General features: G+C 47.7%; 52 protein-coding genes, 1 pseudogene and 1 riboswitch (1 of these 54 running past the window's edge). Of the genes and pseudogenes, 9 read left to right on the forward strand and 44 right to left on the reverse strand.

The window, feature by feature from the left end:
- Positions 1 to 289, forward strand: a 289-nt coding sequence (locus tag EJL91_RS24770) for a hypothetical protein (protein WP_206429469.1), incomplete at its 5' end; no start/stop codon positions are given.
- A 477-nt stretch (positions 290 to 766) separates the two neighbouring features.
- Here the strand turns inward: EJL91_RS24770 and clpB are convergent.
- The 5 genes and pseudogenes from clpB to EJL91_RS05735 form a co-directional block, all read right to left on the reverse strand.
- Positions 767 to 3,358: an ATP-dependent chaperone ClpB gene (gene clpB / locus EJL91_RS05715; protein ID WP_125141031.1), complete on the reverse strand. Its 2,592-nt coding sequence runs from the start codon at positions 3,356 to 3,358 to the stop codon at positions 767 to 769.
- A gap of 459 nt (positions 3,359 to 3,817) precedes the next feature.
- Positions 3,818 to 5,107, reverse strand: coding sequence for a hypothetical protein (locus EJL91_RS05720; RefSeq protein ID WP_125141032.1), 1,290 nt, complete (start codon positions 5,105 to 5,107; stop codon positions 3,818 to 3,820).
- A 157-nt stretch (positions 5,108 to 5,264) separates the two neighbouring features.
- Complete coding sequence (locus tag EJL91_RS05725) at positions 5,265 to 6,239, reverse strand: aldo/keto reductase (RefSeq protein WP_125141033.1); 975 nt, start codon at positions 6,237 to 6,239, stop codon at positions 5,265 to 5,267.
- Between the two features lie 84 nt (positions 6,240 to 6,323).
- A pseudogene (locus EJL91_RS05730) lies at positions 6,324 to 6,530 on the reverse strand (cupin domain-containing protein); the annotation flags it as partial.
- A 271-nt stretch (positions 6,531 to 6,801) separates the two neighbouring features.
- On the reverse strand, positions 6,802 to 7,011 hold the full coding sequence (locus tag EJL91_RS05735; RefSeq protein WP_243125250.1) for a DAK2 domain-containing protein: 210 nt from the start codon (positions 7,009 to 7,011) through the stop codon (positions 6,802 to 6,804).
- A gap of 81 nt (positions 7,012 to 7,092) precedes the next feature.
- Between EJL91_RS05735 and EJL91_RS05740 the strand changes: the two genes are divergently transcribed.
- Entirely contained in the window at positions 7,093 to 7,689 is a 597-nt protein-coding gene (locus EJL91_RS05740) for a pentapeptide repeat-containing protein (RefSeq protein WP_125141034.1), read from the forward strand.
- A 30-nt stretch (positions 7,690 to 7,719) separates the two neighbouring features.
- On the opposite strand, the gene EJL91_RS05745 is transcribed toward EJL91_RS05740, so the two are convergent.
- The 14 genes from EJL91_RS05745 to EJL91_RS05810 all read right to left on the reverse strand — a co-directional run bounded on the left by EJL91_RS05745 (position 7,720) and on the right by EJL91_RS05810 (position 23,433).
- Positions 7,720 to 8,199 (reverse strand): hypothetical protein, encoded by a 480-nt coding sequence (locus tag EJL91_RS05745; protein ID WP_125141035.1) that lies wholly within the window; start codon positions 8,197 to 8,199, stop codon positions 7,720 to 7,722.
- A gap of 99 nt (positions 8,200 to 8,298) precedes the next feature.
- Positions 8,299 to 10,284, reverse strand: a complete 1,986-nt coding sequence (locus EJL91_RS05750; protein ID WP_125141036.1) for an FtsX-like permease family protein — start codon at positions 10,282 to 10,284, stop codon at positions 8,299 to 8,301.
- Positions 10,281 to 11,045, reverse strand: a complete 765-nt coding sequence (locus tag EJL91_RS05755; RefSeq protein WP_125141037.1) for an ABC transporter ATP-binding protein — start codon at positions 11,043 to 11,045, stop codon at positions 10,281 to 10,283. Before EJL91_RS05755 ends, EJL91_RS05750 begins: the two co-directional genes overlap by 4 nt.
- 121 nt (positions 11,046 to 11,166) lie before the next feature.
- Positions 11,167 to 12,231 carry a sensor histidine kinase gene (locus tag EJL91_RS05760; RefSeq protein WP_125142074.1) on the reverse strand — a complete coding sequence of 355 codons (1,065 nt, stop codon included), beginning with the start codon at positions 12,229 to 12,231 and terminating at the stop codon, positions 11,167 to 11,169.
- Positions 12,232 to 12,312: 81 nt separating this feature from the next.
- On the reverse strand, positions 12,313 to 12,984 hold the full coding sequence (locus EJL91_RS05765; RefSeq protein ID WP_125141038.1) for a response regulator transcription factor: 672 nt from the start codon (positions 12,982 to 12,984) through the stop codon (positions 12,313 to 12,315).
- Positions 12,969 to 14,198, reverse strand: coding sequence for a glycosyltransferase 87 family protein (locus EJL91_RS05770; RefSeq protein ID WP_125141039.1), 1,230 nt, complete (start codon positions 14,196 to 14,198; stop codon positions 12,969 to 12,971). Before EJL91_RS05770 ends, EJL91_RS05765 begins: the two co-directional genes overlap by 16 nt.
- 95 nt (positions 14,199 to 14,293) lie before the next feature.
- Complete coding sequence (gene abc-f / locus EJL91_RS05775; protein ID WP_125141040.1) at positions 14,294 to 15,796, reverse strand: ribosomal protection-like ABC-F family protein; 1,503 nt, start codon at positions 15,794 to 15,796, stop codon at positions 14,294 to 14,296.
- A gap of 701 nt (positions 15,797 to 16,497) precedes the next feature.
- Positions 16,498 to 17,490: a PHP domain-containing protein gene (locus EJL91_RS05780; RefSeq protein WP_125141041.1), complete on the reverse strand. Its 993-nt coding sequence runs from the start codon at positions 17,488 to 17,490 to the stop codon at positions 16,498 to 16,500.
- A gap of 39 nt (positions 17,491 to 17,529) precedes the next feature.
- Positions 17,530 to 18,534, reverse strand: coding sequence for an ABC transporter ATP-binding protein (locus EJL91_RS05785; RefSeq protein ID WP_125141042.1), 1,005 nt, complete (start codon positions 18,532 to 18,534; stop codon positions 17,530 to 17,532).
- Positions 18,522 to 19,340, reverse strand: a complete 819-nt coding sequence (locus EJL91_RS05790; RefSeq protein WP_125141043.1) for an ABC transporter permease — start codon at positions 19,338 to 19,340, stop codon at positions 18,522 to 18,524. The genes EJL91_RS05785 and EJL91_RS05790 overlap by 13 nt, the downstream gene beginning before the upstream one ends.
- A complete protein-coding gene (locus tag EJL91_RS05795) occupies positions 19,337 to 20,179 on the reverse strand; it encodes an ABC transporter permease (protein ID WP_125141044.1) in 843 nt (280 codons plus the stop codon). Before EJL91_RS05795 ends, EJL91_RS05790 begins: the two co-directional genes overlap by 4 nt.
- Before the next feature lie 18 nt (positions 20,180 to 20,197).
- Positions 20,198 to 21,295 carry an ABC transporter substrate-binding protein gene (locus EJL91_RS05800; protein WP_125141045.1) on the reverse strand — a complete coding sequence of 366 codons (1,098 nt, stop codon included), beginning with the start codon at positions 21,293 to 21,295 and terminating at the stop codon, positions 20,198 to 20,200.
- 343 nt (positions 21,296 to 21,638) lie between these two features.
- Positions 21,639 to 22,451 carry a histidinol-phosphatase HisJ family protein gene (locus EJL91_RS05805; protein WP_125141046.1) on the reverse strand — a complete coding sequence of 271 codons (813 nt, stop codon included), beginning with the start codon at positions 22,449 to 22,451 and terminating at the stop codon, positions 21,639 to 21,641.
- 82 nt (positions 22,452 to 22,533) lie between these two features.
- Positions 22,534 to 23,433 (reverse strand): LysR family transcriptional regulator, encoded by a 900-nt coding sequence (locus tag EJL91_RS05810; protein WP_125141047.1) that lies wholly within the window; start codon positions 23,431 to 23,433, stop codon positions 22,534 to 22,536.
- 249 nt (positions 23,434 to 23,682) lie between these two features.
- Here EJL91_RS05810 and EJL91_RS05815 point away from each other — a divergent pair, with 249 nt between their 5' ends.
- The 3 genes from EJL91_RS05815 (at position 23,683) to EJL91_RS05825 (ending at position 25,988) form a co-directional block, all read left to right on the forward strand.
- Entirely contained in the window at positions 23,683 to 24,417 is a 735-nt protein-coding gene (locus EJL91_RS05815; protein ID WP_125141048.1) for a chromate transporter, read from the forward strand.
- Between the two features lie 36 nt (positions 24,418 to 24,453).
- On the forward strand, positions 24,454 to 25,011 hold the full coding sequence (locus tag EJL91_RS05820) for a chromate transporter (protein ID WP_125141049.1): 558 nt from the start codon (positions 24,454 to 24,456) through the stop codon (positions 25,009 to 25,011).
- 149 nt (positions 25,012 to 25,160) lie between these two features.
- Positions 25,161 to 25,988, forward strand: a complete 828-nt coding sequence (locus EJL91_RS05825; RefSeq protein ID WP_125141050.1) for an undecaprenyl-diphosphate phosphatase — start codon at positions 25,161 to 25,163, stop codon at positions 25,986 to 25,988.
- Positions 25,989 to 26,085: 97 nt separating this feature from the next.
- Here EJL91_RS05825 and EJL91_RS05830 read toward each other — a convergent pair whose 3' ends face one another.
- The 4 genes from EJL91_RS05830 to EJL91_RS24515 form a co-directional block, all read right to left on the reverse strand.
- Positions 26,086 to 26,775 (reverse strand): YkgJ family cysteine cluster protein, encoded by a 690-nt coding sequence (locus EJL91_RS05830; protein ID WP_125141051.1) that lies wholly within the window; start codon positions 26,773 to 26,775, stop codon positions 26,086 to 26,088.
- 9 nt (positions 26,776 to 26,784) lie between these two features.
- Positions 26,785 to 27,579 carry a creatininase family protein gene (locus EJL91_RS05835; RefSeq protein ID WP_125141052.1) on the reverse strand — a complete coding sequence of 265 codons (795 nt, stop codon included), beginning with the start codon at positions 27,577 to 27,579 and terminating at the stop codon, positions 26,785 to 26,787.
- 5 nt (positions 27,580 to 27,584) lie between these two features.
- Entirely contained in the window at positions 27,585 to 28,205 is a 621-nt protein-coding gene (locus EJL91_RS05840) for an ECF transporter S component (protein ID WP_125141053.1), read from the reverse strand.
- Positions 28,206 to 28,515: 310 nt separating this feature from the next.
- Positions 28,516 to 28,635: riboswitch (FMN riboswitch) on the reverse strand.
- 73 nt (positions 28,636 to 28,708) lie between these two features.
- Entirely contained in the window at positions 28,709 to 28,882 is a 174-nt protein-coding gene (locus EJL91_RS24515; protein ID WP_164516760.1) for a hypothetical protein, read from the reverse strand.
- A gap of 317 nt (positions 28,883 to 29,199) precedes the next feature.
- Between EJL91_RS24515 and EJL91_RS05845 the strand changes: the two genes are divergently transcribed.
- The 3 genes from EJL91_RS05845 (at position 29,200) to EJL91_RS05855 (ending at position 33,472) form a co-directional block, all read left to right on the forward strand.
- Positions 29,200 to 31,431: an alpha/beta hydrolase family protein gene (locus EJL91_RS05845; RefSeq protein WP_125141054.1), complete on the forward strand. Its 2,232-nt coding sequence runs from the start codon at positions 29,200 to 29,202 to the stop codon at positions 31,429 to 31,431.
- A 269-nt stretch (positions 31,432 to 31,700) separates the two neighbouring features.
- A complete protein-coding gene (locus EJL91_RS05850; RefSeq protein WP_125141055.1) occupies positions 31,701 to 32,150 on the forward strand; it encodes a hypothetical protein in 450 nt (149 codons plus the stop codon).
- A 101-nt stretch (positions 32,151 to 32,251) separates the two neighbouring features.
- Positions 32,252 to 33,472, forward strand: a complete 1,221-nt coding sequence (locus EJL91_RS05855; RefSeq protein WP_125141056.1) for a glycosyl hydrolase family 18 protein — start codon at positions 32,252 to 32,254, stop codon at positions 33,470 to 33,472.
- 119 nt (positions 33,473 to 33,591) lie between these two features.
- Here the strand turns inward: EJL91_RS05855 and EJL91_RS05860 are convergent, their stop codons facing one another.
- The 21 genes from EJL91_RS05860 to EJL91_RS05960 all read right to left on the reverse strand — a co-directional run bounded on the left by EJL91_RS05860 (position 33,592) and on the right by EJL91_RS05960 (position 56,747).
- Positions 33,592 to 35,034: an amidohydrolase gene (locus EJL91_RS05860; RefSeq protein ID WP_125141057.1), complete on the reverse strand. Its 1,443-nt coding sequence runs from the start codon at positions 35,032 to 35,034 to the stop codon at positions 33,592 to 33,594.
- A gap of 42 nt (positions 35,035 to 35,076) precedes the next feature.
- A complete protein-coding gene (locus EJL91_RS05865) occupies positions 35,077 to 35,865 on the reverse strand; it encodes an amino acid ABC transporter ATP-binding protein (RefSeq protein ID WP_125141058.1) in 789 nt (262 codons plus the stop codon).
- On the reverse strand, positions 35,855 to 36,520 hold the full coding sequence (locus EJL91_RS05870) for an amino acid ABC transporter permease (RefSeq protein WP_125141059.1): 666 nt from the start codon (positions 36,518 to 36,520) through the stop codon (positions 35,855 to 35,857). Before EJL91_RS05870 ends, EJL91_RS05865 begins: the two co-directional genes overlap by 11 nt.
- Positions 36,521 to 36,554: 34 nt before the next feature.
- A complete protein-coding gene (locus tag EJL91_RS05875; RefSeq protein ID WP_125141060.1) occupies positions 36,555 to 37,520 on the reverse strand; it encodes a substrate-binding periplasmic protein in 966 nt (321 codons plus the stop codon).
- A gap of 309 nt (positions 37,521 to 37,829) precedes the next feature.
- Entirely contained in the window at positions 37,830 to 39,104 is a 1,275-nt protein-coding gene (locus tag EJL91_RS05880; RefSeq protein WP_125141061.1) for an ATP-binding protein, read from the reverse strand.
- Between the two features lie 112 nt (positions 39,105 to 39,216).
- Positions 39,217 to 39,999, reverse strand: coding sequence for a CPBP family intramembrane glutamic endopeptidase (locus EJL91_RS05885; protein ID WP_125141062.1), 783 nt, complete (start codon positions 39,997 to 39,999; stop codon positions 39,217 to 39,219).
- A gap of 321 nt (positions 40,000 to 40,320) precedes the next feature.
- Positions 40,321 to 41,379: an FUSC family protein gene (locus EJL91_RS05890; protein WP_125141063.1), complete on the reverse strand. Its 1,059-nt coding sequence runs from the start codon at positions 41,377 to 41,379 to the stop codon at positions 40,321 to 40,323.
- Positions 41,380 to 41,404: 25 nt separating this feature from the next.
- On the reverse strand, positions 41,405 to 41,848 hold the full coding sequence (locus tag EJL91_RS05895; protein WP_125141064.1) for a MarR family winged helix-turn-helix transcriptional regulator: 444 nt from the start codon (positions 41,846 to 41,848) through the stop codon (positions 41,405 to 41,407).
- 661 nt (positions 41,849 to 42,509) lie between these two features.
- The gene (locus EJL91_RS05900; RefSeq protein ID WP_125141065.1) at positions 42,510 to 43,358 is read right to left on the reverse strand and encodes a PhzF family phenazine biosynthesis protein; all 849 of its coding nucleotides are present in this window, start codon (positions 43,356 to 43,358) and stop codon (positions 42,510 to 42,512) included.
- Between the two features lie 174 nt (positions 43,359 to 43,532).
- Positions 43,533 to 44,366, reverse strand: a complete 834-nt coding sequence (locus EJL91_RS05905) for an alpha/beta fold hydrolase (RefSeq protein ID WP_125141066.1) — start codon at positions 44,364 to 44,366, stop codon at positions 43,533 to 43,535.
- Positions 44,359 to 44,916, reverse strand: a complete 558-nt coding sequence (locus tag EJL91_RS05910) for a cysteine hydrolase family protein (RefSeq protein WP_125141067.1) — start codon at positions 44,914 to 44,916, stop codon at positions 44,359 to 44,361. Before EJL91_RS05910 ends, EJL91_RS05905 begins: the two co-directional genes overlap by 8 nt.
- Positions 44,917 to 45,046: 130 nt before the next feature.
- Complete coding sequence (locus tag EJL91_RS05915; RefSeq protein ID WP_125141068.1) at positions 45,047 to 46,207, reverse strand: HRDC domain-containing protein; 1,161 nt, start codon at positions 46,205 to 46,207, stop codon at positions 45,047 to 45,049.
- 46 nt (positions 46,208 to 46,253) lie between these two features.
- Positions 46,254 to 46,610 carry an MGMT family protein gene (locus EJL91_RS05920; protein WP_125141069.1) on the reverse strand — a complete coding sequence of 119 codons (357 nt, stop codon included), beginning with the start codon at positions 46,608 to 46,610 and terminating at the stop codon, positions 46,254 to 46,256.
- Between the two features lie 125 nt (positions 46,611 to 46,735).
- Entirely contained in the window at positions 46,736 to 47,245 is a 510-nt protein-coding gene (locus EJL91_RS05925) for an O-acetyl-ADP-ribose deacetylase (protein WP_125141070.1), read from the reverse strand.
- 59 nt (positions 47,246 to 47,304) lie between these two features.
- On the reverse strand, positions 47,305 to 48,321 hold the full coding sequence (locus EJL91_RS05930) for a transglutaminase domain-containing protein (protein WP_125141071.1): 1,017 nt from the start codon (positions 48,319 to 48,321) through the stop codon (positions 47,305 to 47,307).
- A gap of 62 nt (positions 48,322 to 48,383) precedes the next feature.
- Positions 48,384 to 50,909: a UvrD-helicase domain-containing protein gene (locus tag EJL91_RS05935; RefSeq protein WP_125141072.1), complete on the reverse strand. Its 2,526-nt coding sequence runs from the start codon at positions 50,907 to 50,909 to the stop codon at positions 48,384 to 48,386.
- Between the two features lie 225 nt (positions 50,910 to 51,134).
- Positions 51,135 to 52,526 carry a glucose-6-phosphate dehydrogenase gene (gene zwf, locus EJL91_RS05940; RefSeq protein ID WP_125141073.1) on the reverse strand — a complete coding sequence of 464 codons (1,392 nt, stop codon included), beginning with the start codon at positions 52,524 to 52,526 and terminating at the stop codon, positions 51,135 to 51,137.
- Positions 52,519 to 53,934, reverse strand: coding sequence for an NADP-dependent phosphogluconate dehydrogenase (gene gndA, locus EJL91_RS05945; RefSeq protein WP_125141074.1), 1,416 nt, complete (start codon positions 53,932 to 53,934; stop codon positions 52,519 to 52,521). Before gndA ends, zwf begins: the two co-directional genes overlap by 8 nt.
- 38 nt (positions 53,935 to 53,972) lie before the next feature.
- Positions 53,973 to 55,052 carry a lactonase family protein gene (locus EJL91_RS05950; protein WP_125141075.1) on the reverse strand — a complete coding sequence of 360 codons (1,080 nt, stop codon included), beginning with the start codon at positions 55,050 to 55,052 and terminating at the stop codon, positions 53,973 to 53,975.
- A 92-nt stretch (positions 55,053 to 55,144) separates the two neighbouring features.
- Positions 55,145 to 55,888 carry a ribose-5-phosphate isomerase RpiA gene (rpiA, locus tag EJL91_RS05955; RefSeq protein ID WP_125141076.1) on the reverse strand — a complete coding sequence of 248 codons (744 nt, stop codon included), beginning with the start codon at positions 55,886 to 55,888 and terminating at the stop codon, positions 55,145 to 55,147.
- A gap of 391 nt (positions 55,889 to 56,279) precedes the next feature.
- Complete coding sequence (locus tag EJL91_RS05960; protein WP_125141077.1) at positions 56,280 to 56,747, reverse strand: YbhB/YbcL family Raf kinase inhibitor-like protein; 468 nt, start codon at positions 56,745 to 56,747, stop codon at positions 56,280 to 56,282.
- 218 nt (positions 56,748 to 56,965) lie between these two features.
- On the opposite strand from EJL91_RS05960, the gene EJL91_RS05965 reads away from it, so the two are divergent.
- Positions 56,966 to 57,671, forward strand: the 5' portion of a protein-coding gene (locus tag EJL91_RS05965; RefSeq protein WP_125141078.1) for a LytR/AlgR family response regulator transcription factor. 11 nt of this gene lie beyond the right edge of the window; the window shows 706 of its 717 coding nt (coding positions 1-706); it begins with the start codon at positions 56,966 to 56,968; its stop codon lies beyond the right edge, outside the window.

Here is a 57,671-nt window from a genome sequence, read left to right on the forward strand (position 1 = left end):
GGCGGGGAATCCGGGCAGAAAAAGTTCCTCCGGGAAACGCTTGCGCTCGTTGGAGTACATAACGGTCACTAACCTCGAAAATACCTCGGTAAGTGCCGATGAACTCCCAGGTTCCCTCCGGAATCTTTTTCTCCCTTCTTCCCTGCAGGAAGGTTATGGCCGGGACGAAAGACTCAGCCCAGACGGCTGCCCGGCCCCCGGCCTGCGGCGGCTGATCTGTCCTCTTTCTTCAAAAGGGGAGGCGCATGCCGCTACCACTACGTTTCTCTGGATGCCTAAGGATGCCTAAAAACTATATCCTGTTCACGATGAGACTGTGTAAACTTATAATCTTAGAGTGTTTATTTTGATACTCTTTTTATGCAGCCCAAGGTGTCATTAGAATATAAAAGAATCACGACTATATCGTGGCCGCGACAATACCACCACCACACTTGACGAAAGAGACAATCAGCCCCTGAAGCCGGCGGACGGGGCAATCACCTTCGCTGAGTCTTCAGTCCCGCCGACACCCTGCCCGGGGAAGGAAGGAGAAAACTTTCCGAAGGGGACCTTGGAATCCGCCGGTGCTTGATGAGGTATTTTCGAATCTAGCATCCGCTGCGCATTCCACAAGCGGAAGCGAGTCCCCGTAGGAATTTTTTCTCCTGGATTCCCCCTCACCACAACCTGCAAACCGGGACTGAAGACTCATAAACACCCTCCCACTCCCCCGTCCGCCGTCTTACAGAGGCGTCCTCGCATCTCAACTAAACCCTCACAGCATTTATTCCACCCGAACCGCAGACGCTTCAAGCTTTCCATCAGCCAGGTCAATCTGGATGGTATCTCCCGCCCTTACGCCGTCCGACAGAATTAATCTTGCGGCCAGAGTCTCCACGTTTTTCTGCAGATACCTCTTAAGAGGTCTAGCGCCGTACACAGGATCATATCCATTTTCCACGATAAATTCCTTTGCCCGGTCTGTCAGTGAAATGGAGAGTTCCTTGTCGGCCAGACGTTTGTTGACATCCTCCACAAGCAGGTTGATAATGCCGCCGATATTAGCCCTGGTGAGGGGTTTAAACAGAATAATCTCATCCAGACGGTTCAGGAACTCCGGGCGGAAGTGGGCGCGTAAATCATGCATAACCGCTGATTCGGCATCCGGCAGGATCATGCCATTGCCGTCGATTCCTTCCAGCAGATACTGGGAGCCGATATTGGAGGTCATAATCAGGATTGTATTCTTAAAGTCCACCGTCTTACCTGTGGAGTCCGTGATTCGTCCGTCGTCCAGCACCTGGAGCAGTACGTTGAATACGTCCGGGTGGGCCTTCTCGACCTCATCAAACAGGACAACACAGTAAGGTTTTCTCCGGACGGCTTCCGTAAGCTGGCCGCCCTCATCGTATCCGACATATCCTGGCGGCGCTCCGATCAGACGTGATACGGAATGTTTCTCCATGTATTCACTCATATCGATACGGACCATGTTATTCTCGTCGTCGAACAGACTTTCCGCCAGCGCCTTAGCAAGCTCTGTCTTGCCGACACCGGTAGGTCCGAGGAACAGGAAGGAACCAATCGGTTTGGACGGATCTTTAATTCCCGCTTTGGAGCGGATCACCGCCTCCGTCACCTTGGTAACGGCCTCATCCTGGCCAATCACACGTTTGTGGAGAATCTCATCCATATGGAGCGTCTTGCTTCTCTCACTCTCCGTCAGTTTGGCAACCGGAATTCCGGTCCACTTGGAAATAATTCTGGCAATCTCTTCATCGGTTACACTCTCGTGTACCAGGCTCATCTCCTCGTTCTTTACGCGCTCCTCTTCCTGTTCCAGCTGTTTTGTAAGCTCCGGCAGTCTGCCGTACTGGAGTTCCGCGGCGCGGTTTAAATCGTATGCCTGTTTTGCCGCCTGTATCTCACCGTTAATATGCTCAATCTCTTCACGCAGTTTGGACAGTTTATCTACCGATGACTTCTCGTTCTCCCACTGCGCCTTCTGGGCGGTAAATTCGTCTTTTAACTCCGCCAGCTCTTTCTGCAGATCTTCCAGACGGTCTTTACTGAGCCTGTCGGTCTCTTTCTTTAAGGCTGCCTCCTCGATCTCAAGCTGCATGATACGTCTCGACAGTTCATCCAGCTCTGCCGGCATGGAATCCATCTCCGTTTTAATCATCGCGCAGGCTTCATCCACCAGGTCAATCGCCTTATCCGGCAGGAACCGGTCGGAAATATAACGGTCGGAAAGAATAGCTGCCGATACAAGGGCCGAGTCGGTAATCTTTACGCCGTGGTAAACCTCGTATCTCTCTTTCAGCCCCCTCAGGATAGAAATCGTATCCTCAACGGTAGGCTCATCCACGCGCACCGGCTGGAACCGGCGCTCCAGGGCGGCATCTTTTTCTATATATTTTCTGTATTCATCCAAAGTAGTCGCACCGATACAGTGGAGTTCTCCTCTGGCCAGCATCGGTTTCAGCATATTTCCGGCATCCATGGAACCTTCCGTCTTGCCGGCTCCGACAATTGTGTGAAGCTCATCGATGAACAGGATAATCTGTCCTTCGCTCTTTTTCACCTCATCCAGCACTGCTTTAAGACGTTCCTCAAATTCACCGCGGTACTTGGCTCCGGCCATCAGGGCGCCCATATCCAGGGCAAAAAGTCTCTTATCCTTCAGTCCCTCCGGTACGTCTCCCCTGACAATACGCTGTGCCAGGCCCTCGACTACGGCTGTCTTACCAACTCCTGGTTCACCAATCAGCACCGGGTTGTTCTTTGTCTTTCTGGAAAGGATCATGACCACATTACGGATCTCACTGTCACGGCCGATTACCGGATCCAGCTTCTGATCCCTGGCCCGTTCCACCAGGTCATAACCGTATTTATTCAACGTGTCATAGGTCGCCTCCGGGTTGTCACTGACCACTCTCTGGTTTCCTCTCACTGTAGATAGCGCCTGCAGAAAATTCTCTCTTGTAATTCCATAAAGCCGGAACAGGTCTTTCACCGCACGGTTTGGCTGCTTCAGCATAGCAAGGAAAAGATGCTCCACGGAAACATACTCGTCTCCCATGGCCTTTGCCTCATCCTCTGCATTCACCAGAACCTTGTTGGCATCATTGGAAAAATAAACCTGCCCGCCTGAAACCTTCGGAAGCTTTCCGATACTCTGTATCACTTCATTGACAAGCTGTTCGGCGGAGATTCCCATCTTCGTCACCAGTTTGGAAATCAGGCTGTCATCTATCGTCAGCAGACTCAGTAACAGGTGTTCCTGGTCGATCTGCTGGTTTCCATATTCATAAGCTAACTTCTCTGTATTTTGCACTGCTTCCAGAGATTTTTGTGTAAATTTATTGATATTCATAATTGCTGCCTCCTCTCGCAAAATTATGATTGTTTCAGTGTTCTAGTAGTAATATAACAGATGTTATTAGCACTGTCAAGTGGAGAGTGCTAATTTTATGTGAAATTTAGTTGAAGGGGTACTGTGGGAGGATGGCGGATGGGCGTATTGTCCCGGCCACTACGTTCATGTTTACCGACATACGTTTGTTTTTATACACAAAAAGTTGATTCGTACCTTCAATAAAATAAGGCTGCGGATCAACTTCTGTTATTATGCATAATATTTGACTGATTTAAAAATTTACAGTGTATTTCAGCGCAATATCTCTATACAATCTTCTAAACATATTGCCCTAAAATAATCTCCCAAAATACAGCTTAAAACATTCACCCATATAAAATCCAAACATACGCAGTTGGGACTGAAGACTCACAACTTCCCTCTCCCATCCCAACCTCCGGCCATCCGGCCGAATTCTCATTTTTCACTTCCAAACCCCTTATAGGATTCCAACAGCTTCGCCGCAAGCTGTTCGCGCCCCATTGAAAGTAATTCAGCCTTATCTGCCTTATGCCAGTCAATCGACACTGTTTTTTTCTCAAGTCCGCTGAATCTTGTATCTGCAATCTTTAAATATTCGTCCTCACTTATCTCCTTGTCATCCGCGTCTGTGTAGGTGACACTTACCGCCTGGCCGTCAAACACAGTGCCTTTGCATCCCAGTCCCATCTCATCGACCTTTCCTCCCGTCATAAACAATGCGCGCTTGTAGGTATAAGTCATATCTGCACCGCCTCTGATCGTATCGTCGAATATGTAGTAATAGAGATTCTTTTGGGCATCGTAATATACCGGCACGGAATCGGTGATAATGTCAGCCTGGGAGTCTCCCTCCGGCATGCTGGGTTCAAACACATTAAGGCCGTCAAAATTCTTATTTACTTCGTAGTAATTACTGTAGGTGTATACCCCCGTTCCCTGGCAGCTGGATGTGATCAGTTCCAGTCTTCCGTTATGGTCCAAATCCGTCACAGCGTAGAAATGGAGGACGCCCTCATCTGCCATTGTATCCGCCCACTGCGCGGCATTATCCGCCATGAGCTGCACCTGCTGCGCGGCATCACCGGCTTTGGCCTCCGTCACGGCTTTCTGGTCCGCCTGGTATTCGGTGATTCCTTCCATTACAAGCTGGATGGTGTCGGAATAATGGTTTTTCATCAAATATTCCGTTAAAAGTCCCTGTTCCAGGGAAAATTCTCTTCCTGTTCCCGCCTGGGTATAGAGCCTGACTTCATTATAGCTTTTTTCGGGCTGGCCCTGCTGGGCGTATTCATTGATAATAATGATATCTTTCTTCCCGTCTCCGTTGTAGTCTTTAAAGGCAACCGCTGCAACTTTGATAAAATGCTGTTCCGTACGCCTGTTATCTTCCGTCATTCCCGGCAGATCAAAGGCCGTTTCTCCGTTCCTCATCAATTTAAAGCTGACATCTTCGTCTCTGTTCTCTTTCGGCATAAATGCCGCAAATGTCACATTCCCCCAGCCATCCAAAGTCACGTCAAATGTCTGCTCTTCTATCTGAGGCCCGTACTGGTCCTCTTCATGGCCGCCCTCCTGTGTGTTCTCACTCTCACCGTCTCCACTGTCAATCGAAATCAGTCCGCCGGTTTCTTCCTGTCCGGCCTTTTCCTCCGATGCCTTTTCTGCGCAGCCGGACATGATTCCCATAAGAGCTGCCAGACCTAATATTACCAATTTTCTTTTCATGCTGTTTCTCCGCTTTCCCGTCTCATGCAATACAGAAATCTCCTGAAAAGCACTGACTTTGTTGTCTTAATCCGAGTACAGCTATACTATAGTTCATTGCAATATTCATTTCAACTTAAGAATTATTACACTTCATTTAAGCAAAACGTGCGGACTTCTATTCTTCCGGTAAGGCGCCGACAATCTTATGCCTTAAATATAATTCCTCCAGATAAGAAACATCTTCGTCTGAAATGGTAAGATCGACCGCTTTGACCGCATCGTCAAAGTGAGGCACACTGGTAGCTCCGACGATCGGGGCCGTAACTCCCTTTTTATACTGCCATGCCAGTGCAATCTGTGACATGGAAACGCCGTATTTCTTTGCCAAATCATCGACCCTTCCGATGATCTGAAGGTCATTGTCCATCGCCTGGTCGTATTTTAAACGGAGCGTCTTATCCGTCCGGCTTCTTTTTGACTCCGTCGTCCACCCGGTGTGTGTCAGATGTCCTCCCGCCAGCGGGCTGTATGGAATTCTCGCCACATGGTACTGCTCACAGATTGGAATTAATTCTCTTTCGTCCTCTCTGTATAAAAGATTATAGTGATTCTGCATTGTGGAAAAAAGTGTCCATCCGTTTTTCTCTGCCGCTATCTGCATATTATGGAACTGATATCCGTACATGGCGGATGCACCGATTGCTCGGACCTTTCCCGCCTTTACAAGTCTATCCAAAGCCTCCATGGTCTCCTCAACCTGTGTATCATAGTCAAAGCGGTGAATCTGATAGAGATCCAGATAATCAGTTCCAAGACGCCTCAGGGTTCCGTCTATTTCTCTTGCTATCGCTTCTTTCGAAAGCTTTCCTTCATTAAAATAGACCTTGGAAGCCAGAACCACCTTATCTCTTCCGATTCCCAGCTCTTTCAGGGCATTACCGATATATTCCTCACTGGTGCCGTGTGAATACGTATTAGCGGTATCGATAAAATTAACACCTAGCTCCAGGGCATGGCCAATCATTGCCGTAGTATGCTCCTGATCCAATGTCCAAAGGTGAAAATCCTCCGCGGCCTTTCCAAAGGACATACCTCCCACGCAGATTCTTGAAACCTGTATTCCTGTTTTTCCTAATTCTGTATATTTCATTTTTATCTCCTGCCTCCCGTCATCCGGATCCATTGGATGTCTGTATCATGACAATCCTGTTTATGGTAACCTGTTAATATTTTTTTATATGGTGGATTCCACCCACTCATTTGACGCGCCCTCGGCCGGAACTTCAATGGCCAAATGCTGGAACCAGCCATTCTTAGCCACTCCGTGCCGGTGCTTATCCTCCGGCGGAATATTGATTACGTCGCCGGTATTCAGTCCGCATGCAGATTTTCCTTCTTCCTGATACCAATATCTTCCCCCTGTCACCAAAATTATCTGGCCGCATATTCAGCATACGCCTTAAAGTGAACTCCAAGTCAAGGATTTTTTTAAATGATCCCCTTTTTAAATGATCCAAATTATACTAAATTGCTCAAAAATATTCATGCATACATGGGGCACTTCCCCTCATATGTCTGACATTAATATACCTCCGTTCTATCGCCTGCTCCTGCACTTTCCGTAAAATGCAAAAAACAGTAGTCGGTTATAGATTTAGTCTATAGCCAACCACTGTTCTACCAGATGTCCTTAAGTTGAGACGGATATAATATCATCCGCCTTTTTCAATTAAATAATCGCACAGACAGCCAATCTGAAGAGACATTGTCACCGCTCCCGGGTCCAGATGGCCGGCTCCTTTTGAGAGCATATAGCTGGCCCGGCCTTTTCTGGCCTCCATCTGCCTCGTACTCTCCGCCCCTTCTTCGGCCGCTTTTTTGACGCGTTCCAGCACGGCCTCTCTCCCTCCATCGCTTGACATGCACCCCCTTCGTTGCTAAAATGACTATATCTTAAAAATCTGTCCAAACTCATAATAAAAATCTGCATCAGGAGTCCAATTATGTTAGAATACGATTTAATCACCGCCTCCGAGGAGGAGGATATCATCTGCGCCGCAGTATATACGGGGGAAGAAGTACGGTCCGGAACATTCAAAGTCGATTTCCGGCAGACTTCCTTTACCTCCTGCCGCTTTTCGGACTGTGATTTCAGCGGCAGCTCATTTTTAAACACGTCATTTACAAACTGTGATTTTTCAAACTGCTGCTTCAACAACTGCTATTTCAATACCTGCATCATGGCCGACTGCAAGGGGGACGGCTGTGACTTCAGCCGCAGTTCCTTTCTCTCCGTGCGCCTGGAGAAAGGCTCCTACTGCTACGGAAATTTTTCCAATACGCTCTGGAAGGACTCTGCGCTCTCCTTCGCAAAGCTTAACATGGCCTTCTTCTCGGACAGCAAACTGAAAAAGACGACCTTTGAGCAGGTCAACCTCACCCGCGCCGAATTTTTCCACACACCATTAAAAGGCGTCGATCTCTCCGGCTCTCTCATCGAAGGAATCACGGTATCGGAAACTTTCAGTGAACTGCGCGGTCTTAAGATCGACGCCTCCCAGGCGCTTGATATTGCTTTACTGGTGGGAATTAAAATCTAGCCGTTTCACCGGTTAACCGGGGCTTTTACCTCACGGCATATCGGAGGTCTGCTCCCTTAAAAGGCTGCAGGCCAGGATTCCTCCGTAATCCCCCGCCTCCACTTTAATTGTGTAGACACCGCAGCCAAGTACAGTCTTCAACTCTCCCCTTTTTCCAGGCCCCTGTCCGCTTTCTCCCCCGGCCGGGCCGTCCTGACAGGCAATGTCCAGCTCTGTCACCTCCCGGCCGTTTTTTGTGATGCTGACATTGGCGGTTCCGCTCTTTTTAACATACTCAACCAGCACGGTTCCCTCCTCTCCCAGGGGTACGGTAAAATTTTTCTCTATGGCCGCGCTGGCATTTCCATCTTCCAGCCGAACCAGCACTTTCCCCTCTCTGCCAGCAAATCCAAGCCTCTCTGCAAGCCCCGATCTTACCGCAAAACCGGAGATCCGGTTAAACCCGCAGGACAGGACGGCGGCCGCCAATAAAAACAGGATGATGCCGGATAAAAATTGTCTTTTCTTCATATATCTCTCCTATACTGTGCCCTTTCACCGCACCTGCCGTTATTTCCAGCCGTTTAGCGACGTCTTCCACGCTCCGCCTCGGATGGGGTCCGGTCTGCTTCAGCTTACAATCTTCATATAAACTCTGGACGTCCACACATATACCAGGCAGTAAACCACGGCAAACACCCCGAAGGTACCGGCCGTACACCGTATAAACAGACCCACGTCGGTCAGATTCATGAGCGCCAGCAGTCTTGCCGTCATAGGAAACGCAAACGCGATATGGAGGGCTGCCGCCGCCAGCGGCAGAAAAAACATTAACAGGAGCTGAGAGCGGATGGAACACCGTATCTCCTCTTTTGACAGACCCACCTTCTGCATGATTTCGAAACGGGCGCGGTCGTCGTACCCTTCCGTGACCTGCTTATAATAGATAATCAGGACGGTTGCCATGATAAAGATTGCCCCCAGGAAAATCCCCAGAAACAAAAGGCCCGCATGAAGCGAGAAATAAAATCTCCACTCTTCCGCCGCCGACTCTCCCCGCACTCCGGCGGACAGCCCCTGCATTTTTTCCATTATTTTTTTGTATACACGGACCTGGGTTTCCTCATCGGCGTTAAGATCAAATGCGCACTGGTAGCGTATCCCGCGTTCCACACTCCCAAACATCTCCATATCCATCCCCAGCAGCAGTCTCATTTCATCGATATCCGGCACGATGATATAGTAAGCGCCGTAACGCCCAAAAGATTCATCCTGCTCCCAGATTGTCAGTTTTCCGGCCGGTACCGTATGGTATGATTTTCCATATATTGAAAGGGTATCTTTTTCATAGGGTTTTTCCCCCTCAAAGGCCACAATTTCTCCCGGATTGAGTTTAAGGCTGCTCCCCATATTTCTGTTATAGTCGCCTTCCGTAATGACACAGATGGTCTTAACTCTCCCTATCTCCGAACTCCGGCCGGCGTCGATTGGCCGCAGCACGCCCTTTTCCTCCTCGGCAGCGGTAAATACAAAGTTCTTGTACCGGAATGCATTTTCCTCCGCAAGCCCCTCCTCAGAAAGGATCTCACGCGTAATTTGATCCATTCGTTCCACCGTATCATTATCTATATCACCGGCCGTCAGGCAGATATCCCTGACAAAGCGGTTTTTTAAGACTCCCTGCAGTCCGCTGTACAAAGACACAGTGGATGAGAGCATGACGATTACTGAGGTAGACAGAATACAGATACCGGCAAGTCCGGCCGCATTCTGTTTCATTCTGTAAATCAGACCCGATACAGAAATAAAATGATCTGTCCTGTAATAAAAATGCTTATTCTTTTTCAGCGCCTTCAGCAGTGCGATACTCCCTGCAATAAACAGACAGTATGTGCCGATAATGACACAAAGCACGGCGGCAAAGAAACCCAGGAACAGAAACATGGGATTTTTCGTGACAACGGCAATGTAGTATGCGATTCCCAGGAATATCACTCCGATTACTGCGGTTACCCACCTTGTTTTCGGCTCCCTCTCTCCTTCCATACCGCCGCGCAGCAGCTCAACAGGACTTGCCACGTGCACCCTCGCTATATTGACGGCCATGATAACGAGAAACAGGCAGCCATAAAGTACCGCTGCAGTTACGGCGGCCCTGCCGGAAAAATGAAAGCCCCACTGTACATCGGCCGCTACCATCCTGAGCAGAAGCAGGTAAACACCCTTTGACAGCAGGAAACCGCCTCCGATTCCGCCCGCCAGGCTTACAAACGCAATAAATACCGTCTCATAAAACATGATTGTGCCAATATGCTTTTTCTCCATCCCCAGAATGTTAAAAAGTCCGATTTCCCGTTTTCTCCTTCTGATCAGGAAACTGTTTGTATAGAAGAGGAAACCTGCCGTAAAGAATCCGATGATAATGCAGCCGAGCAGCAAAATCACCCGCATATTACTGCCGCCGTATATTCCGTCCAGTTCCGTATTTAGTGAAAGTGTCAAAAGAATCTGGAACACCATGACCGAACCTATGCAGGTCAGAATATAGGGCACATAGGTCCTGGCATTTTTTCTGATATTCTGCATTGCCAGCTTCATATAAAATATCCTGCTCATTTTCTCTCACCGCCTGTCGAAATCACCGTCAGCGTATCCGCTATATTCTGATACAGCTCCTCATTCGTTTTTCTTCCCCTGTATAGCTGGTGGAATACTTCTCCATCCTTAATAAACAGGACACGCCCCGCATGGCTGGCCGCCTTCACACTGTGCGTAACCATCAGAATCGTCTGCCCTTCATCGTTCACCCTGTTAAATATCTTAAGCAGTCCGTCGGCGGCCCTGGAATCCAGAGCCCCGGTCGGCTCATCGGCCAGAAGGATCTGAGGTCTTGTAATCATTGCCCGTGCAGCGGCAGTTCTCTGCTTCTGGCCTCCCGAAATTTCGTAGGGAAATTTATCCAGAATCTCACTGATCCCCAGCTTTGCAGCCAGCGGTTCCAGCCTGAGTTCCATCTCCTTATGGGGTGTTCCCGCAAGTACCAGAGGCAGAAAAATATTGTCCCTTACCGAAAATGTGTCGAGCAGGTTAAAGTCCTGAAACACGAAACCCAGGTTATCCCTTCTGAACGCAGCCATATCCCTTTCCCGGATACCCGCCATATCCCTGCCTTCCAAAAGCACCTTCCCCTCCGTAGGCCTGTCGAGGGATGCCAGAATGTTTAGTAAAGTCGTCTTTCCCGAGCCCGACTCACCCATTATGGCTACATACTCCCCCTTCTCTACCGTAAAACTCACGTCCGAAAGCGCCTGCACCCTGTTTCCGCCGAACCTTGTTGTATATACCTTCTTTAAATGCTGTACTTCCAAAACAGCCATTTGTTTGTCCTCCTTTTTTCGGGATACCGACATTATACAAAAAGCATCCGGGGATCTGCCATAGATCAGGCTTACATTTTGCCACAGTTCCTTACAATCATGTAAGGTTGCCTGAAGATTCCTACTCCGTCTCAATCTTGACCGTAGCGAGATCGATCCGGATTCTGGTTCCCTTTCCGGGTTCCGACTCCACCGAAATCTCATGCGACAGCCTGTTTAAAATCCGGCGGCATAGATAAAGGCCGATTCCCGTTGATTTTTTGTCACTGTGCCCGTTATATCCGGTGAATCCCTTTTCAAATATCCTGGGCTGATCCTCGGGCGCAATACCAATGCCGGTGTCGCTGATGACCAGGGTCTTCTCCTTCCCTTCCTCCATATAAATGGAGATACCGCCCTGCTTTGTGTACTTTACTGCATTGGATAAAACCTGCTCGATCACAAAAACAAGCCATTTTTCATCTGTCAGCACCCGGCAATCCAGAGGCTGATACGACAGGGACAGCCGCCTTCTCACAAACATGCCCGCGTACTTGCGGACCGCCTGCCGTACAATATCATCCAGGCTGTACATTTTGAGAACCAGATCACTCCCTCCGTCCAGCCTCAGATACTGAAGCACCATATTGACGTATTCTTCTATCTTAAATAACTGCTCGGCCAGCTCTCCGTCTCCGCAGCTGGTCTCCTCCCCTGTCTGGAGCAGGAGATGCATAGCCGAAATCGGTGTTTTTATCTGGTGGACCCACATCGTATAGTAATCCGTCATATCCCCCTTCGCTGTCTCGAACTCACCGTTCATCCGCCTCATTTTCTCACACAGCAGGAATATGATTCTCTGATATTCTCCTTCCCTGACGGAACGCGCCGCAGGAAGCTCTTCCACGTAAAAGCCGTCCGGTTCCGTCCTCAGTTCACGCAGTATCCTCTCCATCATCCGGTATTCTTCCGCAAATTTCCTGAATTTTACGGCTACAAGAATGAAAGTCAAAACACTGCAGAGAACCAGCCCGTACAATACGGCCTCTGCCGGAAGATGGTAAAGGTAAAATACAACAGCAAATATCCCGCAAAAAAGCAAAAAGAGGCCAAACGGCCCCTTAAACTGTGCAATATAGATGCGGATGAGAGACGCCTTCGTAATTTTCCGCTTCCCGTCATCCCGCTCTATTCTTTTTGAACCCATTGCGGGTTTTCTGTCCGCAGCTTTCTCCATTCTCAGCGCCTCTTTTTTCTCCATATTTCTGTTCCTCCCTGTACCGGCACATTAGCCAATCAGATACCCGCTGCCCTTTTTCGTCATAATAAATCCGGTCAGCCCCGCCTGCTCCAACTTTTTTCTCAACCTGGTCACATTGACGGTCAGGGTATTATCGTCCACATAGCTGTCCGACTCCCACAGACGAATCATCAGCGCGTCCCTGCTCACAATTTTCCCCCTGTGTTCCAGCAGCACCTGAAGAATCCTGTATTCATTTTTGGTAAATTCAATCTTTTCCCCATTGTATGTGAGCGTTCCGTCATCACAGTTAAAGACCGCGCCTCTGTGCTCAATGAGACGGCTCTGTCCGGCAAATTCATAGGTCCTGCGGAGCAGGGCCTGTATCTTTGCCGTCAGCACCGTGAGGTCAAACGGTTTTGCGATAAAATCGTCGCCTCCCATATTTACCGCCATCACAATATTTATATTGTCCGAAGCGGAGGAAATGAAGATGACCGGCACTCTTGAAACCGCCCGGATCTGGCTGCACCAGTGAAATCCGTTGAAAAACGGCAGTGAAATGTCGAGGAGAACCAACTGCGGGTTAAAGGCAGTAAATTCCCCCAGTACATTTTCAAAATTTTCCACATTCCTGGCTTCCCAGCCCCAGGTTGCCAGGTGCTTCCGGAGCGCTGAGGCAATCACCGGATCATCCTCTGCTATCAGAATCCTGTACATTTCTTTTCCTTTCGTGAGAGTAAGGTTTCCGCCATTACCGTGAGTACCAGTCCCCAACAGCCAATAGCGCGTATCGAATATGAAAAATCTGAGTGAAAGAAATTTTCCAATCCCTCTGTATTCCATAAAAGCATGGTGAAGATACAGGCAAAAAATACCTGGTATAAAATGCCGATAAATCCCGTTCCGCCCATGTCTGAGCCCCTGTCTCCCTTTAAAAACAACACCAGAGGCAGCGTCATATAGATAATCGTATAAGCTCCGCTCCACACCGGGAAGAAAATCATAATTCCGGCCAGGAGCACCATCTTTTTCCAAAGATCTTTCTGAAGCAGCACGCAGCCGCAGGACAACAGAAAGAATAAAGCCGAAACCACTCTCCCCGCCGCCAGCAGGATCGGCATCGAAATACCGAGTTTCTGGCCAATCCATACAGTAGCATAAGTGGCGCTCCTCAGATCCCCCAGTACAATCTCACTGCTGATTGCTTTAAAGTTGTAAAGAAGCACCGGTATTTTTCCAAATCCTCCGAAAAACACAAAAGGAACGAAGACGAGAAACAGTCCGTAAAGTGTGAGTCTGGCCGCCTCCTTCCATCTTCCTTCCTGAAGATACAGGAGTCCAAAGACGGCCGGATAAAGTTTCAGCCCCGCCGCCACAGCCAGCAAGACGAGGGCTGCCTCCCTCTTCCACGGCTCCTCTGAGTCCTTCAGCGCCGTAAATGCAAACAGCAGGATTAACACGATGAATGCCGAGTTCCCCCGCTCGTAAAGGCCGATAAACGGCGCCGACAGCAGTATCATCATAAGAAGAAAGCACTGCTCTCCCCTGCGCTTCTCCCTCAGGAAATGCTGTACCAGAAAGATGAGAAGTACGATCAGTACTGCCGTATAAGCCACATACAGATTAAGCCCGAAGAGGTTGTCCCTCACCGCCCGGTTGCCCGGTCCTTCTATTGCACTGGCAGGAATGAATTTTCCCAAAAAATAGTAAAGGACATAGGCAAGTGGAGGAAAGCTGGCATAAATGCTTGTGTCATAAACGTGCACCCGATCCCTCACATACCAGATATGATTAAAAAAATCCATAAAATAATCATGCCCATAGTAAAAGAAAGAACGAAATACCTCCCCATCTGTCTTCAAAATCAGTATAAACGAAATCACAAATCCCAGCAGGCTTAAGCCGTAGAAAAGCTTCTTTCCCTCTGTCATATCATAATACCTCTCTTCATGCTGCATCAAAATACGCTGCCATCTGCAGATGAATTCTTCAATGTCTTAAATTACTGTACCTGATGCCTATTCTATCAGGTATTATACAGATTGATCCGTTTTGTTGCAACCTTCTCCGTAAACGCCCTGTCATGCTCGACAAAAATCATGGTCAGTCCGTATGACATTACAAGCTCTTCAATCTGCATCCTGGAAAACACATCGATAAAGTTAAGCGGTTCATCCCAGATGTAGAGATGAGCCTGTTCGCAGAGGCTCTTGGCAAGCAGGACCTTTTTTTTCTGTCCCTCGCTGTAGAACTGCATCTCCTTCTCAAAATGCGTCCTGGAAAAGTCCAGTTTCCGCAGAATAGCCCGGAAAAGTGTGTCATCCAACCCATATTTTTCCGTAAAATCCCCGATACCGCCCTTCAGCCAGGACGTATCCTGGGCTACGTAGGATATAATCAGCCCGGAAGCCGTCTCTATCCGCCCGGACAGCACCTCAGGGGCGCCGTCGCCTCCCAGTATGGCTTTGATAACCGTCGACTTTCCCGTCCCATTCCGTCCGTCCAGGGCAGTTCTGTCCCCCACCCTGATTTCCATAGACAGATGCTCACAGACTGGTTTCATCCCCTGCGGATACCCCAGGGAGACATCCTCCATTGTCACAAGAAGCTGTTTGTGATGGTGCAGCGGAATAATTTTCAGACGTTCCGCTGTCTCCACGTCCTTTAAAAGCTTCTCTTTTTCCGAAGCCGCATTTTCCATCCTGTGCTCCGCATTCTTGGATCGTTTCATCATCTTTGCCGCCTTGTGGCCGATATAGCCCCGATCGGGCCTCAGTCCGGCAATCCTTGTTCCCTTTTTTGTCTTTTCCAGATCATCCGACCACCGCTCCGCCTGCTTTGCCGCCTCTTTAAGCCGTCCAATCTCTTTCTTCAGCTTTACGTTCTCCTGGGCCTCGGATTCATCCCTCCGCTTTTTATTCTCCCACCAGCTGCTGAAATTCCCCTGTACCACCTCGATTGTATTTCTGTTCAGGGACAGAATGTGGTCAATGCATCCATCCATAAAGACTCTGTCGTGGGATACCAGGATAAAACCCGTTTTTTTATTCAGATAGCGGCTTACCGCCTGCCTGGCATCCATGTCCAGGTGGTTGGTCGGTTCGTCGATCAGCAGAAAACTGTGTTCTTTTAAAAAGAGTACAGCCAGCATCACCCTGGTCTGTTCACCGTTGCTCAAGGTGTCAAACGGACGGTAAAGGACTTCCGGATCCATTTCCATCAGATTCAGCTCCCTCATGAGCCTCCACAGTTCACAATCCGGATAGATCTCCTCCACAAGCTCCATCGTGAGCCTGGTCTTATCTTTTACCGGATACGGAAAATACTCAAATTCCACCGGTGCCAAAATCGTTCCCCGGTACTCATATTTCCCCATCAAAAGATTCAGGAACGTCGTTTTGCCTCTCCCGTTCCGCCCCGTAAAGCCCAGTTTCCAGTCCGTATCAACTGAGAAGGAAACGTCATTAAATATCTCCTCATAACTTCCTTCATAATAAAATGTTAAGTGATTCACCTGTATTTGTGCCATTCTTTCATCCTCCATTTCGAAACCTGCATCGAAAAAATGCATTGAAAAAGGATGCAAGAATATTCCTGCATCCTGTATCCCAATTCCGAAACCCGGCTAAAATTCCGCCGGTATCTGCCAGACGGCAATCGCCGCGGCAGCGGACAGCACAGCCTTCCATCCGGCGACTTTCCGGAGGAAACCGTACATCTATCAAATTCTAAGAGGAAAGGATTCATATCGCAACAGTCCGGCTATGAACTGTAGCTTCATATTCTTGCATCGCACAAAAACAAACAGATACATATGCCCCGGTATCTGAACGTTCTTCATGCCGTCTATTAAATTCACTATCTGCAAGAATACATCTTCATCCTTCCATCTCCCATCTTTCTAATTTTATTATTACAGTTGTTACTATAACAGCAGAAACGGCTTATGTCAACCACCAAAGAATCATAATGAAACGGTTCGCAGCATACTGCCTTTATCCGGGGACACGATCCGTAACGCCATGTTAAACTTTTAACCTTTTCTTAACACCATTTTTTCCTTTTCCGTCGTATAATATACTTTATCAATTTGACGGAATAAAATGGCACAGTGAAAAAAGCATATTACATATCCTCAGACAGGCCGGCGTACCCTCACGCCGGCCTGTTTTGCGCAGATTCCGCTTCTTTCCCTGACTCGAAACCCGGGAAAAGACCGGTTTCCTGATTTCACCGATCACCAAAAATTGCATTCGTCCAGGCTGTCCTTCCATATTTGTCACTGACCTGGATCCTGATATAATCTTCATCCCCGTGCAGTGTATACATCCCCCTCTGTAACGTTTCCCCACGTTTTTTGCATACCAGGGAACGTCCGTCATTTATATGGTTACCTGCAATAAAATCAATTCTGTATACAGGAGAGCACTCAATCCAGGCTTTTCCGGCCTCAATCCCCCAGTCATAAATTTCCGGCCCGGCGGAGGAATAGTAATTGCCTTTTATCATATTTTCCAGAATCGCCTCATGGGTCAGTTTCTCCGCCTTCACGACGATGTAACCGCCGCATGCATCGTCAAAGCTGCCTTCATTATGGTTGTCGTCGGTGGCTGCCGCGCCGATATTTCTTCCACCGCGCAGCATCCTGTCCCAGCTTAGGCAGTCAAATCCCGTGTTGCTCTCATTTACCGTATTATAATTAAATATCTCAATCGCCCACAGCCCCTCCGTATGGATGAATTCTTCCGGTTCCACCCTCGACCATACGGGGTGGTTATAAACCGTAATGCACCCTCTGCTTCTGAGGTAATCACAAAGTTTCTGTGACTCCCCGGCTCCGTCCCAGGTTCCGCAGAATTTTCTCGGTTCTACAAATTCCTGCTCTTCGAACACCTTTGCTCCGGCCTTTCTCTGCATTTCTTCCGTGCCCAGTATTCCGTGAATATGGTGTACTTTCAGACGGCTCCCCGTCTGCTCCTTATCGCACAAGATAACGGAAGCCTCCAGTCCCGGAAGAATAATAAAATCTTCACAGTCGAATTCATCTCTGCGGTCCGTATACAAATCATGCTCAGAAAAACAGAGGAAGCTGTATCCGTGCTCCCTGTAAAGTTCCACCGCCTCGTCCGGTGTCAGCCTGCCGTCAGAGCTTGTGGTGTGGCTGTGCAGATTCCCCTTATACCAGTTTCCTGATTCACTGAATCCTCTCTGATCTTTTATCATAGTTGCTCCTCTCAATAAACAGATATTTGTCGGATTATACTACAATGAGATGCAGTTTCTCTCCGCCACGGACAGATAGACCCTCTCGCCGTTGTCGAACAGCACCCGGCTCCTGAACAGCACGTCCGCGTGGATTTTTACGCCATTCACATTGATCTGATACCGGAGTACATTACCCCTCGGCATATTGTCCTCGACCACCCCTTCAAAATGGTACTCTTCCCCGTTATCAACCGGTGATGACGAGATAGAAAACGTCTCCGGCCTTATGGCTGTCTCCCCTGTCCTCCTTTTCCCCGTCATTGCATAAAACTGCTCCGGTGTCACCTGGTTGTAATTGCCGATAAAGCTGGCGGCAAAACTGCTGACCGGCTTCGTATAGACGGAAACCGGATCACCCGACTGCTCAATCCGGCCCTCATGGAAAAGGTGAATCACATCCGACATAACCATAGCTTCATCCTGATCGTGAGTGACAAAGATTGCCGTAAGGCCCAGCTTCTTCGTAATCTGCTTAATGCTCACCTGCAGTGATTTCCGCAGTTTGGCGTCGATTGCGCTGAGAGGCTCGTCGAGAAGCAGCACCTTGGGTTCCATCACAATGCTCCTGGCCAGGGCCACCCTCTGCTGCTGCCCTCCCGACAGACTCGAAGGATACTGTTTTTCTTTTCCATTGAGCTCCACCATCCTGACGGCGGCGGCCACCTTTTCCCGGATCGCCTCCGGAGCCATCTTTTTCAGTTTCAACCCGAACGCGATATTTTCCTCGGCCGTCATGTTGGGGAAAAGGCTGTACTGCTGAAACACCATCCCTATATTACGCTCCTTCGGCTCCCTGTCCGTGATATCCTCCCCATCCAGGAAAATCCGGCCTCCATTGACCTCCTCAAGGCCCGCAAGGCAGCGCAGAAGCGTGCTCTTACCGCAGCCTGACGGTCCTAACAGGGTGACAAACTGCCCTTTTTCGATATTCAGATCAATCCCTTTCAGCACCTGGTTCTCACCATAATATTTTTCTATATTTCGGAACTCTATATATGACATTTTTTATCCTCTCTTTTTCTTCTCTGTCCCTTCTCCTCTTTCCCTCCCAGAAATACGAGGCCGGATATCAGAAGCGTGACACAGAAAAGCACAATAATAATGGCGCATGTCCTCTGGCTGGATTTTTTCATCACGTCGTACAGATACATCTGCGCCGTTGGAAAATAATTGCCCGCCATCGTATTAATGACGACAAAATCACCAAACACAATCGCCATTGCAAGCATCGCGGACACCATGACGCCTCCCATAATGTTCGGGACGACAATGTGAAAAAAGGCATAAAACGGTCCCGCACCCAGCATCTGCGCCGCCTCGATCAGCCTTGACGCATTCATCCCGTTCAGGTTATTGCGGATTCCCTGATACACATAAGGCAGCACCACAATACAGTACGTGGACGTCAGCATGAAAAGGCGGTTGCTGAAAGGTTCCGGAGCGTCGGCATATAATGACAGCACACTGATTGGAAGAATGACTCCCTGGATGGCATAAGGCATCGTGCACAATATTTTCATGTATTTATCAAGACGCGGGCAGTAAACCACCACGACATACATTGCCAGAAGAACGGCCAGCGTACAGAAGATAATCGGCAGGACCGAAATCAGAATGGTTCTTCCCAGCGACATCCAGAAATCCCTGTCCGAAAAGATTTCCGTGTACGCCCTCAGAGTAAATCCCTCCGGCATGATATCCATCCACTCGCTGAACATGGAGTAAAGGAATGTAAAAAAGAGGGGAATCAGAAGGTAAATTCCAATCACAATCAGGACAGCGCCTGAACCTGTTTTTTTCTTTTTCATCGGCTCTCCTCTCCCTTTTTGCGGGTAAGTGACTGTGTTATAAAAATAGACATTGTCATCATCATCATTAATACAACGGCCAGAGCGCTGCCAAACTGGGGCCTCTGCACCACGTCTCCGGTAAACTGTTCCGAAATCCGGATCGGAAGGATAGAAAAGTTATTCATGAGCAGGGCGTAAGCCGTCGCATAGGCTGAAATGGCATTGGCAAACAGGGTGGAAAATGTTCCCAGGATACTCGGCATTAAAACCGGAATTCCCACCTTTCTCCAGAATACGGCGCTGTTTCCTCCCATCAGACTGACCGCCTCTTTCCACTCATTTCTGATTGAATCAAAGGCGGGAATCAGGAGCAGCGTCGCCAGCGGAATCTGAAAGTACACATAGGTCAGCATCAGTCCCCAGACCGTGTACAGAGGAAACTCGGCAGCCGCACTGATTCCCAGGCTGCGGCCCAGGATTGTAATCACTCCGGCGTTGCCGAGCAGGATGATGAAGGAAAAAGCCAGCGGAACTCCGGAAAAATTGGAAACCATGTTGAGGATGCTCATAAAAATGCGCTTCGCGCGGCCTCCCTTCTCGCATGCGGCCCTGCCTCCTACAAAGGCGACGGACAGACCGATTACAGCCGAAACTACGGAAATTAGCAGGCTGTTTTTAATTGCCGTCAGATACAGCGGTTTGCTGAATATATTAATATAATTTTGTATTGTAAAGCCGGTTTCTCCGCTCTCAGGCATAAAACTTTTCACGATAATAGTGAATACCGGCAGGATTTCAAACATTCCTGCCAGTATCAAGAACGGGAGCAGAGCGGCGAAATAAGTTCTTTTCTTCACGCTTTCATTCTCCCCATATTATTTTGCGTAAGCCACTACTTCTTCCTGCCACATGGCTCCGATCTCTTTCGTCGTCTTGTCCCAGGCTGCCTGATCCTTCACCATGCGGCTGTTCTCATACTGATCGTCCGGCAGCATTTTTTCCTTCACCTCCTGCGGAAGCTCCACGTCCCTGACGGGTCTTGCATACCCCTTTGCCAGGTTAATCTGTCCCTCGTCGCTCAATATGTATTCACGGGCCATAGCTGCTGCGTGAGGTCTCTGGGAGTAGGCGTTTAAAATCGTGCAGTATCCGCTCTGAATGGAGCCCTCCGACGGGATGTTGATTTCAAAATCTGCACTGGGATTGTTCTCTACAAACTGGTCACGGTAACCGAGTGCGTTATAGTCCCAGAGGAAAGCGACCCCTACTTCGCCCTTTTCAATGCGCGCCATGGAGAACTCACCCAGGTCGAGTCTGCCCTGCTCGGCAATCTGCTTAAAAAAGTCAAGTCCGGGTTTAATATTACTCTCATCCCCGCCCATTGCAATGGCTGCCGCCAGAACTGCGAACTGCGCCTGGTTTGCCGCCGACACATCGCCTACCGCTATCTTGTAGTCACCTTCCAGCAGGTCAGCAAAGGACTTCGGCGCCTCCTTGACCAGCTTTTTATTGGTCATCATCGTCATTGTGCCGTAATAACCGATGATCCAGTCTCCGTCATCGTCCTTAGCCCAGTCCGGAATGGAATCCCAGTAACTTGTCTTATATTTTAAAGTGACGCCTTTTTCCTCGGCAATCGGTCCGAATGCCTGCCCCACATCCCCGATATCCTTTGTCGCCTTTTTCTTCTCCGCCTCAAAAAGGGAAATTTCCTCGGCAGATGACATGTCGGTGTCCGTATGCTCCAGACCGTATTCGCTCTTGATTCCTTCCCATGTCTCAATCCAGTTTGCCCATGTGTCCGGCATTCCGACCGAATCAACTCTTCCCTCTTTCTTCGCCTCCGTCAGAATTGCGTCTACACTCATACTGTTTAAATCTACTGCCTCCGATGTGGTCTGGCTGGAACATCCCGCCAAGGCTCCCACTGTTACGGCTGCCGCCAGCAGTACAGATAATCCTCTCTTTTTCATGTTATATCCTCTCTTTATATTAGTCTGAATAACGCTCCGGTACTCCGCTGTCTGCGTTTTGTCCGGTGCAGTATTAAGTATACGGGAGTAATGTAAAGTCTGTTATCAGTGTAATGTAAAGAGTTGGGAAAAGTTGGGTGGAAAAAAAGCTATGGCCAAAATTTGCACCATAGCTTCCTAATTATTATATATAACTCTCTAACTACTCTTTTATCCCATTTTTGTTTCTAAAATATATATATAACTTGACGGATTATCTCTTGAACATTTATCAACCTTTAGCCGAATTATAAAACACTCAACTTCCTCCACTTTATATAAAATGTCCTTTATAAATACAGTTTTACAGTTCCACCTCACGGAATCCTCCGCCCGGCGCCAGCACCGTCGTATGGGTAAAACCACATTCCGCCGCCAGCCTGGCCGCCTGTTCGAACCGGTATCCAATGGTATCGGCACAGTGGCTGTCGGAGTTGATCATAATCCGGCCGCCCATGTTCTTCAGTTCTTTCAATAGAATCCGGTTCGGGTATGGCTGAGTCTTATATCCTCTCGACATGACGCCCGTGTTAATTTCAAAAGGCAGGCCCTCCGCATTCAGTTTTTTCATCGCCGCCAGGGCCGGTTCCAGGTATTCATCCCTTGTCTCGTCAAAGTCCCTGTAACCCTCATTAAACTTCGTCATCAAATCAAAGTGTCCCACCCAGTCACAGCGGGTTCTGTCATAGACCGTCGCCTCCAGCTCATAATAATCGCGGGCCAGGGCATACCAGTCTCCGTTCCACAGGCGGTTCACCGCAGCCGTCAGCCTCTCCCGGCCGGCATCCATCTCGATATATTCCCCGTTTTTAAAAACACAGTGGGTGGAACCGATGGCATACTCCGCCTCCTGGACGGGTCCCAGACAGTCCAGCTCAATTCCAATATAGAGATTCATTCTCCCCGCATATTCCTCGCGCAGTCTGTGAAGCTCTTCCCTGTATTGTTTAAGAACCTGATCCGGCATTCCAAAATCTTTCAGGCAGAAAGAAAAATCGGCGTGGCCGGAGACTCCGAAATCGGTCATCCCCATTTTATAAGCCGCCTCCACCATCTGTGCGGCGGTACTCTTTCCATCGCAAAATGTTGTATGTGTATGAAAATCAGCTCTCAGCATAAATTAATCCTTTCCGGTACATTTCTGATGCATTTCTACTCTAGCCGATTATTTTCACAGATTCAAGGACTTTTCTAAAGTTTTACCCGGACTTTACCTCCCCTTTTCCGGAAATCAGCCGAAGAAGGGACCGAAGCGGTTCCGTCATGTGCTTTTCTTTATGCCGGATAACAAGAAGATCATTCTTAAGCTGCAGACCGTCCATCCTGACCGATATAAGACTCCACTCCTCAAGCTCCTTTCTGACCAGTATATCCGGCAGTACCGTGAGGCCAAGACCGGCCTTTGCCGCTTCAATAAGCGCGGTAGAATTGACGCTGGTCCATGCGGGATAAGCCGTGTAACCGGCCAGATACAGAGTGCTGTCCAACGTGTCGCGGATGGCGCTGCCCTTCTCGCGAAGCAGCAGACGCTCGCCACAAAATCGTTCCAGAGACAGACATTCCTCCTCAGCCGGATAACCGGCCAGATATCCGGGGCAGCACAAAATGTACATTTTATATGAATCAAAGGCCTCACAGATAAATGGCCCCTGGGGAGCAGCCCCTTCTATCAGCGCAAAATCGGCCTCGCCATTTTGGAGCACTTCAACCGCCGTAGCCGCCGGAACCACTTCCACAGTAACCGGAAGTCCGGGCCAAAGCTCCCCAAATTGTTTCAATATAGCGGGCAGATAAAACGCCGCTATCGTAATACTGGAAACAATGTGGACCGGAGCCTGCTTTTCCAGGCAGTTGATCCTGGAATCCAGTACATCACACGATGCCAGAATCGGCGTCACCTCCTCCAGAAGCAGCCTGCCGCTTTCCGTTATACTGATGCTCTTCGACAGTCTGTCAAACAGCGCCGTGCCTGCCCTCTCCTCCAGTTCCCTGATAGCGTGGGAAACTGCGGACTGTGTAATATACAGGCTCTCCGCCGCTTTCGTGAAGCTGCCTGTCTCCGCCACCGCCTTGAATATCCTGAAATGCCTGAGTGTCATCGCCCAACCTCCCGGTAATTTATATATAAATCGCAAACGCATAGTTCAAATTCACATGAACTAAAGTCGTACAAACCAAAAGTCAGATAAACCAAAGTGACATGAATAAAAGTAATTGATATAACAAAATTATATCATTTTACAGATGGGTATGCAAACGGTATAATGAGGAATGAGAACGCAGCATGGACGGTATGCTCCCGTCCGCCATCTCACTAAATTTATCATGATATCCAGGAGGAAAAACGTATGCATCAAAACTGCGTATCTATAGAAGAGACATCTATTGAGAAGACATCTGTTGAGAAGACATCTGTTGAGAAGACATCTGTTGAGAAGACCTTTATCGAAAAGACATTATTAGAAAAAGAACCCATCAAGAAGGAATCCCCAAAAACAGGCCCCGGCCTGTACCTATGGCTGTTTTCCATCAACCTCTTCATCAGCGCCTTCACATTTGGCGGCGGATATGTCGTCGTTCCTATGATTCGCAAATACTTTGTCGAACAGAAAAAACTGTTCACCGAGGAAGAACTGATGAACATGGCGGCCGTCGCCCAGTCCGTACCCGGCGCAATTGCAATCAATCTGTCCGCTCTGGCCGGATACAGAAGCGCAGGCATGATTGGCGTATTTCTGTCCTGTCTTGCGGCCGTGCTTCCTCCCGTTGCAATTCTGTCCGCCGTCTCTGCATGGTACACAGTATTTTCTACCAATGTGATGATTGCGGCCGTACTGAAAGGAATGCAGGCGGGCGCAGCGGCTCTCATCGTAGATTTGGTAATCGACATGACAGATATGATCGTAAAGGAACGTTCCATTTTCCTCACGATGATGGTTCCCGCGTCCTTTATAGCGGGTTTTATTTTCCATATCAATGTGGCCGTGATTCTGGCCGTATGCTGCTTTTTATGTATTCTGCGCCTCCTCATCGGGGAACAGAGACGGGTCAGGGAACAAGAATCAGGCGGTGAAACCGCTTAGGATTAAAATAACAATAACCTCAGGAGGTAGACAGACGTGAATCTTTTATGGAAACTTTTCACCGCATTTTTTCAGATAGGGCTTTTCAGCATCGGCGGCGGTTATGCAGTCATCCCCAATATCCAGGAGCAGGTTGTGGGAAAATACAGCTGGATCTCCCAGAAAATATTTACCGACATCATTACAATTTCCCAGATGACCCCCGGGCCTCTGGCCGTAAATACTTCCACCTTTGTCGGAATCCGGATCGCCGGACTCCCCGGCGCAGCCCTGGCTACCCTCGGCTGCGTCATATCAGGCATCAGCCTGTCCGTAGGCCTGCACTGTCTGTTCAACCGGTATAAAAAATCACAGTATGTGACGGAAGTCCTGAAGGGCCTTAAGTCCGCGTCGCTGGGACTCGTCGTCTCGGCCGCGGCCTCCATTATGCTGCTCACCTTCACAGGCTCATCCGTTTTTACCGCTCATCCCGATATCGACCTGGGCGCCGTCCTGGTGTTTCTCGGTTCCATGCTGATTCTGCGAAGAAAAAAAGTGGGGCCGGTCTTTCTGATGTCACTGACGGGGCTGGCGGGTTTGTTTTTATACCGGTAATCTCCGGCTTAATCAATTTAGACGCGGAATACATCCCCAGTAAACAATAACTACTGTTTTCTTAATAAATTGCTTCAAAGAAAATTCAGTTGTATTTTCTCCCGATGTGAAATACAATAGAAAAGCATGTGTAAAGGAGAAAACAGCTTATGGATTTTATCGAAATTGTAAAAGCCGTCATTCTGGGAATGATTCAGGGAATTACGGAATGGCTGCCAATCAGCAGTACCGGGCATCTGATTTTATTTGACAACATCTGGCCGATGGCTTCCAGCCCTGAATTTTTTGAAGTGTTTAAGGTTGTGATTCAATTCGGTTCGATTCTGGCCGTACTTGTCTTATTCTTTGACAAACTGAATCCCTTTTCACCGCAAAAAGGTTACAGGGATAAAAAAGAGACCTTTGATTTATGGAAGAAAGTAATTGCCGGGTGCATCCCCATCGTGATTGTCGGCCTGCCCCTAGATATGATACTGGAAGATTACCTGTCGGGCGTCTATGTGATTGCCGCCACACTGATTCTTTATGGTATTGCTTTCATTATAATAGAGAGCAGAAACGTCTCACCTTCAATGACTTCACTCCAGGATCTGACCTACAAGACGGCATTTTTTATCGGATGCTTCCAGGTTCTCGCCGCAGTTCCGGGTACTTCGCGCAGCGGGGCAACGATTCTGGGCGCCGTCCTGCTTGGCTGCTCCCGTTACGTGGCAAGTGAATTTTCCTTCTTTCTGGCCGTTCCGGTTATGGCCGGAGCCAGCGGACTGAAACTGCTTAAATACTTCCTTAAAGTAGGAATGTTCTCAGGTACGGAATGGATCCTTCTGATTATCGGAACCATGGTATCCTTCATCGTTTCCATTGTTGCCATCCGGCTTCTCCTGGGTTATATCCGCAACCATGACTTCAAGGTATTCGGCGTATACAGAATCCTGCTTGGTATCGTCGTGATTATATATTTTTCTTTCATGGCATGACGGTCAGGCAATATTAAAAAAGAAAGACCGGGATTCCGGGTTTCCATCGCCTTTAAGCGTGTGGAGCCCCGGAATCCCGGTCTTTTAGCCATATATCTTATTCTGCGTATAATCTCTCTAAAAACTGCTCTGAAAACGCTGCGGCAGCTTCAAATCTCTGATAAAACTGTCCGTAAAAATCATGTTCCGGTTCATAAGGCAGCATATAAAACTGCTTTAGGATATACATGCTGATATCCTTTACCGCCCCTTCATCTGGCTTTTCCTTTACCGCAGTCTGGAGCTTCTTCAGAAAATAATGCCAGTCCGAAACAAACTGCTCGTACTGTCTGATATCCGGCGTATCAATCCATTTGCGGACCTTTACCTTGGTCCTGTTCTCCTTCCTGCACTCGTTCGTCTGGAGAAAATACCGGAAACCGCCGTCCTCATAGAAACGCCCGAGCGGGAAAAGCCGGCAGATACCCGGCCTGTATGCATGAATGCTGCACCTGCCGTTTCCGTCCAGAAAGGCGCACTGCTGATCTTTCCCTTTCATTCCGAGATTAGGGAGGATCAACCCGTCTGCCAGGTTCAGCTCCACTCCGGACGCCAGCAGTTCCTCGAAGCTCCTGCCCAGATGAACCGTCAGACGGTAAATATCAAGCGGATCGAGAACAATCGAAGTTCCCATCCCTCTGCAGCAGGCAGAACAGCCCTTACAATCCTGGCAGTCTGCTTTCACCATATCATTCGGCCCGTACAGCTTGCCATCCGATATCTCTTCCATACTCACATTGCGTTCCATTATCTTATGTCAACCTTTCCAATCTCTCATTTCTTTCAGGCCCGGCACCAGAACTCTGGCGCTGGTTTCAAGGATAATCCTGCCCTTTTCGGCCGTAGCTCCGGCAGGATCCCCTCCGATTCCGATGGGTTTTCCCTCCTTTGTCTTCCAGTCCTCGGAAACCCATCCAATTGAAACACTGCCGTATGGTTTCAGGGCTTTATTATGTTCAAACGCCGTGGGGATGCCCGCCTCGGAGAGTTCCAGCTTCACCAAGCTCTCATCCACGGCCATCACCATCGATGTCTCCATCTCACCGCCATGGAAATCCCATATATTACCCTCGGAGATTGTCGCCGTCACATCTGGATGGCTGAACGCGCCCGAGGAGAGGATAAACGGGGAAATCGAAAACTCACTTCTCAGTTCTCTGCTGAGCACCTGTACAATCGGGGCATTACCTCCATGACAAATCAGAAACGCCAACTTTTTAAAACCGTGATGCACCAGACTGACACTGATGTCGTAAAGCATATGGTAATAAGTATCCGGCTTCACTGTGATGGAGCCGCAGAAATTTTTATGTTCCGTGCTGAGTCCGACGGGAATGACGGGGAACACCAGCATGGGGAAATCTTCCTCCCCCTCCTTCGCCAGCGCTTTCTTTATCTCCTCCGTCATCGCTTCCGCGATAATATCATCTGTGCCCAGCGGAGCCTGGTTTCCGTGCTGTTCCAGCGCTCCCAGGGGAATCAGGACAATTGTCTCCTCCTTATCCACCCGTTCCATTTCCCACCTTGTTAAATCCCGGTAATTGCGTATCATTTTCTTCACACCACCTTTGGAACGATTTTGGCTGCCAGCAGACGGCTGTATAGCAGATGTGCCACCACACTGTTGAGACCGATTTTCAGGATATTAAACGGTATCGTTGCCAATATGATAAATCCGTTGAGGTTCTGGATAGCCGGGTTCACGGCCGCCACCATCGTAATTACCTGGTCAAGAGGCAGGTTCATTGCCTGTGCATAAAGGGGAAGGGTAATAAACGCGTTGGTAAAGCAGGCAAATGCCGTTCTAATCGGAATACTTACCGCCAGAGCCTCAATTGCTGCCTTCCTGCCTGATCCCCTCTTCTTATATACAAACCAGAGCGGTCCCACAAACAGGATAATTCCCATCAGGTTCGCGAACTCACCCACATACATGGTATTTGTTCCAACCGTGATTAACTTGATCAGAATCTTGATCACTTCCACGCACACGCCGGACACCGGACCCATCAGGAATACGGCCACGATAGACGGCACATCGCTGAAATCCACCTTGTAGAACGGCGGCATAAACGGTACCGAAAACTCAAACGACATCAGCACACCTGCCAGCGCCGCCAGCATACCCGTGTAAATCAGTTTCTGGACACTCCATTTTGAATTTGTTTTTGTTCTCATACTTCATTTCTCCTTTCGGTTATGTCGGTCTTGCAAATTTCTTAAATTCTCCGAAAAAGAGTCTGCCGTCATGATAGAATAAAGAATCCTGCTCGCGGGATTCTTGCACTGCCGCGCGGTTGCTCCAGCAACGATTTACCTCTGCGCGGCATGTGCATCCTCGCGAAGCGTTTTTTGATTCATAGGACGTAATTTCCTATGAATTAAAATAATCCCAAATCACGGGGATCTGGGATTAAAATTACATCATATCAGACAACATCGCATCGCATTTTGAGCATATCAAAATAACAATGTTTCTAATTGACTCTAATTTCTTCTCTCATCCAGACTATACTGTCGGTTTTGGATTTCCACCAAATCAACCGTTTAAAACGGGTCGCGGACTATAACCGCCGGTAGGGACTTGCACCCTGCCCCGAAGAACTTATTCAACTTGTGATTTAAAAATAGCACAGATTACTATTATTGTCAATAGGGAGTTGAGGGAGAAATGAGGGATGTTATTTCTCTTCTTTCCCGCTCCGGTTCACAGGATATCCGTTTCCCTGAAGATCGGTGGTCAGTTCGTTTAAATGGCCGCACTCGTCTGTTCTCATCTCCCGGTCTGTGGTTCCGGCTTCGTATGCTCCCCTGGGGATTGTGTTAATTGTTTCTTTGTCTCTTGGTTTCTGCATATATTACCTCCATTTTTTACTTTCAAATATTAAAAATAGTATAACCAGCCGCGGTGCCGATTATGATGGAGGCTTATTCCATATGCTATTCCCATTATAGAAATTTTTGCTATTGCAAAAAAGGGGAATTTACTTTTTTTATGATTTTCTGGTTCTCTGCTTCCTTTTGCTGTACATTTTTTTGGTTCTTTCACCGTTAAGACAAATTATGTATATCATGATAAATTTTGTTTATTTACCGTATCTGTAATATGCCATATAGTCAGATTAGATAAATCAATTGCCTGAGAGGCTAAATTATTAAGGAGGAAATCACAATGAAAAAGCATTACCCACCCATCATCCTGACGGCGCTGGCTCTGACGCTGGGACTGTCGTTCAGTGCCGCGGCCGCAGGGCCCGGCTCTACGGCGCCCGATGATCTGAACGCCTATCTTCTGGCCCATACCACGGTCAGCGACGGCGGCCGATCTCTGCCAATCGATCGCAGCGAGGTCAATGAACATGCAATTACAGGTTATTACACCTACACATTTCAGGAGGGCGAAGCAGCCGGCCGTTCATTTAAGCTCTATGCCGGCCGTCATGCGGCCCTGCGCGCTTATATTACCGTGATTGCCGTTCCCGACGGTACCACCGACACCTATGATTTTCTGGAAAAGCAGGGATGGCTGAAACAGGCCGATACATACGGGGAGCTTCTCTTCGTCCTGGAACCGGAAAACGGAAGCTGGAAGTCTCCGGACGCCGAGGCCGCTTATCTGGATGCCTGCCTGGGTGAAAGCGTAGGCAATACTGCTTTCGGTACCCGTGAAACAAGTTCCGGCGGCATCGTCCAGAGCGGAAGGATTCCGGTCAGCGACGGTACATCCTGCCCTGTATTCACCGGACATTCCTGTAACTATTATGTCGGTTATGGCAAAGGCTGCGCTGTCCTCGAATCCTGGACCGCCAATCATCCTCTCTATGTCATAAGTCAGGCATTTATTGAAGGGACGGGTGTAGGGGCGGAGCGCCTGCAGCTCTCCGCGGCCCGAACCTACAACGGCATAAATACCGGCTCCTACTATCCCGGTTTTCCGGATTCCTCTTTCTCAGCCACCCTCAGGACAATGCAAAAAGGTGGGGCAGGAAACGGCAAGTTTATTTCCAACGCCGATATTCCGGTTCCCACGCTGTTTGCCGGATACAGTGACGAAGACACGAGTATTCCTTACTGGATCAGCGTAAACGATGCCGTGCCGGTGCCTGGCGAACAGGGTCTTTACCGTCAGAGCATCTCTTCCGATGCATGGCAGACGGCATATGCCAACCAAAATGCCGCAAACTGGGAACCGGGAACCGCTTACGGTATTTCTAAAGTACAGGTTATCCGGGACAGCAGCCTGACCGCCTCCCAAATCCGAGATTTTCTGGCCGGATATACCAGATACACCAATCCCTTTGCCTACAGCAATAATCTGGCTTACCGTCTGGACTATTACAAAGCAACCGAGGCGGCCCGCGTTTCGGCCGGAAAAGGTAAGACCGTCGCCTCCTATTCCTATCACGGTTATGATGGAAAGGACGCAAACGTAGAACTCCGTGCCCTGGAATCCACCCGGGTATCCGCTCCCGGCTGCAGCACCGAAGGCACCGTCTATTCCTGCATCTCCGCTTTCGGAGATTATAATGACGATGGAGTAATGGATCCGAGAGAATCTCTTATCTATGTCCCCGACACAGCCAAAAATGCCGGCCAGGACGGAGCTCCCGTCGTAGTTGTTTTCCCCGGAAGCACACAGGCTGCTTCCACCTTTATGGATTGTTCCGGCTGGTGGGCCGTGGCAAACGATGAAGGCTGTGTAGTCATTATTGTAGGACAGTTCTGCCGCAGCAGCGCCGCCAGCCTTACTTACGGCGAAGAAGGGGACAGCGCCAATTTTGCCCGCTCAAGCCTTGTTCTGCTGGATCGCGTAATCAGCCGGGACGCAGGCGTTACACCGGACTTCACCCGCGTGTACGGCAGCGGCCATTCCCTCGGCAGCAATACCATACAAACACTTTGCAATAATACGGAGGCCTACTATTTTACAGCCGTTGCCTCCACCTCCTTCCCCAACCCGCAGTTTACCGCCGGACAGATGCCCTGTTGTCTTATTGTCGGAGAGTCGGACATCAGTGAACCGCTGCCCGACCCAAGAGCCAGGGATCTTGTTAAAAATCCATGGGACACCTCGGCCGACAGCGCCATCTACAACTGGGTTGCGGGAGCACAGGCAATGAACGGGCTGTCCGCGGCGTTCCTGCCCAATAATCATGCCAGCTTTCTGGCTGCCTGCTCCAGCTTCCAGGAGAGCGGACGGTATTACACCTATACCTGGAATAATAAAAACGGCATTCCGTTAGTCCGTTTTACCCGCACCCTGGCCCGCGAACATAACTGCTACCCTGAAGAATTCCGGCTGGCCTGGGATTTCCTCAAACACTACCGCCTGAATCCGGACGGCGCCCGCACCTACAGCGCATCCGCCTTTGAATCGGCCGACTCCGTGTTAATTGTTAAGTAAAAATAGTTACTGGACACAGAATCATCAGTAACAAAATACAGCTCAGGAACATCAATGCAGTTTCATCTGCCATTGATGTTCCTAAGGCGGAGAATCCCGTAAGCGGGATTCTTTTTTGTTCAGCAGGAAAGTTCCGGATCCGAATTTAAATCAGATTTAAATCGAATTTAAAAATTTCGTAATAACAAGGATACCGCAGGCCGGCTCAAGGAATACTATCAGAAGACACTCATTAGTTCCACCTCAAAACACACATCAGGAGGTTAAAAATGGAAACAGACATGACAATGAAAAATGATACCATCAGCCTTGCCGGCCACTGTGACGCCGGATGCAAGATGGCGGTTGACAGTATGGAACAAATCAGCCGTTATGTGACCGATGAGAACCTGAGAACCGTTATTAACTCCAGTAAAAACAGGCACAAAGATTTGGAACAGGAGGCTTCCGGCCTGCTGAACAAATATGGCAAAAATGAAAAGGAGCCTGCAAAAATGGCCTCTGCTTTTTCCTGGATCAGCACAGAGATGAAAATGATGGTCAAGGATGACAACAACCAAATAGCTAAAATCATGATGAATGGCTGCAATATGGGAATCCAGTCCATCAGTGAGGATATTAATAAGTATTCTAATGCCTCGGGTGAAAGTGTTTCCCTGGCTAAAAAAATCGTCAAGGCAGAGGAAAACTTTATGAAGGATCTGGAGCGTTTTCTTTAAAGCGTTCTAAACGTGCCGCCCTTTTTGAAAAAAAGTGAAATATATTATCTGTATGAGGTGAATATATAATAGTTAAGAACATACAGAGACAGCAGGTCATTATGCAAATATATATAGTAAAAGAGGGCGACACGATCGATGCCATCGCAGGCGCAGCCGGTATGGATCCGTTGCGTCTGGCTTTTGAAAATCAGATTGAAGCTCCGTACCGTCTTGTTGTGGGACAGTCACTTCTTGTTACAGGCGGCAGGGAAAACGGAACACAAAGCAGGCTGGAAGGTATACAGATCAGTGATGAACAGACCGGTCCCATAATCATGAACGGATATGCCTATCCCTGGATCGATGAAGATGTGCTGACTGAAACCTGCCGTTTTCTGACCAGCATTTCTGTGTTTTCCTACGGTTTTACTGAAACCGGGGAACTGATTCCGCCTTCCGGAGTAGGCGAGAAGAATGTAATACAGGAGGCCAAACGTCAAAATGTAATTCCGGTGCTTGTTCTGACCCCTCTGGGATCAGACGGCCGTTTTAACAACAATCTTGTCTCCTCACTCGTAGGCAGCCTGGAAATCCAGCAGAATCTCATTCGGGAACTCTGGTCCGTGGTCCAGGAAAAAGGATACGGCGAAGTCGATGTGGATTTTGAATATGTGCTGGCCGAAGACAGGGAGTTATTTGCCGATTTTGTGAGGCGTTTGAGAATTATTATGAACCTGTTCGGCATTCGGGTGACTGTTGCCCTGGCGCCGAAAACCTCCCGGGACCAAAGAGGGCTTTTGTATGAAGGAATTGATTACAAAGCTCTGGGAGAGGCTGCCAACGGTGTTTTGCTGATGACATATGAATGGGGGTACACCTACGGGCCTCCCATGGCCGTAGCCCCAATCAATATGGTGCGTCGTGTTGTTGAGTATGCACTGACTGAAATTCCGGCAGAAAAAATCAGCCTGGGGATTCCCAACTATGGTTATGACTGGCCTATTCCCTACGAGCAGGGGGTGACGAAGGCGATAAGTATCGGTTACACCGAGGCAATCCGGCTGGCCGTCGATCATGGCGTGCAGATTTACTTTGACGAAACGGCGCAATCACCGCATTTTCGTTACTGGCAATATGGAATCCAGCATGAGGTATGGTTTGAGGATGTCAGGAGTATGCATGCGAAGTTTGGACTGATTAAAGAGTTCGGGCTGGCGGGAACCGGATACTGGCAGTTGATGAGACTGTTCCGCGCCAACTGGCTTCTGGCCGAACACGAATTTTTGATACAAAAGGGAACTTCCTTTTCTTCTCAGCTGCAGGACGGCTCACCGGAGTAAATCCCCTAAGGATATAAACGGCTGATGAAACAGGGAAAACTGCGTTTAGGCACCGAGCAGCGTAAATGAAAAGAAGCAACGTAAAATAAATGCTGCTTCTTTTCATTACCAATCACACTTTAGTATGTGTCTAACGGAGGTTTCACAGAATCAGGAAGCGGACAGGTATACTTTCCGCCGTTTCTCTTCCTCACCTCTGCTTTGGCGGCTTCAATTACTTCCGGCCGCTCCATGGTTCTGACCGATGCAAGGGCCATCACTTTTGCCGCGGTCAGCAGGCCTTTATGGGCCAGCGGGCTGCAGGACTGGGCCGTCATCTGCCATGTGTGCCCCACATTACCCACGCAGCAGGTAGCCACATTGATATTCAGCGTCGGAACTGCGTATCCTACGTCGCCTACATCGGTGGAGCCTGCCTCCAGCCTGATCTTCGACGGGTCGAAATAATGAATTTCACTGTCCAGAGGTTTTTCAAGGATTTCCTCCACTCTGTCGTCACCGTACCGTGCGGCAATTTCATTCCGGATCATCACCTGCGTCTGCTCATTATAAGTTTCAAGGAACTGTCTTGCCAAACTGTAATCTTCATCCGTCCACTTGGGAGCTCCTATCTCTTTCATACATTCATCCGCCACACCGGCCAATGCAATATTGGGAATATACTCGGTAAATGCCATTGCCAGTTCGCTTTCCATCGTCGTCCCGGTCATCATGGCCGCTCCCTTTGCGACATTGACAACGCGCTCATAAAGCTCCTTGACCTGGGAAACGTACGGCGCCCTCACCTCGTAACGCACGGTTGCGTGATCCTGAACCACGTTCGGAGCCGTGCCGCCCGCATCAATATAGGCATAATGGATTCTGGCTTCCGGTATTACATGTTCTCTCAGATAATTGCAGCCCACGCTCATAAGCTCTACACTGTCCAGGGCGCTTCTTCCCAGATAAGGCGTTGCCCCTGCATGGGAACTGAGACCCTTGAAATAGAAATTGGCTCCCATAATTGCATTGCTGTGCATCGGATCCACCTGATTAGCCGTAGCCGGATGCCATGTGTATACAAAATCCACATCGTCAAACATCCCGGCCCTGGCCATGAACTGCTTGGAACCGGCTCCCTCCTCGGCCGGACAGCCAAAGTAAATCACGGTTCCGTCCTTCTTAAATTCTTCCAGGTATTTCTTTACTGCAATGGCCGCAGCCAGGGAACCCGTTCCCAGTGCACAGTGGCCGCAGCCGTGTCCCGGAGCGCCTTCCTCTTCCTCTTTTTTCACCGGAACTCCCGCCTCCTGGCTCAATCCCGAAAGTGCATCGTACTCTCCCAAAATTCCTACCACCGGCTTTCCCGTACCAAAGGAAAATGTGCCTGTAAAACAGGTAGGGATTCCCGCTAACCCCGTTTCCACAGAGAATCCCGACTCTTTTAAGAGACTGCAAAGCAGCTTTGCCGATCGGTTCTCCTGAAACGGCAGCTCGGCAAATTTCCAGATTTGATCATTGGCCTCCAGAATCCGATTTTTTTCTTCCTCCACCGTTTTTTCAATGTACTCAATATCCGTCATGCTTGATTCCTCCTTCACTCATCCGGTCTTCATTCCTTCATTCTACAGTACTTTTCCGAGGAATTCAATGGTTCTTGGATTCTTTGCATTTCCGAATATTTCTTCCGGTGTTCCCTGCTCCTGGATGGTTCCGTTATCAATAAAAAACACCCTGTCGCTGACCTCTTTCGCAAATCCCATCTCATGGGTGACAATCACAATTGTCATTCCCGACCCGGTCAGGGTCTTAATAACATTTAAAACCTCTTTCACCATCTCCGGATCCAGGGCCGAAGTCGGTTCATCAAACAGCATCACTTCCGGTTCCATCGCCAGCGCCCGCACAATAGCCAGCCTCTGCTTCTGGCCGCCCGAGAGCTTGCCGGGATAAACGTCCTTTTTATCCAGAAGGCCGACGCGCTCCAGAAGATCGCATGCCTTCTTCTCCGCCTCGGCCTTCGGAACCTTTTTCTCGAGAACCGGGGTGAGGGTAATGTTGTCAATCACCTTCAGGTGAGGAAATACATTAAAACTCTGAAATACCATCCCCATTTTCTGACGGAACTTATCAATGTTGACGGACGGGTCCGTGATATCGGTTCCCCTGAATGTCACCCTGCCCGACGTCGGTTCCTCCAGGCAGTTGAGGCACCGCAGAAACGTGCTCTTTCCTCCTCCGCTGGGGCCGATCACGGAGACCACTTCGCCTTCGTAAATGCATTCCGTAATTCCTTTCAGCACTTCCAGAGTCCCGAAGGATTTTTTCAGATTCTCCACACAGATAACAGGCACGGCGCCGGCCGGGACGCCTGCTCTCTCTTCGCATAAACTGCCGCTCTCTCTACCGCTCATTCCTGTTCATCCTCCATTCCGCATATTCCATGATTTTTCCCAAAACGGTTGTCACCATCAGATAAATGATTCCTGCTATCATCAGAGCCTCCACAGGACGGAAAGTCGCCGACGATATGGTTTTATACGATGTGGTGAGTTCGTTGATAAAAAATACGGAGGCGAGTGACGCCTGCTTAATCATGGTGATGAACTCATTACCCAGGGCGGGCAGAATATTTTTCACGGCCTGAGGCAGGATAATCTGCGTCATAGTGTGGCCGGCCGTCATGCCGAGACTTCTTGCAGCCTCCGTCTGGCCTTTATCCACCGCCTGGATTCCCGCCCTGATTACCTCAGCCACATAGGAACTGGCGTTGATAATGAGGGCGATAATGATGCAGGCTGTATCCGATATTTTCACCGGAAGAGCCCTGGGTAAAAATATCCAGAAAAAATACAGTTGAAGCAGTATCGGAGTGCCTCTCAGCACCCAGATATAAAAACGCACAAACCACTGAAACGGCCTTATGCGTGTCAGCCGCATAACGGCCAGAATTGTTCCGATCAGCGTGCCGCACAATACTGTGATTGCAGCCAGGCACAGGGTGCCGGCAAGGCCCTGTATATAGACGAAGCCGTACCGGTCCCACATTTTTATCATTGTCTCTATCATATCCGAAGTCCTCCCGCCTTAATTCACGGCCCTGTTACAGGCCCAGACTCCGGGCATATTCCTTGTACTCTTCATACCACTTGGAATATACGCCTTCATCAACGACTCCGTCTATGATTTCATTTACCTTATTCAGAAGCTCCGTCTCACCTTTTGTGATGCCGATCCGCGTTCCCTGGGTGGACTCATCCACCGTAAACGCAAAATCCGGCACTATAGTCATATCACAGCCGCTGTTGGCATCGATATAGAGCTGCGCTGTGGTGATAGAGGTGATGACGGCGTCTGCTTTTCCTTCCTGTACCATCAGGAAACCGTCCGTGGTAGCCGAAACGCGTTTCAGTTCCTTGTAAGCCGGAACCTGTTCGCCTGCAAACATCTCTTGCAGGGAACCGCTCTGGACGACAATCGTCTTGTCGGCCAAATCGTCCGCGTTTCTGATTTGATCCAGATTTTCTGTGCGCACCATGAGGCCGTACTCTATCTTCTCATCATCGAAATAGTATCCGTTGGAAAGCTCCATTGCCTCTGCTCTGGCGGGAGTGTAAGCGAGGGCCGAAATGGCCATGTCATATTTGCCTTCCGTGATACCGCTGAGTACGGATTCAAAATCCAGAGGGACAATACGGCACTCAACTCCCAGTTTATCTGCGATATACCTGGCAAGTTCAATATCGGCGCCGACGTACTTGTCGTCCCCCTGCTTGGAAGGATCGATGAACTCATTCGGCGCAAAATATGGTTCTGTCGCAACTTCGATGTAACCGCGCTCCAGAATATCGGCGAGACGGCTGCCGGATGCAGAATCTGAATGGGCTGCTTCAGAGCTTTCTGAACCGGATACGGGCGATGATGACTCGTCTGTATCATGATGCAGAGAACTCTCCTCACTTACTACTGTCGGCGCCTGACCAATAATGGAACAGCCGCTGAGCATTGTCGTGGACAGTAAAGCGGCGGCTACGGAAGCGGCCAGCTTTTTCACTTGATTCTTTCTCATGTTTCCTTCCTCCTATCTTAATATTTTAGCCTCTGGCGCTTATTTCAGATGAAGCTCCCGCCGGTTTGAAATGTTTTCAGCGTTCACTTTAGTCTGCTACCATGCTAATTCATGAAATTATATCTGGCGAATTGCCGGATGTCAAGTATTTTTTACTGTACAAAAACGCGTTTTTCGTTTGTATATATTGATTTTACAAGGAAAATTGACTATTTTTTTATTATGGGACGAAAAAAGGCCTCAGCAAACCGCTGAGGCCGGGCCGGGTGATTCCTGGTATTTAATTTAATTCTTTTTATACAGGTCAATTTACATCACAAAATGTCCTGCTTCATCCAAAGCCCTGCTGATTTCCTGCTTCATGACAAAAAAGTCCAGGGGCTTTGCCAGATGGCTTGTCATTCCTGCCGCTTTCGCCGCTCTGACATCCTCTGCAAACGCATCGGCCGTCATTGCCAGAATCGGTACGGAAGACGCATCCCTGCGGCCGCTGTTTCTGAGACTGCGGATCACGTGGGCCGCCTCATATCCGTTCATAACCGGCATATGGATGTCCGTCAGGATCAGGTCATAATAGTATTCTGACGCTTTCCTGAAACATTCCACTCCTTCATTACCGTCTCTGGCGGTGTCCACCGCCGCCCCCATGCCGAGCAGCAATTCCCTTGCAATCTCCAGATTCAACTCGTTATCTTCAATCAGTAAAAAATGTTTTCCGCAAAACTCCGGATGAGCGCCCATGGCTTCAATCAGATCGGTCTCTCTGTCCGCCGAGGTAAAACCGTTTTCCAGTACATTCAGATCAAGCACTACAGCGACCGAGGTTCCTTGTCCCGGCGTGCTCTGTACCTCAATTCTGCCTTCCATCAGTTCCACCAGCTTACCGGCCATGGACATCCCAATGCCGCAGCCTCCGGTCTTGTCAATTCTTCCGTCCTGTTCCCTCTCAAAAGTGAGGAACAGATTTTCCATAAATTCTTTTCCAATGCCCGTTCCCGTATCTGAAATGCAAAACCGGAACCTGGCACGCTGCTCTCTGCCTGGCTCCGGTTCCGTCACATCCACCCGAATTACTCCGCCCTCCGGAGTAAATTTAATGGCGTTGGATATCAGATTCGTCATGACCTGATTCAGTCTCATAAAATCAAATTCTGCAATTTCGTGGTTAAGCCCCCGGCAATCCATAATCAGCGCCTGATTTTTGGCTGCCGCTGCCGGCTCCATCATTCCTCCCAGACACTCCATGAATTCCCTGATGGAATATACCTCTTTTTTTAGAGTCAGGCTGTTACGCCCCATATTCGACACTTCCAGTACATCGCTTACAAGGCCGGCCAGCGCCTTTCCGGAGCACTCCATTTTTTCAAGGCAATCCAGGACACGTCCGTGATCCTCCAGATTGGCAGCTGCCAGCCTGGTCATTCCCAGAATTGCATTTAGCGGTGTACGCATATCGTGGGACATGGTGGACAGAAAACGTCTTTTAGCCATTTCGGCTTCACGCCTTGCCCTGTACGCCGCTCTCTCTTTTTTTACCAGTTCTCTTCTGTTCCATCTTCTTCCGCAGTAATGATCGTGTTTCACAATGTTTTATTCCCCTTCTATGTAGTTCATAACATGACCCGATCCCCATTCGGGCACTGATACTATTCTATTCATAAAACGAGAAAACATTCCAAAAATTATTTTTCCTTAACTATTTCCTAATACGCCGCCTTCTGTCATAGATGAACCTGAGGCAGGCTGCCGCCGCCAGAAAAGACAGCACCGTGCTTATTATGATAAAAATCCAGCTTCCAAAAAAAGCGGAAAAAGCGCCGAGAGATGCGGTCAGAATAATCGAGGTCAGATTGGCGCTAATATGAAACCATACAGCCGGGAAAAGTCCGTCAAAGTGTTCATACACCAGCGCCAGAAGGATTCCCAGTGCAAATGCGTAAACCGCCTGAACCAGATTCCCGTGATAAAGGCCGAAAATCAGAGCCGACACAACCGCAGCGGGAATAATCCCCATTGCAGACCGCAGACGGCCATAGCACAACCCTCTGAAAATCAGCTCTTCCACAACGGGTGCCGCAAGTCCGGTGGACAATATCTGAAGCACAATAGACACACTGTAAATATCCTCATTGATCTCATCAAAACCCTCGGACATATGTACTATACCGGTTAGTTCCATCAGATTGTTTAAAAATATACAGGAAGCAAAGGCAAGTATGAAAACCAGGGCCGCCCCGCGCCCCATGTCGATTCTCACGCGCCAGGACGGACCATAATCTCTTCGTCTCTCCTGCTCTCTCCTTCCGTAAACGTAGAAAAGAAACACCGAACTTATCACCGCCGCCAGTGTGACCACCCACATTACGTTAAGAAATCCTCCCATAAAAAAGGCGATTACCGCGGTCACCGCCGTATAGAATAAAATCGGCCAAATCACCTGCCAAATCATTGAAATCACTCCAAAATTTCTTCTTACCATTATTGTACTCCTTTGTAACAGATTTAAGTCTGCAACTCTTGAGACTTAATTCCTGAATTTTGCCCGGGGACTTTCTTTTTACGGAACCGCCTGTTGCGGAGAGTCTTTCTGAACAGCCTCTCTTCTGTTTTCACACTTACCTTCTTCTGCGCTTCCTTTTTCTCCCCTTCCCCCGGCATTATGTTCTATTGTAACATGGCTGACCTGGAAAGTCTATTTGCATAGATTTGAATTCCGGGGGTAATCAATATCACAGATTCTGCTCGCTCCGCGCCGGCAGTATGCTATGGCTGTGCCGGCAAAAATGCGCCGGAGGCTCCCTTATTCAGGAAGAGACTCCGACGCATTTTTCCTATAGATAATGCTGTCACATATTTTGTAAAATACAACGGCCAGCAAAATTCCCAGCAAATTTGCCAGATATCGGTTCATAACGGCTCCCGATACCCCATATATACCGGCTGCCACGGCGAGGGCGCCGAAGGAGTTAAACACGGTCTGCCAGCCGTATGTTGCAGAAAAACCGACACAGACACCGCCGATAATCCCCAGCACTCCATAATCTTCCTCCGGAACTATAAGGCAAAGGAGCAGAAAGAGAATTCCTCCCGCAATCGTTCCCGGAACCCTGTGTCTTACCCTCATTTTTAAATCCTCAGCAAACGGCTGCATCACCGACATGGCGGCAAATCCGGCCCACATTGGTCTTGAAAGCCCGATAACGCGGGCCAGAAACATCACAAGGGCGACTCCCGCCGCCATTTTAAACTGCCATCTGGTCCTGGCGGAGTGGAAGCGGAACTCATGAAAAAGATCTCCGATCCGCCTCTTATACGTAATTTTGCGGTGATTGAAGTAAAAAATCAGCGCGGTCAGCAGACCTCCTGCTGCCAGTCCTAAAAAGCGCATACCATACGCTTCCCCGGTCACATCATTGCCCGATAAAAGCAGGTATCCCAGCACAAAGGTTGCATGGTTCGACATCAGAATATTATGGCAGCCAAAAAAGGTAATAGCCAGAATACAGACAAAATCAACAATCAGTGCAGCAAACGGAGACGACGTTGCCGATATATGAGGTCCAACCGCAAGAATTCCAAAAATTCCGAGGAGTACAAAAAAGCTCTGTTTCGTATCGATCCCCAAATCCGCCTGCCTGAATACCATGACGGCCAGCAGTACCACCACACCCGCTATGCTGTTCTCAGGACCGAAAAGCTTAGAATAGACAGAGATAAACACTACACAAAATGCCAGTGTTAAAAACACCTTGAAAATGTAGGCAGCAATGTGGCGCCGTTTTTCCCTGCCGTCTTTTGAATTTCGGATGAGCGCTTTCGAACCGGCCTGATTTAACTGTAATTCCTGATAAAATGTCAAATATGACACCTTCCTTTCTGTCTTGTCATTGCTGCATAAACTCGTTGCTCTCGCGGATCAGCCCGGCCAGATTCCCGAACTTTTCCTCTCCAAGATTCCTTCTTAACCGGTATACGGGTTCCAGGTAATAGGTGTAGGTCTCCTTCAATATCTGGCCTCCCTTTTCCGTGATTTTCAGGAAATAACTTCTCCTGTCCGCTTCACTGACTTCCTTCAAAAGAAATCCTTTCATCTCCAGATTTTCAATCAGCCTGCTGCCCAGCGGCCTGCTGATTCCCATACTTTCGCACAGCGCATGCGGTGTAAGGCGTTCTTTGGACATCTGTACTCTTGAGAGAAGATCCAGTTCCTGTGCCGAAAAAATGCCTCCCTGGGGGCTGCGTTTCACATGCAGGCTGCAAAAATGCCGGATATCCTGCATCGTTTTCATCATTGCCATCCAATCCTCATATTCCTGTTGCTTTTCCATTCTTTCTCTCCTATTTACCCCCATAAACACCAGGCATAGCAGCTTACTGTGTGTTTCAAATCAGCCTTTTTCGATTATTCTTGTCGGTGTCGCAGCCGGATATGATCGGCAGGAATCTATATGATACTGATATGTCGATTATCTGAAAATAGTTGACTTTGTTAATAAATGGAAATTTTACGCCTAATTATTAACTTTGTCAACTAATTTATAGTTATTTTATGATTGGCCGCGGCGTTTTGCCCTCTGCCTCTGTCCTCCGTTTATGGAACTACCAGAATTTAATGATATGGCTCAGCCAGAAATCGGATCGGGAATTTTGTTTTGCAGTTCCTGCCAGTCCGGTTTTCCCGTTATTTGTTTCAATGAGGGACGCAAAGAACCCCTACGGCGATTCGACCATGGGCGTCTACTGCGGCAGAGACTTCTATTTTACCGTGCCGGGAGAAATCCTTGAATGGGGTCCGGTTCCTGAGACAGGTTTCGACTATGCCGGTTCCATAAAAGCTCTGTTCGGTTTTGAGCTGCAATTACTTTCGGCGCAGAAAAACGCATATGGAAAAAAACTATCGTTACTTTCTCTTTTCCGGAAGAATAAATGGGAACGCCTAAAGAGGAAGTACGCACTACACCAATAAACCGGATTTAATCAGGCGCCAAATTACACCGCTTCGGTCTTTTGACCAAGTAAATACCCGTACCCACCAACATGAACCGAATCAATTACATCCTCGTGATATGCGATATTTACGATAATCCGGGAAATCGCTCCCATGTTATACCCCTGTTCAAAAATATATTGAGCCTGCTTTTTATAATATTTAAAAAGGTAACACGCTAAGGCACAATTAGACGTTCCAGTTGCTGATTCTTCATCAATCCCATACAATGGCGCAAAATTTCTGCATATTGCTGTTATTTCAGATTCCTCAATCAAAGTAAAAGCATGGACGCCAACAACATTTTTTTCTTTGCTTAATTCTGCCATCATTTTAAAATCAGGCGATAATGCCTCCAGATGTTCCCTCGAATCAACAGGAAGCATAACATCGCTTAGTCCGGTGGAAACTATTTGTATTGGAAAATCACCATTAATAAAGTCTTTCTCTAAGCAAGCGGAAAATAAATCCGGAGGCAGGATATCGAAATATGCAGGACAATTCTGTTCCATAAGTATCAAGCCGTCTTTTTTAATCTGGATATTAAGAATTCCGGATTTTGTTTCGATTGTAAGTTGTCCTTTATCCAACATGCCCAATATCCTGAGAGTAGAAAACGCTGCGATTGTAGCATGGCCGCATAACGGAACCTCTTCTGTTGGAGTGTAAAATTGTAACTTAAAATCCGCCATACAGGAATCCGATACATAAGCAGTTTCAGAATATCCTAATTGCCTTGCAATCTCCATCTTTTGGCCGTTTGTTAAATCCGGTCTGCCGAATACGATTCCCGCCTTATTTCCGCCTTTATTATTTTTACTAAAAGCACTTGCCACGTATACATCAACCATTCTCTTTCTCCCTGGGAATTCCGATTTGCCGGGTACGCCTTCTTTGTCTGAGGCGGACAAATACATAACTGGCCTTTTTCATTTGATATCATCATACAGAAACAGGTCTGCCATACATTTAAAAGCCTGACAAAAGCAAATTTTTATATCGTCAGCTCCACAGGCCTCCGATACTTAACATATATATTTACCAATGAATTCTCCGGCCTGCCCGGCCATTTCTTTATAGGCGTACTTGTACAGATTATGAGGAAAATCAAACAATCCGTATTGAGAACATTTAAGTTTGCCCAGATACTGTGTGGCATGGCTGATCCAGGAATCCTTTTCCAGAGTTGTCCCTTCTCCGTTTGAGATGAAAAACAGCATCGGGAGCTGCAGATATGGATCCTCCGCCTCTATCTGTGCAAGAGTATCTCCAATATTGACCGCTTCGCTGATCCAGTTCTGATTGGCAAGATTTTGAACCGCTAAGAGCCTATAGCCTTCTGCTTCCTCCGGTAAAATGAGATTTTCCTGAAGAAGCTGCGAGATATAAGCATCCGCCGTTTTTTTACGAAGCTCTTTATTCCCCGAAAGCTCCCTGAGGCCGGTGACCGCGTTTTCCAGTTTAAAATCCTGGTAACACTGCGGTGTTGCCGGGTCAACTCCAAGAATTCCCAGGATTTCGGAAGGATACCTCTGCCCCCAGTAAAGCGCTTCCAAAAAGCCCATACTGTGTGCCGCCAAAACAACCGATTCCGTTATCCCAAGCTCCCGCAGCACGCTCCTGTATTCTCCCACTGTGACATCTACCGTCCTGTCTTTTCCTGATATATCGCTGTATCCATATCCCGGCTTTTCAATTCCCACCACCCGGAATGTCTCAGCCAGTGCTTCCTGAAAGGACTTATACTCCAAATGGGGAAATAATACCCCCGAACCCGATAAAAAAACAATTGTCACCGGACCTTCACCATATGAATACACATGTATTTTTTCTTTCTCCTCAAAAATAAACTTATCCATTTATCTGCTCCTTCTTTGTCAGCGCATCATGTGCCATTCTGCCAATCATATCATCCACTGCGATGCACTCCGCATATCTGCCGTTCCACATGAATTCATTGTAATAGCGATAGCTGTTTTCACCCGTCATATAGGCATTGTCGGTTGTCGTGTTTGCAAAAGCGGGCACAAATACATGAAATCCGTGTTCAAATGCACACTTAACACTGGCGTCAATACAGTAATCTGTCTGAAGCCCGGTTATGATAACGTCCTTTTCGCCCGTCTTCATCAGGTATTCCGTCAGTCCTGTGTCACGGAACGCGCTGTTTACCGTCTTATCATAGATCTTTTCTCCCGCAATCGGCCGGAATTCATCATAAATTTCAAATCCTTCGGTACCCTTTGTAAGAGCCTCACCATCTCCATCGTCGTGACGGATGTAAATTACTTCGATTCCATAAGTTCTTGCCGCATCAATCAATTTTTTCACATTGTGCCGGAACAGGTCAAAATGGGATAGGGTTTTATTTGTTATTAATTTCTGTGTATCTATTACGAGTAAGACCATTTTCTTTCCTCCGTTATTTAACTGCCTCTTATATTTGCTGTCCATGACAACTGTATAAGTGATGAATCATATTACAGTGACAAGACACTAGATGTAATATCTGTGATGTCTGTCTCTTGACAGGCGAGAATTAATGGCCTCTGTATTTAGACAAGATCTGTAAAATATCAGCGCCGTATTTTTCTGTTTTTACAGGCCCAAACCCTGATACTTTGAGCATTTCTTCCGTTGATTCAGGCATTTTCGCCATTAAATCCTTCAGCTGACTGTCATTGTAGAGGTAATACGGCTTGATTCCCTCTTCCCTGCTTTTTTTCAGACGGTATGCCCTCAGCTCCTGAAAAAGAGCCGAGTCCGTAGTAGTATTTTCTTTCTTTTTATCTTCTGGCTTTTTGTCTTCTGCCGAATCCACTTTAATTATCTGTGGCCGGTTTCCCATATCGGCCGCTTCCATATCCCGGCATCTGTATGTACTTTCTTCAACCTTTTGCTCTCCATCGGATTCACTCTCCTGGATAACCTCCACTGATGCTTCGGCCGGTTTCCTGTATTTCTGATACCTGTCTATATAATCTTTTTCAGTTTCCTTATGCAGTTCCAGAAAAGACTGTGCCCAGGTCAGCATTTGCTCATCGGAATTTTCAGCTTCTTTCGAATTCCGGCATTGTTCTTTTATATAGGCAATCAATTGATCGGCCCGTATTACATTTTCTTTTATCCCTTTCTTTGCATATCTGGCATTCAATACTGTTTTCGGATTTGCCAAAACAACGACGGCACGATAGAAATCATTAAAATATTTTTCCACCATAATCTTTTTCAACAGGTTCTTTTGTCTTTCCGTCTTTATTTTTTTAATCAACTCCAGATGTCTTTGATTCTGAGTAACGGGAGAATAGATTCCCTCTTTCTTCTTTCTTCCGCCAAACTCAGTCGTTCTTATGAAGTCACCACTGTTGTTTATTTCGATATCTCCGTACAAATTTTTGCACTCCAAAACAAAACACAGTTTTCTGGTTATCACAAGATAATCAATCTGTGCACTTAATTCACCGTCTTCAAGATAAATATCATGTAAAATATACATCGGCATATGACTGTTTTTTAATTCATAGGCAATTGTGTTTTCTCCCTGAATTCCATATTCAAGATATTTCATATCCTGCTGTATTTTTTCCTGTCCGTTTTCATCTAATTCCGGTTCCAGCGCTCTTAATTTCTCCAGTTGTTCACACAAATCACTGCTGTCTTTTAAGAAGACCGGCTCCTTCATTTTATTAAAAAATCCCATTTTATCCCCCTGTACTTGTTACATTTTTCATGAGAGAATTTCCCATTTATATTCCTTCCCGCTCAAAGATTCCACGAAGCTCCATGGCATCTTCAAAGGTACTCTTCCACCCATACTTTTTCAAATCCACTCTGTTCTCCGGCGACACCTCAATGCCCTCTCCCATCAGCAAAAGTCTCTGAGTTTCCGGATATTCAAAGGATGCTGCGCCGGATAGAAAACCGCTGCTGTTTACAATCCTCCAGGCCGGTATTTGGCCGTCCAGACTTTTGTGGCTCAATGCATATCCCACCTGCCTGGCATTGCGGGGCCGCCCGCAGAGGAGGGCAATCTGGCCATAAGTTGCCGCCTTACCGTATGGAATCATATGGCAGACCTTTTCCATCCTTTTATAAAAATCCATGCTCCCCTCTCCTTTTCGCCCGCGGCTGAGTTATTGTTCTGTCTGAGACGCCTTTATCCTCCGGTAACGATAAATACTAATTTCTATCTCAATGTTCTTTTATTCGTATACCCATATCCGGTTCTTTACTGTAGTTCTCCCCGATTAAAAGCGGCCTCCGCATCTTCGTATGCCTTCCTGGTTCTCTCATCAAAACATACCATCGTAACATCCAGCTTCGGATACCGGTGAATCGTTCTGACTGCAATTTTGGCGGCCTCGTCCACAGGGAAACGGTAAATCCCTGTGCTGATGGACGGAAAGGCAATGTCGTGAATGTCATGTTTTACAGCCAGTTCAAGGCAGTTTTTGTAACAGGATTCCAACATTTCACGCTCACCGTGTTCCCCGCCGTTCCATACCGGCCCCGGGGTGTGGATAATATATTTTGCCTTCAGGTTATATCCTTTCGTCATCTTGGCCTGTCCCGTCTTGCATCCGTGAAGCATTCTGCACTCTCCCAGAAGTTCCGGGCCAGCGGCTCGATGAATCGCACCGTCTACGCCCCCTCCTCCGAGAAGCGAGGTGTTAGCGGCGTTTACGATTGCCGTTGCATCACATTTTGTTATATCACCGGTAATTATTTTAAAAGACATTGCTTCGCTCCTTCCGCTTGTTTTCTACTTACATACGTTCTATGTTTACGAGTTTAAAATCACTGTTTTTCTCCCTCATTCGCTTCCTCGACAATCAGCTCATCCGCAGGAAGCTCCTCTGCAAAGGATACCTGCAGCACCGCCTGTGGCCAGTTGAGTCCTGTTCTGGCATGTCTTCCCTTCCCGCGGGCGGTCTGTTCCAGCAGTTTTAACAGTTCAGACAATACGTCCCGTGTTAAATATCCGCCGCGCCAGTGAAATATCAGCGGTTTTCCTTTCCGTATCGCCTGAATCGCCCGTTTTTCCACGTCCTCGGTCTTTGTGAAAGAGAGTTTCTTCTCTTTGTAGTAGAATTTATCACCGTCATTGCATTGGGGGATTGCATAAATCACCGGCTCATGATCCCGGAAAATCTGTTTATCGTCCAGGTTAAAATAATCATACCGGATCACGTCACCGGAGCCCAGGGTATTGTCAAACGTAGCATCCAGATGATAATACGTTCCACCTATTTTGATGATATTCCATGCATGGCGGTACTTGATGTTTTTATCCGGATTGGAATCCGAGATTGCAATGATGCACCATATACCCAACGCATCACACAAAATCTTAACCGTCTTTGCAATTCCCTCGCAGACTCCGACACCCTGTCCAAGAGGGCCGATTATTTCATGGGAATATGGTTTCTTTAATTTATCATAATGGACATTGTTACAGATGAAATCATGAATGTACTGCTCTTTATCACGCTCCGTCAATGACTGGGCCGGCCGGCTGAGTTTTTCCACTCTGGCCCTCATTGCTTTTTGGTGTTCTTTGATTTTTCCCTTATCAAATAAATATTCCGGAATCATCTCCACATTGCCGGAATCCGGGAAGAAACGGTAGTGAAACCCCACCGCGTAAAAAATCTCCGGGCAGTCCAGACGCAGTTTGAAAAATATATCGCTCAACTCGTGATTTTCCAGACGCGGCACCGGAAAGGACGGCGCCAGGTCAATGAGTCCTGTTTTCATGGCGTGGTAGGCTATTCTTTGGGGTTTGTTCATTTGGTTGTAGTAGTATGGTTCCATAGGGTGTCTCCGTGTTTGTATATTTTTTATCGTTTGCGTGTTTCCGGGCTTCTTTATCATCACTATCTGTCTTTTGAGTGAGTAGTCTTTCTGGTATACCGGCAGCCTGTTTTTCTATAGCCCGTGCAGCCATAGAAAGCTCCGAATTGCCCGCTGCGTATTTTTAATGGGGCACCGCATAGAGGGCAAAGCAACGCCGCTTTCTGCAGTTCCGACTGATAAATACTTTTAAGTTCCTCCGCGAAAGGAGATATGTTGTTATCGGCTGTCACAAGATATACCTTTTTTCTGGCTCGGGTTATAGCCACATAAAACAGACGGCGCTCTTCCGCATCAGGGTACATATCCGCCTGTTCCAGCAGCATATCTACCAGCGGGGGATTTTCTATCTTACTTGGAAATCCCATATTCCTTGATTTGTTATTAATAATAAACACATAATCGGCTTGAAGGCCCTTCGATTTATGGGCAGTATAAAATGTCATTTTTAAGTCGGGCCTTGAAAGAAGCATTATTTTCAATACTTTTTCCGTATTATCGTAAGCGGTTCTAAGGCGCGGCTCATCCTTAAGATAATCTGAATCAAACTGATACCTACCGATAAAATACACGCTGCTCCCCGCAGGAAGATTTTCAAGTTCATTCACCATAAATTGTATTGCCCATTTATCCGTAAAGCCTTGAATTAGTTCCAGGACATACTGCTCCGCATCCTCATGGGCATGGATCGCTTTTTTCATTTGATTAGGATTCTTCATGACAAACCGGCCGGATATATCGATAAGACGCTGGGAAAAACGATATGTTGTTTCGATCCTGCTGATTTCCGCATCACCCCAATACTTTGAAAAATTAAGGATATAGCCTATGTCACTGCCTGCAAACCGGTAAATACTCTGCCAGTCATCCCCAACGCAAAACAGTGAATAATAACGGTCCGTGCGCATAGCCTGCAATAAACGGTACTGCGCTCCGGAAATATCCTGATACTCGTCAATAATAACGTATTTATATGGATGGTGATATTCACCCGCTATAATATGATCAGCAGCGAGATTTATCATATCATTAAAATCGATGGCTCCTCTGTCGGACAGCATCTTCTCATAAGCTTCATAGATGGGATCAAAAAGCTTTACGATTACCTGTTGTCCTCTGTGAAATGGAGATGAGCAAAGTTCCATCAATGCCGGACATGACAGGCGGCGGTTTTTGGTTAGTACCAAAACGGTCTGAAGCAGCCCCGCAAGACCATCTAATCTATTTTTTCTTTCCGCCTTCATGTCGGCAAAAATCTGTTCCGCCGGGACCTCCTCCAGGACGACTCCATGTTTCTGCAAACTGGTGTAAAGCCGGTCTAACATCACACCGTCAAATTTTTCATAGGCATAACATTCAATCAATACCGTATCATTTTCTTTGTGCAGCTTATTTTTCCAGGCAATACTTTCCCTATATGTATCTGATGCGCTTTTTCCATCGCGCCCTGCAAAGTAGGATGGAACCTCCCCCTGTACATTTATCCCATAATATTCAATGTAAATACCATAATCCGTCAGAAAAAAATCAGGATAATACTGGTCATATTGTTCAGTACGGGTATCTGTCGGATAGGGTTCCTCATACTTATATTTAATACCATACTGAGTCAGGAAATTAGCAATCTCCATTTCACCATAGCTCTTAACCGTTTCACCTTTGATTGTGATTGGAGGATTCGTCTCCAGGTATTCCCTGTATGAACTTTCCGAGTCAAACTCGAACTCCGACTTCTGGTTAATACGGTGAAAAAGCAAGTAACTCATAAACAATGCTGCATATCCCGGGTCTTTCAGGCATACCTCAATCCGGCCGCGTATGAATTTACAGGGATCGTCGTTATAGATAACGGGAGCTTTTCCTTCACTCTCCCGGATAATCTGTAACCCGAGTTTATGAAATGTCCCTGCCTGTATAGTTTGTCCGGTTTCCTTCGTAAGCCTGTTTCTCATCTCGTTTGCAGATGCGCTGGTAAAAGACAAAACGAGAATTTCATCAGGGCCGCATGCCTCAGTTGACAGAAGATATTTTATTTTTCCTAAGATGGTAGTAGTTTTTCCGGTTCCTGCACCCGCGACAATCAGGTGATTTGGAGCATCTTTTACAATACATTCCATTTGCTGACGATCCAGCGGACGGCCTTCAATACTCCCAATACGCTTAAATGCATCTGCTGTCTGCTCTTCCAGGTATTTCCGGTTATGCTGTTCAATATCCTGCGGCAAAGCAGACAAAACATGGTTTAATTCCTGAATGCCTCTTTGCAGTTCCTGACAACAAGGCGATTTTTGCAGTCTTCGGCTAATCTTTCCATAACGTTTCTTAACTCTGAGCCATTCAACTTTTAGCCGGTTGTAGCTGTATTCGTAAATATATTTATCCTGATTTGAGAGTAACTGATTTATGCCGCGGACGGCATCGGTTACTTCATTAACAGCAGCGCGGCATTCCGAATCGCGTTCTTCTCTTTTACGGTTTTGATATTCAAAAAACTTGTCGAACAGTCCCATAAAAAAATCTTTCAACCGGGCCATTATGAAATCCTCCATTCTTCCTCTCTTAAACGTGCAGAGAAAAAACTCAGCCCTGTCCTTTCGTTTCTTTTATTTTACCTCTTTTTAGCGGAGAGTACAACGAATGGAACTGATTTCTTAATCCCCGCCCGACTCTTATGCTGCTGTTTTCCCCATAGACAAAAAAACGCGCCCCGAGTTCAGACAAAACTAAGCCGCCATAGAAAATTAATATTTTCTATGGCGGCTGCAAAAATCCGTTTATTCAAACCACGTATGCCCATACCTCTCAAGCAGCTCCTCCGCCTCTTTCGGCCCGCTGCCGCCCTGTGCATATTCATACGTCGGCAGCCCCATATTCCGGTACTGTTCCCGTACTTCATCCACATACTTCCAGCTTGTTTCAACCTGATCCCACTGAGAGAACCAGGAGCGTTCTCCCCGCATGCAGGCGCCGAGCAGGCGCTCATAAGCTTCCGGTGTATTCATCCGGTTTACAAAAGAACAGCTCTGGCAGAAATCCATTTTTGCCTGGATCACTTCCTCGGTTTCTCCCGGTTTTTTTATATTAAACTGAAGGTAGACGCCCTCCGTCGGCTGGATTTTAATATTCAGGATATTGGATTCTACTCCTGCTACAGGACTTTTAAAGACGACAGCCACCTGCATTTCGCGCTTTCCGAGTTTTTTCCCGGTCCGCACATAAAACGGCATTCCTCTCCATCTGTCATTATCCACCAGAAGCCGCAGGGCGGCATAAGTCTCTGTGGCCGATTCCTTATCTACGGACGGTTCCCCGCGGTATCCCTCATATTGGCCCAATACCATACTTTCCGATATATTCCCGGGTATGCTGAGCGCCTTCAGCACCTTGATCTGTTCCCGGTGCATATCCTCCACAGCCAGGGTTCCCGGCTGCTCCATCGCGACAATGGAAAGAATCTGGAACAGGTGGTTCTGCACCATATCCTTAAGGGCGCCGCTGTGATCATAATAACCGCCTCTCGTCTCCACGCCAACTTCTTCCAGGGCGGAAATCTGAATGCACTCGATATGCTCCGCATCCCAGACATTGCTGAAAATCGGGTTTGCAAAGCGGATAATCTGAATATTGCGGACCATTTCTTTTCCGAGATAATGGTCAATCCGGTAAATATGATCCGGCCTGAAAAACGCCTCCATTTCCTCATTGAGTTTGGCTGCCGCCGAAAGATTTTCACCAAACGGCTTTTCAAGCACCACTTTTCCGGCCTCGGCGCCTGCCACCCTTTTCAGTCCGTTGACAATTGTCCCGAAAAATCTGGGAGCAACCGCAAAATAGAATATATGGCTTCCGGCCCCCATTTCCCGGTAGAAATTGTCGAGTCCGTCATATGCATTTTCGTCCGTAAAATCCATCCGGTAATATATAATATTCTCCGCCAGCTTTTGATAGGTTTCTTCCTTAAAACGAAGTCTCGCGAACTTCTCCACCCACTCTTTCGCCATGTCACGGTATGTTTCACTTGTGTAGTCTCTTCTTCCGATTACCACTACCCGGGAACAAAGTTCCTTGTCTTTTGCCGCCTCTATATTATAAAGAGCCGGAAGGAGCTTTCTGAAGGTTAAGTCTCCGGTTCCTCCAAAGATTGTAAATACCTGTTCTTTATTCATGTTCGAACCTCCAATCGTGGTGGAAGATGCCTTCCCTGTCTGTTCTCTCATATGTGTGCGCGCCGAAGCAGTCTCTCTGCGCCTGAATCAGGTTTGCCCCCACTGGTGTTCCACGGAATGCGTCAATATAAGCAACCGCCTGGCTCATGGCCGGAACCGGGATTCCGTTCTGGATTCCGGGTCCCAGGATGTCTCTCAGGCTTTCCTGTCCCATGTTGATTTTCTCTCTGAAGAAAGAATCCATCATGAGGTTTTTAAGATCCCTGTTTTTCTCAAATGCCCTTGTAATATCGTCCAGGAATTCAGCCTGTATGATACAGCCGGCCCTGAAAATGGATGCGATTTTGCCGTAGTCCAAATTCCATCCGTACTCCGACGATGCATGCAAAAGCAGGTCAAACCCCTGTGCATAGGCTGCTATTTTTGCCGTATAGAGACCTTTTCTCACCTTTTCCTGAAATTTCGCCTTATCCGATACCAGCCTCTGCTTCGGACTTTCAATCAGTTCTTTTGCCTCTTTTCTTCCTTCCACCCGGTTTGACATGATTCTGGCATTGCAGGCGGCCGTAATCATGGACACATTCACTCCCTGTTTCAGGGATTCCAGACTGGTCCATCTTCCGGTTCCCTTCTGTCCCGCGCTGTCTAAAATATAGTCCACCAGCTCTCCGTCAGCAAAATCATCCTTCTCGCGGAAAATTCCTGCCGTAATGCCAATCAGATAACTTTTCAGCTCTCCTTCATTCCACTCGGTAAAGATATCCGCCAGTTCCTGATTGGTAAATCCACCCGCATATTTGAGCAGCAGATATGCCTCCGCAATTAACTGCATATCGGCATATTCAATGCCGTTATGGACCATTTTCACATAATGACCGGCGCCGTCGGGACCCATATAAGCACAGCACGGCTCTCCCTGCGCCTTCGCGGAAATTGCCTCCAGGATTGGCGCAATATGCTCGTACGCCTCTTTCTCTCCGCCCGGCATGATGGATGGGCCGAAACGTGCTCCCATCTCTCCGCCGGAAACGCCTGTGCCGAAATAATAGATTCCTTTTTCTTTCAGGTTCTTTTCTCTTCTTCTCGTATCTTCAAAGAATGAATTGCCTCCGTCTAAGATCATGTCGCCCTCATCAAGCAGAGGGATGAGCTGGTCTATCACCATATCCACCGGTTTCCCCGCTTTAACCATAATGAGAAATTTGCGCGGCCTTTCCTGGGACTCCACAAGCTCTTTCAAATCATAAAATGGGATGAAATTTTTATGTGGATGTTCTTTTATCAGCGTTCCCGTCACTTCTCTGCTGCGGTTGTAGCCGCCTACTATAAACCCGTGATCCGCCATATTGAGGGCAAGGCTCCTGCCCATAACCGCAAGCCCGATGATACCTATCTGTGTTGTCTGCATAAAATACCTCCTGTTGATATTCTCTATTCTAAAATATGTTAACTGGTTTTCTGTCCTTCATTGCCACTGAGTGTCAGGGATACGCCCTCCGGCAATGGGACGGAATGCAGGGGAATTTTCAGCAATCCGCTATCCGCATCTCTTTCCATACTCACGATTCCGCCATCAAAACGGTTTGCCACTAACAAATATCTTTCATCTCCACTCAGAATGAAATCCCTGGGATGCACTCCGCCGCAGGAAACATGCTGTATGACGGCCGCCCCGCTTCCGCTTATATCGAAAACGGCCAGCGTGTCAATGCCCCTCACCGAAACATATAAAAAGCGTTCATCCTTTGTCATTCTGATTGCCGCTGCCGCCGCATTTCCGTTTTTCTCATGCTCCCTTTCCGGCAGGACTGAAACAGTCTGCATCAAGGTAAATTCGCTGCCATGAACACGGAATACGAAAAGCTCGTTGCTCCACTCACTTACCACATAAAACATGGTGTGCCGCCTGTTAAATATCCCATGTCTGGGTCCGCTGCCCGCCGGAAAAGTGATTTCTCCAGCCGGTGTGTAATCATGTTCCATATCAAACAGCCTGATCCTGTTTTGTTCCAGACAAGGAACACAGAGATATGATTCATGTAATAAAGTCTGATGACATCCGGCCTTTTCTCCGTTTTCTATCCGTTTTACCAGAGAAGGCATTCCTTTTTCCAGATGATATACCATTACGTTTCCTTCATGATAATTTGCCGTGTAGACGTAATCATCCTGCCAAAGGATATAGCACGGCGTCTGCTTTTCTTCCAGTATTTCCGCCGCACGGCTTACCTTTCCCTCCTTCAGTTCCAGGAAACAGGTGCCTGCTTTCCCCTGCTTTTCGATAGGGAACGCCATGGAACAGCCATTTAAGCAAACCCATTTTGCATTGTGAGCCTCGTAGAACAGCTCCGGCTCTGTGAGCGAGCCGTTTTCACTGTCAAATGTAAAATGATAGATTCCACTGCTCTCTTCCGAATAATAAGTTCCAGCGTATCCATCTGTAAGATTCTTATATTCCGATTTTTTTGACGATTTTGCCGGTGTTGTTGTTGACGTATTTATCTCTTTTTGTGCATCGTTTGCCATGTATTATACCTGCTTTCCTGTCATATCACACTTCTATTTGTCCCTGTTTATCTAAACAGCGCTGTCCAACTGAATATAAATGAGACATTACGCTATACTTCAACGTCATCGGTTCCGTCGGCTTCTGTTTCCGGCCGCTTCCGGCTTTGCCGCTGGTTCACAATCTCTTTTGCGCCCCATTCGGTTCCTACTATAATCCGGCTGCAAACCGGATTAAAATATCCCGTTTCAAGGACTTCCGGTATCTGTCTTATTTTGTCGGCAGCCATATGATATGTTATGCCCGGAGAAAATGTTACATCCAGTATATAATTGCCGTTATCCGTACCATATATTTTGCCGTTCCGTTCTCTCAGTCTGGCCTTGCCGCCTAATTCCTCTATTCTCTCCGCCGCCCATGTATAGGCAAATGGGAGTACCTCTGCTGGAAGAGGGAAACGGCCGAGACGCTCAACCAATTTGCTCTCATCCATTATCCATATTACATCGTCCGCTTTATATGCCACGATCTTTTCTCTCAGAAGCGCTCCGCCTCCACCTTTTACCGCATAAAAGCTGCTGTCGATTTCATCGACTCCGTCAATCGCCAGATCGATATGATCCACTTCCTCCGGCAGACAGACAGGGATACCGCAGGAAATAGCCAGTTCTCTGCTCGATTCGGATGTAACCACCGCGCGGACATTGATTCCAGCCGTTCCCAGTGCTCCTATCTCCTTTATCAGATAGTACACGGTAGAACCGGTTCCTATCCCAAGCGTCATCTTATCGCGAATATAAGACGCCGCCGCTTTTGCCGCCATTTGTTTCTGCTTTTCTCTGGCATTTTTGCTCATATTATCACCGCCTTAGATGGAATTGCTGCTCTTTCCTATCTGTAATTATAATTGTTACAGTTTCAAAAGTCAATCGTTTCTTTAAAGAGATTTTGTATTGTTATTGTTCGCAGCACAGCTGCTTTCAGCTGGGATATGAACAGCAACTTTGTATTACTATGATACTCACTGTTTCTTTGTGATGATATGGAACTAAAATAATAAAAGGCTGGGCAAAACAGATGTCTCTCACCGCTTTTTCCAGCCTCTTTTCGTTATTTAGTATGTATTATTTCTAAAACCATGTTTTCTTATGCTTTTACTTTAGATTGTCCGAATCTAATATTGCCCCTGATTAGCACTTAGTCATACTTCGAGGGAGATTGGGCCCCGATTGGAACCATCCATTCCGTTAACGCTTATACTTCCCTGTAATACTCCCCTGCTGCAGCACATGTCCCTGCATTTTAGCAAGCAGTGCTTTTTTCGTAGAATTGCAGTCCAGTTCTAGATAACAGTCCAATACATAGAAGTTAAAAACATACCGATGGATATTGCGTATAAAAACAGGCTGTTTCGGCCCTCTGTAGCGGTGTCTTCCGTACCCGATCCCCTGCACTGCGTTTTCAAGTGTTCCTGCTCCATAGGGAATATTCTCCGGGATTTCTTCCATGGGCCAAAGATTCCAGATCAGCCAATGGTTATACGCACTGATAAAGGGAATGTCTAAATCATCCATAATAATTGCAAGAGAAACTGCTTTATCCGAAAGATTGAAAAGGTTAAATGCGGGAGAAACATCTTCACCGAAACCCGTATGCTTTTTCGGCATAAAACCGTTATCCTCAAATGAAGGGCTTTTGATTGTTAAAGTATCCATTTCTGATTACTCCTATCTATGGGTCTCACTTTTTTGTTTATATTGTTTATGATATTTATAAGTATCGAACCATTATAATTTTATCACACCCGGTGAGATTTGTATATTCATAAGACTTTGTCCCCGCTTGATAATAGCTTGTTCTTTTTTTATGGATCATTTATAATTAGCGTATCATAAAGAAGTATAACTGTGCCCCCAGAAAGGACCGGATACCCATGATTCGTATTGCAATCGTCGAAGATGACAGACATGACGCAGAACTTTTACAGGACTATCTAAAACGCTACGAAAAGGAGAATTCCGTCCATTTTCAGATTACCGTATTCACGGATGGTTTAGACATCATCTCTGATTATAGGGCGGAATATGACATCATTTTGCTGGACATTCAGATGAAACATTTAGATGGCATGAGCACCGCCGAAAAAATCAGAAAGCTGGATGAGGACGTAATTTTCATTTTCATCACCTCCACGGTACAATTTGCCGTTCAGGGCTACACGGTGGACGCCCTGGGTTACGTGCTCAAGCCGGTGCCCTACCTTGCATTCTCGCAAATTCTGCACAAGGCGGCAAGACAGATTGAGAAAAAGCAAAGCCGGTTTTACCTGACACTGGATACGGACGGCGGACAGCTCCGTCTGGATACGGCGCAGATTTATTATATCGAAAGCCAGAAGCACGATATCCTCATACAGTCAGAAAAGGGCGGTTTCCGGACCGCTGGGCCCCTAAAACGCATGGAGGAAATGCTGCTGCCCCTCGGTTTTGCCAAATGCCACAATGCATATCTGGTGAACCTTCTGCACGTCACCGCTCTCCTTCCTAATGTGGTCCGTCTGTCGAACGGGACGGAGCTGCCGGTCAGCCGGGCGCGCAAGAAAATTTTTCTGGATTCATTTACCGATTATGTGGGGGGAA

This window comes from Clostridium transplantifaecale (genome assembly GCF_900626075.1).
GTDB classification, from domain to species: domain Bacteria; phylum Bacillota; class Clostridia; order Lachnospirales; family Lachnospiraceae; genus Otoolea; species Otoolea transplantifaecalis.

Excerpts from the sequence above, each read along its gene's own strand:
- clpB (WP_125141031.1), bottom strand. The coding sequence starts at position 3,358 with ATGAATATCAATAAATTTACACAAAAATCTCTGGAAGCAGTGCAAAAT.
- EJL91_RS05720 (WP_125141032.1), bottom strand. The coding sequence starts at position 5,107 with ATGAAAAGAAAATTGGTAATATTAGGTCTGGCAGCTCTTATGGGAATC.
- EJL91_RS05725 (WP_125141033.1), bottom strand. The coding sequence starts at position 6,239 with ATGAAATATACAGAATTAGGAAAAACAGGAATACAGGTTTCAAGAATC.
- EJL91_RS05735 (WP_243125250.1), bottom strand. The coding sequence starts at position 7,011 with ATGTCAAGCGATGGAGGGAGAGAGGCCGTGCTGGAACGCGTCAAAAAA.
- EJL91_RS05740 (WP_125141034.1), top strand. The coding sequence starts at position 7,093 with ATGTTAGAATACGATTTAATCACCGCCTCCGAGGAGGAGGATATCATC.
- EJL91_RS05745 (WP_125141035.1), bottom strand. The coding sequence starts at position 8,199 with ATGAAGAAAAGACAATTTTTATCCGGCATCATCCTGTTTTTATTGGCG.
- EJL91_RS05750 (WP_125141036.1), bottom strand. The coding sequence starts at position 10,284 with ATGAGCAGGATATTTTATATGAAGCTGGCAATGCAGAATATCAGAAAA.
- EJL91_RS05755 (WP_125141037.1), bottom strand. The coding sequence starts at position 11,045 with ATGGCTGTTTTGGAAGTACAGCATTTAAAGAAGGTATATACAACAAGG.
- EJL91_RS05760 (WP_125142074.1), bottom strand. The coding sequence starts at position 12,231 with ATGGGTTCAAAAAGAATAGAGCGGGATGACGGGAAGCGGAAAATTACG.
- EJL91_RS05765 (WP_125141038.1), bottom strand. The coding sequence starts at position 12,984 with ATGTACAGGATTCTGATAGCAGAGGATGATCCGGTGATTGCCTCAGCG.
- EJL91_RS05770 (WP_125141039.1), bottom strand. The coding sequence starts at position 14,198 with ATGACAGAGGGAAAGAAGCTTTTCTACGGCTTAAGCCTGCTGGGATTT.
- abc-f (WP_125141040.1), bottom strand. The coding sequence starts at position 15,796 with ATGGCACAAATACAGGTGAATCACTTAACATTTTATTATGAAGGAAGT.
- EJL91_RS05780 (WP_125141041.1), bottom strand. The coding sequence starts at position 17,490 with ATGATAAAAGATCAGAGAGGATTCAGTGAATCAGGAAACTGGTATAAG.
- EJL91_RS05785 (WP_125141042.1), bottom strand. The coding sequence starts at position 18,534 with ATGTCATATATAGAGTTCCGAAATATAGAAAAATATTATGGTGAGAAC.
- EJL91_RS05790 (WP_125141043.1), bottom strand. The coding sequence starts at position 19,340 with ATGAAAAAGAAAAAAACAGGTTCAGGCGCTGTCCTGATTGTGATTGGA.
- EJL91_RS05800 (WP_125141045.1), bottom strand. The coding sequence starts at position 21,295 with ATGAAAAAGAGAGGATTATCTGTACTGCTGGCGGCAGCCGTAACAGTG.
- EJL91_RS05805 (WP_125141046.1), bottom strand. The coding sequence starts at position 22,451 with ATGCTGAGAGCTGATTTTCATACACATACAACATTTTGCGATGGAAAG.
- EJL91_RS05810 (WP_125141047.1), bottom strand. The coding sequence starts at position 23,433 with ATGACACTCAGGCATTTCAGGATATTCAAGGCGGTGGCGGAGACAGGC.
- EJL91_RS05815 (WP_125141048.1), top strand. The coding sequence starts at position 23,683 with ATGCATCAAAACTGCGTATCTATAGAAGAGACATCTATTGAGAAGACA.
- EJL91_RS05825 (WP_125141050.1), top strand. The coding sequence starts at position 25,161 with ATGGATTTTATCGAAATTGTAAAAGCCGTCATTCTGGGAATGATTCAG.
- EJL91_RS05830 (WP_125141051.1), bottom strand. The coding sequence starts at position 26,775 with ATGGAACGCAATGTGAGTATGGAAGAGATATCGGATGGCAAGCTGTAC.
- EJL91_RS05835 (WP_125141052.1), bottom strand. The coding sequence starts at position 27,579 with ATGATACGCAATTACCGGGATTTAACAAGGTGGGAAATGGAACGGGTG.
- EJL91_RS05840 (WP_125141053.1), bottom strand. The coding sequence starts at position 28,205 with ATGAGAACAAAAACAAATTCAAAATGGAGTGTCCAGAAACTGATTTAC.
- EJL91_RS24515 (WP_164516760.1), bottom strand. The coding sequence starts at position 28,882 with ATGCAGAAACCAAGAGACAAAGAAACAATTAACACAATCCCCAGGGGA.
- EJL91_RS05845 (WP_125141054.1), top strand. The coding sequence starts at position 29,200 with ATGAAAAAGCATTACCCACCCATCATCCTGACGGCGCTGGCTCTGACG.
- EJL91_RS05850 (WP_125141055.1), top strand. The coding sequence starts at position 31,701 with ATGGAAACAGACATGACAATGAAAAATGATACCATCAGCCTTGCCGGC.
- EJL91_RS05855 (WP_125141056.1), top strand. The coding sequence starts at position 32,252 with ATGCAAATATATATAGTAAAAGAGGGCGACACGATCGATGCCATCGCA.
- EJL91_RS05860 (WP_125141057.1), bottom strand. The coding sequence starts at position 35,034 with ATGACGGATATTGAGTACATTGAAAAAACGGTGGAGGAAGAAAAAAAT.
- EJL91_RS05865 (WP_125141058.1), bottom strand. The coding sequence starts at position 35,865 with ATGAGCGGTAGAGAGAGCGGCAGTTTATGCGAAGAGAGAGCAGGCGTC.
- EJL91_RS05870 (WP_125141059.1), bottom strand. The coding sequence starts at position 36,520 with ATGATAGAGACAATGATAAAAATGTGGGACCGGTACGGCTTCGTCTAT.
- EJL91_RS05875 (WP_125141060.1), bottom strand. The coding sequence starts at position 37,520 with ATGAGAAAGAATCAAGTGAAAAAGCTGGCCGCTTCCGTAGCCGCCGCT.
- EJL91_RS05885 (WP_125141062.1), bottom strand. The coding sequence starts at position 39,999 with ATGGTAAGAAGAAATTTTGGAGTGATTTCAATGATTTGGCAGGTGATT.
- EJL91_RS05895 (WP_125141064.1), bottom strand. The coding sequence starts at position 41,848 with ATGGAAAAGCAACAGGAATATGAGGATTGGATGGCAATGATGAAAACG.
- EJL91_RS05900 (WP_125141065.1), bottom strand. The coding sequence starts at position 43,358 with ATGGTTGATGTATACGTGGCAAGTGCTTTTAGTAAAAATAATAAAGGC.
- EJL91_RS05905 (WP_125141066.1), bottom strand. The coding sequence starts at position 44,366 with ATGGATAAGTTTATTTTTGAGGAGAAAGAAAAAATACATGTGTATTCA.
- EJL91_RS05910 (WP_125141067.1), bottom strand. The coding sequence starts at position 44,916 with ATGGTCTTACTCGTAATAGATACACAGAAATTAATAACAAATAAAACC.
- EJL91_RS05915 (WP_125141068.1), bottom strand. The coding sequence starts at position 46,207 with ATGGGATTTTTTAATAAAATGAAGGAGCCGGTCTTCTTAAAAGACAGC.
- EJL91_RS05920 (WP_125141069.1), bottom strand. The coding sequence starts at position 46,610 with ATGGATTTTTATAAAAGGATGGAAAAGGTCTGCCATATGATTCCATAC.
- EJL91_RS05925 (WP_125141070.1), bottom strand. The coding sequence starts at position 47,245 with ATGTCTTTTAAAATAATTACCGGTGATATAACAAAATGTGATGCAACG.
- EJL91_RS05930 (WP_125141071.1), bottom strand. The coding sequence starts at position 48,321 with ATGGAACCATACTACTACAACCAAATGAACAAACCCCAAAGAATAGCC.
- EJL91_RS05935 (WP_125141072.1), bottom strand. The coding sequence starts at position 50,909 with ATGGAGGATTTCATAATGGCCCGGTTGAAAGATTTTTTTATGGGACTG.
- zwf (WP_125141073.1), bottom strand. The coding sequence starts at position 52,526 with ATGAATAAAGAACAGGTATTTACAATCTTTGGAGGAACCGGAGACTTA.
- gndA (WP_125141074.1), bottom strand. The coding sequence starts at position 53,934 with ATGCAGACAACACAGATAGGTATCATCGGGCTTGCGGTTATGGGCAGG.
- EJL91_RS05950 (WP_125141075.1), bottom strand. The coding sequence starts at position 55,052 with ATGGCAAACGATGCACAAAAAGAGATAAATACGTCAACAACAACACCG.
- rpiA (WP_125141076.1), bottom strand. The coding sequence starts at position 55,888 with ATGAGCAAAAATGCCAGAGAAAAGCAGAAACAAATGGCGGCAAAAGCG.
- EJL91_RS05960 (WP_125141077.1), bottom strand. The coding sequence starts at position 56,747 with ATGGATACTTTAACAATCAAAAGCCCTTCATTTGAGGATAACGGTTTT.